The sequence below is a fragment of the Isoptericola aurantiacus genome (genome assembly GCF_044769875.1).
Classification (GTDB): domain Bacteria; phylum Actinomycetota; class Actinomycetes; order Actinomycetales; family Cellulomonadaceae; genus Isoptericola; species Isoptericola aurantiacus.
The window spans coordinates 444411-496624 of the sequence record NZ_JBJBAE010000002.1 but is presented as its reverse complement, the minus strand read 5'-3'; the positions used below and the strand labels follow the sequence as shown (position 1 = coordinate 496624).

At 71.6% G+C, this 52214-nt stretch carries 72 protein-coding genes and 1 tRNA gene (2 of these 73 cut by a window edge); 13 read left to right on the top strand and 60 right to left on the bottom strand.

Annotation, left to right across the window (positions count from 1 at the left end; genetic code table 11):
• From gltB to pyk, 3 genes are all read left to right on the top strand, one after another.
• Window positions 1-2053 carry the 3' end of a glutamate synthase large subunit gene (gene gltB, locus ACIQLL_RS09290; RefSeq protein ID WP_402465873.1) on the top strand. The gene continues 2516 nt to the left of window position 1, outside the view, so only the last 2053 of its 4569 coding nucleotides appear in the window; the start codon falls outside the window, past its left edge; it ends in the stop codon at window positions 2051-2053.
• Window positions 2046-3512, top strand: coding sequence for a glutamate synthase subunit beta (locus ACIQLL_RS09285; RefSeq protein WP_402465870.1), 1467 nt, complete (start codon window positions 2046-2048; stop codon window positions 3510-3512). Before gltB ends, ACIQLL_RS09285 begins: the two co-directional genes overlap by 8 nt.
• Window positions 3513-3589: 77 nt before the next feature.
• A complete protein-coding gene (gene pyk, locus ACIQLL_RS09280; protein WP_402465867.1) occupies window positions 3590-5029 on the top strand; it encodes a pyruvate kinase in 1440 nt (479 codons plus the stop codon).
• Between the two features lie 67 nt (window positions 5030-5096).
• On the opposite strand, the gene ACIQLL_RS09275 is transcribed toward pyk, so the two are convergent.
• Window positions 5097-5170 (bottom strand) — tRNA-Leu (locus ACIQLL_RS09275).
• Window positions 5171-5347: 177 nt separating this feature from the next.
• On the opposite strand from ACIQLL_RS09275, the gene ACIQLL_RS09270 reads away from it, so the two are divergent.
• Together ACIQLL_RS09270 and ACIQLL_RS09265 are read left to right on the top strand one after the other, a co-directional pair.
• Window positions 5348-5965 (top strand): ANTAR domain-containing response regulator, encoded by a 618-nt coding sequence (locus tag ACIQLL_RS09270; protein ID WP_402466287.1) that lies wholly within the window; start codon window positions 5348-5350, stop codon window positions 5963-5965.
• Window positions 5966-6072: 107 nt separating this feature from the next.
• Window positions 6073-6768, top strand: coding sequence for a GNAT family N-acetyltransferase (locus ACIQLL_RS09265; protein WP_402465864.1), 696 nt, complete (start codon window positions 6073-6075; stop codon window positions 6766-6768).
• A 4-nt stretch (window positions 6769-6772) separates the two neighbouring features.
• Here ACIQLL_RS09265 and ACIQLL_RS09260 read toward each other — a convergent pair whose 3' ends face one another.
• The gene (locus ACIQLL_RS09260; protein WP_402465861.1) at window positions 6773-7198 is read right to left on the bottom strand and encodes a PaaI family thioesterase; all 426 of its coding nucleotides are present in this window, start codon (window positions 7196-7198) and stop codon (window positions 6773-6775) included.
• Between ACIQLL_RS09260 and polA the strand changes: the two genes are divergently transcribed.
• A complete protein-coding gene (gene polA, locus ACIQLL_RS09255) occupies window positions 7197-9926 on the top strand; it encodes a DNA polymerase I (protein WP_402465858.1) in 2730 nt (909 codons plus the stop codon). The genes ACIQLL_RS09260 and polA overlap by 2 nt on opposite strands.
• 26 nt (window positions 9927-9952) lie before the next feature.
• Here the strand turns inward: polA and ACIQLL_RS09250 are convergent, their stop codons facing one another.
• Window positions 9953-10744: a class I SAM-dependent methyltransferase gene (locus tag ACIQLL_RS09250; RefSeq protein ID WP_402465855.1), complete on the bottom strand. Its 792-nt coding sequence runs from the start codon at window positions 10742-10744 to the stop codon at window positions 9953-9955.
• An 88-nt stretch (window positions 10745-10832) separates the two neighbouring features.
• Here ACIQLL_RS09250 and ACIQLL_RS09245 point away from each other — a divergent pair, with 88 nt between their 5' ends.
• Together ACIQLL_RS09245 and rpsA are read left to right on the top strand one after the other, a co-directional pair.
• Window positions 10833-11858, top strand: a complete 1026-nt coding sequence (locus ACIQLL_RS09245; protein WP_402466285.1) for a 6-phosphofructokinase — start codon at window positions 10833-10835, stop codon at window positions 11856-11858.
• 218 nt (window positions 11859-12076) lie between these two features.
• The gene (gene rpsA, locus ACIQLL_RS09240; RefSeq protein ID WP_402465853.1) at window positions 12077-13561 is read left to right on the top strand and encodes a 30S ribosomal protein S1; all 1485 of its coding nucleotides are present in this window, start codon (window positions 12077-12079) and stop codon (window positions 13559-13561) included.
• 154 nt (window positions 13562-13715) lie between these two features.
• Here rpsA and ACIQLL_RS09235 read toward each other — a convergent pair whose 3' ends face one another.
• Entirely contained in the window at window positions 13716-15629 is a 1914-nt protein-coding gene (locus ACIQLL_RS09235) for an ABC transporter ATP-binding protein (RefSeq protein WP_402465850.1), read from the bottom strand.
• Between the two features lie 35 nt (window positions 15630-15664).
• On the opposite strand from ACIQLL_RS09235, the gene coaE reads away from it, so the two are divergent.
• From coaE to ACIQLL_RS09215, 4 genes are all read left to right on the top strand, one after another.
• Window positions 15665-16300 carry a dephospho-CoA kinase gene (coaE, locus tag ACIQLL_RS09230; RefSeq protein ID WP_402465847.1) on the top strand — a complete coding sequence of 212 codons (636 nt, stop codon included), beginning with the start codon at window positions 15665-15667 and terminating at the stop codon, window positions 16298-16300.
• Window positions 16301-16420: 120 nt separating this feature from the next.
• Entirely contained in the window at window positions 16421-17044 is a 624-nt protein-coding gene (locus ACIQLL_RS09225) for a pyroglutamyl-peptidase I (RefSeq protein WP_402465844.1), read from the top strand.
• A gap of 64 nt (window positions 17045-17108) precedes the next feature.
• Window positions 17109-19220, top strand: coding sequence for an excinuclease ABC subunit UvrB (gene uvrB / locus ACIQLL_RS09220; RefSeq protein ID WP_402465841.1), 2112 nt, complete (start codon window positions 17109-17111; stop codon window positions 19218-19220).
• A 58-nt stretch (window positions 19221-19278) separates the two neighbouring features.
• The gene (locus ACIQLL_RS09215) at window positions 19279-19707 is read left to right on the top strand and encodes a VOC family protein (RefSeq protein ID WP_402465838.1); all 429 of its coding nucleotides are present in this window, start codon (window positions 19279-19281) and stop codon (window positions 19705-19707) included.
• Between the two features lie 360 nt (window positions 19708-20067).
• On the opposite strand, the gene ACIQLL_RS09210 is transcribed toward ACIQLL_RS09215, so the two are convergent.
• From ACIQLL_RS09210 to ACIQLL_RS09080, 27 genes are all read right to left on the bottom strand, one after another.
• Window positions 20068-20352, bottom strand: a complete 285-nt coding sequence (locus ACIQLL_RS09210; protein WP_402465835.1) for a hypothetical protein — start codon at window positions 20350-20352, stop codon at window positions 20068-20070.
• Window positions 20353-20354: 2 nt separating this feature from the next.
• A complete protein-coding gene (locus ACIQLL_RS09205; RefSeq protein WP_402465832.1) occupies window positions 20355-21734 on the bottom strand; it encodes a hypothetical protein in 1380 nt (459 codons plus the stop codon).
• 5 nt (window positions 21735-21739) lie between these two features.
• Window positions 21740-22108, bottom strand: coding sequence for a phage tail fiber protein (locus ACIQLL_RS09200; RefSeq protein ID WP_402465830.1), 369 nt, complete (start codon window positions 22106-22108; stop codon window positions 21740-21742).
• Window positions 22109-22123: 15 nt separating this feature from the next.
• Window positions 22124-22297, bottom strand: a complete 174-nt coding sequence (locus ACIQLL_RS09195; RefSeq protein WP_402465827.1) for a hypothetical protein — start codon at window positions 22295-22297, stop codon at window positions 22124-22126.
• The gene (locus ACIQLL_RS09190) at window positions 22294-22554 is read right to left on the bottom strand and encodes a hypothetical protein (RefSeq protein ID WP_402465824.1); all 261 of its coding nucleotides are present in this window, start codon (window positions 22552-22554) and stop codon (window positions 22294-22296) included. Before ACIQLL_RS09190 ends, ACIQLL_RS09195 begins: the two co-directional genes overlap by 4 nt.
• A gap of 6 nt (window positions 22555-22560) precedes the next feature.
• Window positions 22561-23511, bottom strand: a complete 951-nt coding sequence (locus tag ACIQLL_RS09185; protein WP_402465821.1) for a peptidoglycan-binding protein — start codon at window positions 23509-23511, stop codon at window positions 22561-22563.
• A 64-nt stretch (window positions 23512-23575) separates the two neighbouring features.
• Entirely contained in the window at window positions 23576-24016 is a 441-nt protein-coding gene (locus ACIQLL_RS09180; protein WP_402465818.1) for a hypothetical protein, read from the bottom strand.
• Window positions 24017-24130: 114 nt separating this feature from the next.
• Window positions 24131-24922, bottom strand: a complete 792-nt coding sequence (locus tag ACIQLL_RS09175; RefSeq protein WP_402465815.1) for a hypothetical protein — start codon at window positions 24920-24922, stop codon at window positions 24131-24133.
• Window positions 24922-25071: a hypothetical protein gene (locus tag ACIQLL_RS09170; RefSeq protein ID WP_402465813.1), complete on the bottom strand. Its 150-nt coding sequence runs from the start codon at window positions 25069-25071 to the stop codon at window positions 24922-24924. Before ACIQLL_RS09170 ends, ACIQLL_RS09175 begins: the two co-directional genes overlap by 1 nt.
• Window positions 25071-26363: a hypothetical protein gene (locus ACIQLL_RS09165; RefSeq protein WP_402465810.1), complete on the bottom strand. Its 1293-nt coding sequence runs from the start codon at window positions 26361-26363 to the stop codon at window positions 25071-25073. Before ACIQLL_RS09165 ends, ACIQLL_RS09170 begins: the two co-directional genes overlap by 1 nt.
• A complete protein-coding gene (locus tag ACIQLL_RS09160) occupies window positions 26360-27499 on the bottom strand; it encodes a hypothetical protein (RefSeq protein WP_402465807.1) in 1140 nt (379 codons plus the stop codon). Before ACIQLL_RS09160 ends, ACIQLL_RS09165 begins: the two co-directional genes overlap by 4 nt.
• Complete coding sequence (locus tag ACIQLL_RS09155; RefSeq protein ID WP_402465804.1) at window positions 27496-28308, bottom strand: hypothetical protein; 813 nt, start codon at window positions 28306-28308, stop codon at window positions 27496-27498. The genes ACIQLL_RS09160 and ACIQLL_RS09155 overlap by 4 nt, the downstream gene beginning before the upstream one ends.
• Window positions 28305-32468 (bottom strand): phage tail tape measure protein, encoded by a 4164-nt coding sequence (locus tag ACIQLL_RS09150; protein ID WP_402465802.1) that lies wholly within the window; start codon window positions 32466-32468, stop codon window positions 28305-28307. The genes ACIQLL_RS09155 and ACIQLL_RS09150 overlap by 4 nt, the downstream gene beginning before the upstream one ends.
• Before the next feature lie 6 nt (window positions 32469-32474).
• Complete coding sequence (locus tag ACIQLL_RS09145) at window positions 32475-32780, bottom strand: hypothetical protein (protein ID WP_402465800.1); 306 nt, start codon at window positions 32778-32780, stop codon at window positions 32475-32477.
• Window positions 32781-32806: 26 nt separating this feature from the next.
• Window positions 32807-33298, bottom strand: a complete 492-nt coding sequence (locus ACIQLL_RS09140) for a hypothetical protein (RefSeq protein ID WP_402465799.1) — start codon at window positions 33296-33298, stop codon at window positions 32807-32809.
• The gene (locus ACIQLL_RS09135) at window positions 33295-33786 is read right to left on the bottom strand and encodes a phage tail tube protein (RefSeq protein ID WP_402465797.1); all 492 of its coding nucleotides are present in this window, start codon (window positions 33784-33786) and stop codon (window positions 33295-33297) included. Before ACIQLL_RS09135 ends, ACIQLL_RS09140 begins: the two co-directional genes overlap by 4 nt.
• A gap of 3 nt (window positions 33787-33789) precedes the next feature.
• Window positions 33790-34002: a hypothetical protein gene (locus ACIQLL_RS09130; protein WP_402465794.1), complete on the bottom strand. Its 213-nt coding sequence runs from the start codon at window positions 34000-34002 to the stop codon at window positions 33790-33792.
• 17 nt (window positions 34003-34019) lie between these two features.
• Window positions 34020-34451 carry a hypothetical protein gene (locus tag ACIQLL_RS09125; protein ID WP_402465792.1) on the bottom strand — a complete coding sequence of 144 codons (432 nt, stop codon included), beginning with the start codon at window positions 34449-34451 and terminating at the stop codon, window positions 34020-34022.
• Window positions 34448-34897, bottom strand: coding sequence for a hypothetical protein (locus ACIQLL_RS09120; RefSeq protein WP_402465790.1), 450 nt, complete (start codon window positions 34895-34897; stop codon window positions 34448-34450). The genes ACIQLL_RS09125 and ACIQLL_RS09120 overlap by 4 nt, the downstream gene beginning before the upstream one ends.
• Window positions 34897-35424, bottom strand: a complete 528-nt coding sequence (locus ACIQLL_RS09115; RefSeq protein ID WP_402465788.1) for a hypothetical protein — start codon at window positions 35422-35424, stop codon at window positions 34897-34899. Before ACIQLL_RS09115 ends, ACIQLL_RS09120 begins: the two co-directional genes overlap by 1 nt.
• Entirely contained in the window at window positions 35421-35651 is a 231-nt protein-coding gene (locus tag ACIQLL_RS09110) for a hypothetical protein (protein ID WP_402465785.1), read from the bottom strand. Before ACIQLL_RS09110 ends, ACIQLL_RS09115 begins: the two co-directional genes overlap by 4 nt.
• Before the next feature lie 65 nt (window positions 35652-35716).
• Entirely contained in the window at window positions 35717-36949 is a 1233-nt protein-coding gene (locus ACIQLL_RS09105) for a phage major capsid protein (protein ID WP_402465783.1), read from the bottom strand.
• Between the two features lie 111 nt (window positions 36950-37060).
• Window positions 37061-37696 carry an HK97 family phage prohead protease gene (locus tag ACIQLL_RS09100; RefSeq protein ID WP_402465780.1) on the bottom strand — a complete coding sequence of 212 codons (636 nt, stop codon included), beginning with the start codon at window positions 37694-37696 and terminating at the stop codon, window positions 37061-37063.
• The gene (locus ACIQLL_RS09095) at window positions 37693-38862 is read right to left on the bottom strand and encodes a phage portal protein (protein ID WP_402465778.1); all 1170 of its coding nucleotides are present in this window, start codon (window positions 38860-38862) and stop codon (window positions 37693-37695) included. The genes ACIQLL_RS09100 and ACIQLL_RS09095 overlap by 4 nt, the downstream gene beginning before the upstream one ends.
• Window positions 38859-39008, bottom strand: coding sequence for a hypothetical protein (locus tag ACIQLL_RS09090; RefSeq protein ID WP_402465775.1), 150 nt, complete (start codon window positions 39006-39008; stop codon window positions 38859-38861). Before ACIQLL_RS09090 ends, ACIQLL_RS09095 begins: the two co-directional genes overlap by 4 nt.
• Window positions 39009-39014: 6 nt before the next feature.
• Window positions 39015-40559: a hypothetical protein gene (locus tag ACIQLL_RS09085; RefSeq protein ID WP_402465772.1), complete on the bottom strand. Its 1545-nt coding sequence runs from the start codon at window positions 40557-40559 to the stop codon at window positions 39015-39017.
• Window positions 40507-40818, bottom strand: a complete 312-nt coding sequence (locus ACIQLL_RS09080) for a hypothetical protein (RefSeq protein ID WP_402465770.1) — start codon at window positions 40816-40818, stop codon at window positions 40507-40509. Before ACIQLL_RS09080 ends, ACIQLL_RS09085 begins: the two co-directional genes overlap by 53 nt.
• A gap of 420 nt (window positions 40819-41238) precedes the next feature.
• Here ACIQLL_RS09080 and ACIQLL_RS09075 point away from each other — a divergent pair, with 420 nt between their 5' ends.
• Window positions 41239-41463 carry a hypothetical protein gene (locus ACIQLL_RS09075; RefSeq protein ID WP_402465767.1) on the top strand — a complete coding sequence of 75 codons (225 nt, stop codon included), beginning with the start codon at window positions 41239-41241 and terminating at the stop codon, window positions 41461-41463.
• 107 nt (window positions 41464-41570) lie between these two features.
• On the opposite strand, the gene ACIQLL_RS09070 is transcribed toward ACIQLL_RS09075, so the two are convergent.
• The 29 genes from ACIQLL_RS09070 to ACIQLL_RS08930 form a co-directional block, all read right to left on the bottom strand.
• Entirely contained in the window at window positions 41571-41957 is a 387-nt protein-coding gene (locus ACIQLL_RS09070) for a DUF6221 family protein (RefSeq protein WP_402465764.1), read from the bottom strand.
• Window positions 41954-42610, bottom strand: coding sequence for a hypothetical protein (locus tag ACIQLL_RS09065; protein WP_402465761.1), 657 nt, complete (start codon window positions 42608-42610; stop codon window positions 41954-41956). The genes ACIQLL_RS09070 and ACIQLL_RS09065 overlap by 4 nt, the downstream gene beginning before the upstream one ends.
• A complete protein-coding gene (locus ACIQLL_RS09060) occupies window positions 42610-42780 on the bottom strand; it encodes a hypothetical protein (protein ID WP_402465758.1) in 171 nt (56 codons plus the stop codon). Before ACIQLL_RS09060 ends, ACIQLL_RS09065 begins: the two co-directional genes overlap by 1 nt.
• Window positions 42777-42959: a hypothetical protein gene (locus ACIQLL_RS09055; protein WP_402465756.1), complete on the bottom strand. Its 183-nt coding sequence runs from the start codon at window positions 42957-42959 to the stop codon at window positions 42777-42779. The genes ACIQLL_RS09060 and ACIQLL_RS09055 overlap by 4 nt, the downstream gene beginning before the upstream one ends.
• Window positions 42956-43189, bottom strand: a complete 234-nt coding sequence (locus ACIQLL_RS09050; RefSeq protein ID WP_402465754.1) for a hypothetical protein — start codon at window positions 43187-43189, stop codon at window positions 42956-42958. Before ACIQLL_RS09050 ends, ACIQLL_RS09055 begins: the two co-directional genes overlap by 4 nt.
• Entirely contained in the window at window positions 43186-43368 is a 183-nt protein-coding gene (locus tag ACIQLL_RS09045) for a hypothetical protein (protein WP_402465752.1), read from the bottom strand. The genes ACIQLL_RS09050 and ACIQLL_RS09045 overlap by 4 nt, the downstream gene beginning before the upstream one ends.
• Window positions 43365-44171 (bottom strand): hypothetical protein, encoded by an 807-nt coding sequence (locus ACIQLL_RS09040; RefSeq protein WP_402465749.1) that lies wholly within the window; start codon window positions 44169-44171, stop codon window positions 43365-43367. The genes ACIQLL_RS09045 and ACIQLL_RS09040 overlap by 4 nt, the downstream gene beginning before the upstream one ends.
• Window positions 44168-44587, bottom strand: coding sequence for a hypothetical protein (locus tag ACIQLL_RS09035; protein WP_402465746.1), 420 nt, complete (start codon window positions 44585-44587; stop codon window positions 44168-44170). The genes ACIQLL_RS09040 and ACIQLL_RS09035 overlap by 4 nt, the downstream gene beginning before the upstream one ends.
• Complete coding sequence (locus ACIQLL_RS09030; protein ID WP_402465744.1) at window positions 44584-44895, bottom strand: hypothetical protein; 312 nt, start codon at window positions 44893-44895, stop codon at window positions 44584-44586. Before ACIQLL_RS09030 ends, ACIQLL_RS09035 begins: the two co-directional genes overlap by 4 nt.
• Entirely contained in the window at window positions 44892-45215 is a 324-nt protein-coding gene (locus ACIQLL_RS09025) for a hypothetical protein (protein ID WP_402465741.1), read from the bottom strand. Before ACIQLL_RS09025 ends, ACIQLL_RS09030 begins: the two co-directional genes overlap by 4 nt.
• Window positions 45212-45451 (bottom strand): hypothetical protein, encoded by a 240-nt coding sequence (locus tag ACIQLL_RS09020; protein ID WP_402465739.1) that lies wholly within the window; start codon window positions 45449-45451, stop codon window positions 45212-45214. Before ACIQLL_RS09020 ends, ACIQLL_RS09025 begins: the two co-directional genes overlap by 4 nt.
• The gene (locus ACIQLL_RS09015; RefSeq protein WP_402465736.1) at window positions 45448-45615 is read right to left on the bottom strand and encodes a hypothetical protein; all 168 of its coding nucleotides are present in this window, start codon (window positions 45613-45615) and stop codon (window positions 45448-45450) included. Before ACIQLL_RS09015 ends, ACIQLL_RS09020 begins: the two co-directional genes overlap by 4 nt.
• Window positions 45612-46112, bottom strand: coding sequence for a hypothetical protein (locus tag ACIQLL_RS09010; RefSeq protein ID WP_402465734.1), 501 nt, complete (start codon window positions 46110-46112; stop codon window positions 45612-45614). Before ACIQLL_RS09010 ends, ACIQLL_RS09015 begins: the two co-directional genes overlap by 4 nt.
• Entirely contained in the window at window positions 46109-46930 is an 822-nt protein-coding gene (locus tag ACIQLL_RS09005; protein ID WP_402465732.1) for a hypothetical protein, read from the bottom strand. Before ACIQLL_RS09005 ends, ACIQLL_RS09010 begins: the two co-directional genes overlap by 4 nt.
• A 94-nt stretch (window positions 46931-47024) precedes the next feature.
• Window positions 47025-47273: a hypothetical protein gene (locus ACIQLL_RS09000; RefSeq protein WP_402465730.1), complete on the bottom strand. Its 249-nt coding sequence runs from the start codon at window positions 47271-47273 to the stop codon at window positions 47025-47027.
• On the bottom strand, window positions 47270-47581 hold the full coding sequence (locus ACIQLL_RS08995) for a hypothetical protein (RefSeq protein ID WP_402465727.1): 312 nt from the start codon (window positions 47579-47581) through the stop codon (window positions 47270-47272). The genes ACIQLL_RS09000 and ACIQLL_RS08995 overlap by 4 nt, the downstream gene beginning before the upstream one ends.
• Window positions 47578-47772, bottom strand: a complete 195-nt coding sequence (locus ACIQLL_RS08990) for a hypothetical protein (RefSeq protein ID WP_402465724.1) — start codon at window positions 47770-47772, stop codon at window positions 47578-47580. The genes ACIQLL_RS08995 and ACIQLL_RS08990 overlap by 4 nt, the downstream gene beginning before the upstream one ends.
• Complete coding sequence (locus tag ACIQLL_RS08985) at window positions 47769-48251, bottom strand: HNH endonuclease signature motif containing protein (protein ID WP_402465721.1); 483 nt, start codon at window positions 48249-48251, stop codon at window positions 47769-47771. Before ACIQLL_RS08985 ends, ACIQLL_RS08990 begins: the two co-directional genes overlap by 4 nt.
• Window positions 48248-48607 (bottom strand): hypothetical protein, encoded by a 360-nt coding sequence (locus ACIQLL_RS08980; RefSeq protein ID WP_402465719.1) that lies wholly within the window; start codon window positions 48605-48607, stop codon window positions 48248-48250. Before ACIQLL_RS08980 ends, ACIQLL_RS08985 begins: the two co-directional genes overlap by 4 nt.
• Window positions 48604-48834, bottom strand: coding sequence for a hypothetical protein (locus tag ACIQLL_RS08975; protein WP_402465717.1), 231 nt, complete (start codon window positions 48832-48834; stop codon window positions 48604-48606). The genes ACIQLL_RS08980 and ACIQLL_RS08975 overlap by 4 nt, the downstream gene beginning before the upstream one ends.
• A gap of 8 nt (window positions 48835-48842) precedes the next feature.
• A complete protein-coding gene (locus ACIQLL_RS08970) occupies window positions 48843-49109 on the bottom strand; it encodes a MerR family transcriptional regulator (RefSeq protein WP_402465714.1) in 267 nt (88 codons plus the stop codon).
• The gene (locus ACIQLL_RS08965; RefSeq protein ID WP_402465712.1) at window positions 49109-49561 is read right to left on the bottom strand and encodes a WhiB family transcriptional regulator; all 453 of its coding nucleotides are present in this window, start codon (window positions 49559-49561) and stop codon (window positions 49109-49111) included. The genes ACIQLL_RS08970 and ACIQLL_RS08965 overlap by 1 nt, the downstream gene beginning before the upstream one ends.
• Window positions 49558-50118 (bottom strand): hypothetical protein, encoded by a 561-nt coding sequence (locus ACIQLL_RS08960; RefSeq protein ID WP_402465709.1) that lies wholly within the window; start codon window positions 50116-50118, stop codon window positions 49558-49560. The genes ACIQLL_RS08965 and ACIQLL_RS08960 overlap by 4 nt, the downstream gene beginning before the upstream one ends.
• 2 nt (window positions 50119-50120) lie before the next feature.
• Window positions 50121-50795 (bottom strand): lambda exonuclease family protein, encoded by a 675-nt coding sequence (locus ACIQLL_RS08955; protein WP_402465706.1) that lies wholly within the window; start codon window positions 50793-50795, stop codon window positions 50121-50123.
• A complete protein-coding gene (locus ACIQLL_RS08950) occupies window positions 50792-50932 on the bottom strand; it encodes a hypothetical protein (protein ID WP_402465703.1) in 141 nt (46 codons plus the stop codon). Before ACIQLL_RS08950 ends, ACIQLL_RS08955 begins: the two co-directional genes overlap by 4 nt.
• Window positions 50932-51285, bottom strand: coding sequence for a hypothetical protein (locus ACIQLL_RS08945; protein WP_402465700.1), 354 nt, complete (start codon window positions 51283-51285; stop codon window positions 50932-50934). The genes ACIQLL_RS08950 and ACIQLL_RS08945 overlap by 1 nt, the downstream gene beginning before the upstream one ends.
• Window positions 51282-51737: a DUF4326 domain-containing protein gene (locus tag ACIQLL_RS08940; protein WP_402465698.1), complete on the bottom strand. Its 456-nt coding sequence runs from the start codon at window positions 51735-51737 to the stop codon at window positions 51282-51284. Before ACIQLL_RS08940 ends, ACIQLL_RS08945 begins: the two co-directional genes overlap by 4 nt.
• On the bottom strand, window positions 51734-52165 hold the full coding sequence (locus ACIQLL_RS08935; RefSeq protein WP_402465696.1) for a hypothetical protein: 432 nt from the start codon (window positions 52163-52165) through the stop codon (window positions 51734-51736). Before ACIQLL_RS08935 ends, ACIQLL_RS08940 begins: the two co-directional genes overlap by 4 nt.
• Window positions 52165-52214 carry the final stretch of a hypothetical protein gene (locus ACIQLL_RS08930; protein WP_402465693.1) on the bottom strand. Its footprint extends 193 nt past the window's final position, so the window shows 50 of its 243 coding nt (coding positions 194-243); its start codon lies beyond the right edge, outside the window; it ends in the stop codon at window positions 52165-52167. The genes ACIQLL_RS08935 and ACIQLL_RS08930 overlap by 1 nt, the downstream gene beginning before the upstream one ends.

Genomic DNA, 52214 nt, shown 5'->3' with positions numbered 1-52214 from the left:
GGTCGACGAACAGTCCGAGCGGCTCATGACGCTGCGCGGCCTGCTGCGGTTCGAGCCGGAGCGCGAACCCGTGCCGATCGACGAGGTCGAGCCGGTCAGCGAGATCGTCAAGCGGTTCAACACGGGCGCGATGTCCTACGGGGCCATCAGCCAGGAGATGCACGAGACGCTCGCCGTGGCGATGAACGAGCTCGGTGGCAGGTCCAACTCCGGTGAGGGCGGCGAGGACCCGGAGCGGCTCTACGACCCCTCGCGGCGTTCGCGCGTCAAGCAGATCGCCTCGGGCCGGTTCGGCGTGACCAGCGAGTACCTGACGCAGGCCGACGACATCCAGCTCAAGCTCGCCCAGGGTGCCAAGCCCGGCGAGGGCGGTCAGCTGCCCGGCCCCAAGGTCTACCCGTGGGTCGCCCGGACGCGTCACTCGACGCCGGGGGTCGGCCTGATCTCGCCGCCGCCGCACCACGACATCTACTCGATCGAGGACCTGGCGCAGCTGATCCACGACGCCAAGAACGCCAACCCGGCCGCCCGCGTCCACGTCAAGCTCGTCTCCGAGTTCGGCGTCGGCACGGTCGCCACGGGCGTGTCCAAGGCGCACGCCGACGTGGTGCTCATCTCGGGGCACGACGGCGGCACGGGCGCGAGCCCGCTGACCTCGCTCAAGCACGCGGGCACGCCGTGGGAGATCGGCCTCGCCGAGACCCAGCAGACGCTGGTGCTGAACAACCTGCGCGACCGCATCACGGTCCAGGTCGACGGGCAGATGAAGACGGGTCGCGACGTCGTCGTGGCTGCCCTGCTGGGCGCCGAGGAGTTCGGCTTCGCGACCGCGCCGATGGTGGTCTCGGGCTGCATCATGATGCGGGTGTGCCACCTGGACACCTGCCCGGTGGGCGTCGCCACCCAGAACCCGGAGCTGCGGCGCCGGTTCACGGGCAAGCCGGAGTTCGTGATCAACTTCTTCGAGTACATCGCCACCGAGGTGCGCGAGCACCTCGCGTCCCTCGGGTTCCGGTCGATCGACGAGGCCGTGGGTCAGGTCCAGGCGCTCGACACCCGCAAGGCGGTCGACCACTGGAAGGCGCAGGGTCTCGACCTCGGGCCGGTGCTGGAGCAGGTGCCCGCCGTGGAGGGCTCCGCCCTGCACCGCACCCAGGACCAGGACCACGGGCTGGACAAGGCGCTCGACCAGCAGCTCATCGCCCAGGCCGGCCCCGCGCTGCAGGACGCTCTCCCGGTGCGCATCGAGGTCCCGGTCCGCAACGTCAACCGCACCGTCGGCACGATGCTCGGCCACGAGGTGACCAAGCGGTACCACGGCGAGGGTCTGCCCGACGACACGATCGACGTGACCCTGACGGGCTCGGCCGGGCAGTCGTTCGGCGCCTTCGTCCCGCGGGGTATCACGCTGCGGCTCTTCGGCGACGCGAACGACTACGTCGGCAAGGGCCTCTCGGGCGGCCGGATCGTCGTGCGTCCCGACAAGGCCGCCGTGCTGGAGGGCGCCGCGAACGTGATCGCAGGCAACGTCATCGGTTATGGCGCGACGACGGGGCAGATCCTGCTGCGCGGTCGCGTGGGCGAACGCTTCGGCGTCCGCAACTCCGGTGCGACGCTCGTCGTGGAGGGCGTGGGCGACCACGGCTGCGAGTACATGACCGGCGGCGAGGTGCTCGTGCTCGGTCCGACGGGCCGGAACTTCGGCGCCGGCATGTCGGGCGGCGTCGCCTACGTCCTGGACCTGCGGCCCGCCGCCATGAACGGCGCGGCCGTGGCCAAGGGGGAGCTCGTCGTCGACGCGCTGCCCGACGAGGACTGGGACCGGGTGCGCTCCCTGCTGGAGCAGCACCTGGCCGAGACCGGGTCGCCGGTGGCCGCCGAGCTGCTGGACGACCCGGGCACCCGGGCGAGGTTCTCCCGCGTCGTCCCGCCCGCCTGGGCGAAGGTGCGCGAGGCGCTCGCCGAGGCCGACTCCGCCGGCACGCCCCTGGGTGAGGGCGACGACTTCGATCCGACGCTGTGGGAGCGCATCATGGAGGTGGCTCGTGGCTGATCCCCGTGGATTCCTCAAGGTGCGGGAGCGAGAGCTGCCGCCGAGCCGACCCGTGGAGGTGCGGCTGCGCGACTGGCGCGACACGCACGCCGTCCGCCAGGACGGCCAGCCGTTCCTCACGGAGCAGGCCGGCCGCTGCATGGACTGCGGCATCCCGTTCTGCCACCAGGGCTGCCCGCTCGGGAACCTCATCCCGGAGTGGAACGACCTGGTGCGCCAGGGGCAGTGGGCGGACGCGATCGAGCGTCTGCACGCGACGAACAACTTCCCGGAGTTCACCGGGCGCGTGTGCCCTGCCCCGTGCGAGACCAGCTGTGTGCTGGGCATCAACCAGCCCGCGGTGACGATCAAGAACATCGAGGTCTCGATCATCGACGAGGCCTTCGAGCGCGGTCTGGTGACCCCGCAGGTGCCGCAGCGGCTGACGGGCTCGACCGTCGCCGTCGTGGGCTCCGGGCCGGCGGGGCTCGCCGTCGCCCAGCAGCTCACGCGCGCCGGGCACACGGTGGTGGTCTACGAGCGGGACGACGCGATCGGCGGCCTGCTGCGGTACGGCATCCCTGACTTCAAGCTGGAGAAGTACCACATCGACCGTCGCATGGCGCAGATGGAGGCCGAGGGCACCCGCTTCCGGGCGGGGGTCGAGATCGGCGTGGACATCACCTGGGACGCGCTGCGCCGTCGGTTCGACGCCGTCGTCGTCTGCACGGGTGCCACGGTGCCCCGCGACCTGCCGCTGCCCGGCCGGGAGCTGGACGGCGTGCACTACGCGATGGACTTCCTGACGCCGTCGAACAAGGCCGTCGGCGGCAACCCGGTCGAGGGTGCGCCGGACGCCGCGGGCAAGCACGTCGTCGTCATCGGTGGCGGCGACACGGGCTCGGACTGCGTGGGCACGTCGTTGCGTCAGGGAGCAGCCAGCGTCACCACGCTCGCGATCGGCAAGAAGCCGCCGGTCGAGCGTCCGGACCACCAGCCGTGGCCGACCGACCCGATCCTGTTCGAGGTGTCGAGCTCGCACGAGGAGGGTGGGGAGCGTAGCTTCCTGGCCTCGACCGTGGAGTTCGTCGGCGACGACGCGGGCCGGGTGCGGACCCTGAAGGTGGCCGAGACGGAGTACCTGCCCGACGGGCGACGTGCCCCGAAGGCCGGTACCGAGCGGGAGATCCCGGCCGACCTGGTGCTCATCGCCATGGGCTTCACCGGCCCCGAGACCGACGGCCTGACCACGCAGACCGGTGCCGAGACGACGAGCCGGGGTCTGGTCCGGCGCGGCGACGACTACGCGACGACGCTGCCCGGCGTCTTCGTGGCGGGCGACGCCGGGCGTGGCCAGTCGCTGATCGTCTGGGCGATCGCCGAGGGCCGCGCCGCGGCCGCGGCCGTGGACGCATTCCTCCAGGGCAGCACCGAGCTCCCCTCTCCGGTGGGCCCGCGCACGTTCGCCCTGCGAGGATGAGAACGATCCCGGGCGCCGTCGGGCGCCCGGGCCCGGCCCCGGTCGCACCGGGGCCGTACGACGACGAGGCTGGAGACATGCGCAGAGCGAAGATCGTGTGCACCATCGGACCCGCGACGGCGTCCCCGGAGAAGCTCCGGGAGCTGGTCGACGCAGGTATGGACGTGGCTCGGATCAACCGGAGCCACGGAGAGCAGTCGGAGCACGAGACCGTCTACCACGGGGTGCGCGCGGCGGCGAAGGACGCGGGACGCAACGTCGCCGTGCTGGTCGACCTGCAGGGCCCGAAGATCCGTCTGGGCCGGTTCGACGGCGACGAGAAGCACTTCCTGAACGAGGGTGACACCTTCACCATCACCACCGAGGACGTCGTCGGGACGCGCGAGCTCGTCTCGACCACGCACCACGGGCTTCCGCAGGACGCCCGGGTGGGCGACCCGATCCTCATCGACGACGGCAAGGTGCGCGTGCGCGTGACCGCCGTCGAGGGTCCCCGCGTGGTGACCACGGTCGAGGTCCCGGGCCCGGTGTCCAACAACAAGGGGCTCAACCTGCCGGGCGTGGCCGTGTCGGTCCCGGCCCTGAGCGACAAGGACACCGACGACCTGCGCTGGGCGCTGCGCCTGGGCGCGGACCTCATCGCGCTGTCGTTCGTGCGCAACGCCGCCGACTACGACGACGTCCGCCAGATCATGGAGGAGGAGGGCCGGGTCGTCCCGGTCATCGCCAAGATCGAGAAGCCGCAGGCGGTCGACAACCTCGAGGAGGTCGTGGACGCGTTCGACGGCTTCATGGTGGCTCGTGGCGACCTGGCCGTGGAGATGCCGCTGGAGCAGGTCCCGCTGGTCCAGAAGCGGATCGTCGAGATGGCCCGCCGGAACGCCAAGCCGGTCATCGTCGCCACCCAGGTCCTGGAGTCGATGACCACGAGCCCGCGTCCGACGCGTGCCGAGGCCTCCGACTGCGCCAACGCGATCCTCGACGGCGCCGACGCGGTGATGCTCTCCGGCGAGACGTCGGTGGGTGACTACCCGATCATCACCGTCCAGACCATGGCCTCGATCATCGAGTCGACCGAGGAGATGGGCCGCGAGCGCATCGCCCCCCTCGGCTCGACCCCGCACACCCGCGGTGGGGTCATCACCCGCGCGGCGGCGGAGATCGGCAACGCCCTCGGGGTCAAGTACCTCGTCACGTTCACGCAGTCGGGCGACTCGGCCAAGCGGATGTCCCGTCTGCGTTCCGGTATCCCGTTGCTGGCCTTCACCCCGGTGGAGTCGGTGCGCAACGTGCTGGCGCTGACCTGGGGCACGACGACCTACCAGGTGCCGCAGGTCGAGTCGGTGGACGCGATGGTCGGCCAGGTCGACCAGACGCTCCAGGCCAACGGCGTCGCCGAGGTGGGGGACCGCGTGGTCATCGTCTCGGGTGCGCCGGTGGGTGTCCCGGGCACGACGAACTCGATCCTCGTGCACAAGGTGGGCAGCCACCACGACGTCCACGCGATCGCCGAGTGACGGCGCACCGCTGAACGTGCGAAGGGCCCGGACCGCCGTCGTGGCGGGCCGGGCCCTTCGTCGTGCGTGCCCCGGGCGGGATTCGAACCCGCACTGGATCGGGTTTGAGCCGATTGCCTCTGCCGGTTGGGCTACCGGGGCGGGCGCGCGGCCTCATCGAACCACACCCGACGGGCCTGCGCCCAACCGGTCCGGACGACGGCGGGGGTGCGGACGGTCACATCCGTGCGGCCGGGGAAATGTGCGCGACCTGGGGCTGTGGGGACTACGATGTGAGGCGTGACCGACGAGAAGCTGCCCCTCGACCTGCCCCCGCTCATCGACGAGGACACCGAGACGAAGCCCGAGGCCCCCGTCTCGAAGCCCGCGCGGCGTGCCGTGGTCGCCGAGGACGAGGCCCTGATCCGGATGGACGTCGTCGAGACGCTCCGCGAGGCGGGATTCGACGTCGTGGGCGAGGCCGGCGACGGTGAGACGGCGGTGAACCTGGCCACGGAGCTCAAGCCCGACGTCGTCGTCATGGACGTCAAGATGCCCGAGCTCGACGGCATCTCGGCGGCGGAGCGCATCGGCAAGGCGCACGCCGCGCCGGTCGTGCTGCTCACGGCGTTCTCGCAGACCGAGCTCGTCGAGCGTGCCCGGGACGCCGGTGCCATGGCCTACGTCGTCAAGCCCTTCACGCCGGCGGACCTGCTGCCGGCGGTCGAGATCGCGATCTCCCGCTACCAGCAGATCGGCGCCCTGGAGTCCGAGGTCGCGGACCTGCAGGACCGGTTCGAGACGCGCAAGCGCGTGGACCGCGCCAAGGGCCTGCTCATGACGAAGATGGGCCTGAGCGAGCCGGAGTCCTTCCGGTGGATCCAGAAGACGTCCATGGACCGCCGGCTGACCATGCGTGAGGTCGCCGACGCGGTCATCGACCAGGTGGGTGCCTGAGACACGTTGTGCGACTCCCTGGTGGCCGCTATGGTCGCCAGGGAGTCGTGATCTTTTCGTGACCTGTCACGCCGGGTCACGTCGAGCGCCGTCGAGGGGAGCTGTCGATGCGTGCAGTGGTCGAGGTGCGGACCGCCACCGCGGACGACCTGCGCGAGGTCGCTGACCTGGCCGTCGGGCTGGGTCCGGACGCGGGAAACGTGGCGACCGCCGACCCGGCACGGCTCTGCGAGCACCTGAGTGTGCTGCTGGCGTCCGGCGGCGAGGTCCTCGTCGCCCGGGAGGACGGCTCCGTGGTGGGCTTCCTGCTCGAACGGGTGATCGGCCCCCACCTCTTCGCCGCGACCCCGAGCCTGTCCGTGGACGCGATCGGTGTGGCCCCCACGTCCCGGCGTCGCGGCGTGGGTCGGGCCCTGCTGGGTGCCGCGCTCGCGACGGCGGTACGCGCCGGGGCCGAGAACATCTACTGCGCACCGGCGCTCGGCGACCGGGAGATGCACCGCTTCCTGGCGCGACTCGGGTTCGCCCCGGCCGCCGGCCATCGTGTCGTCGCGGTCGCCGCGCTGGAACGGCGGTTGGCGCAGGAGCCCGCCGCCACGGGGTCGACGGTGATCCGACGTCGGGACGGCGCCCGACGCCGGCGGGAGGCCACCCGCGCGGCGATCGAGGATCTCGTGGCCCGCCGTCGTCGTGCCCGGGAGGCAGGACTGCCGACCGGCCCGGTGGACCTGCGAGCCTTCCAGGCGCAGCAGGCCGCGACAGGTCTCGACGAGCGTCGTACGCCGACCTCGAGCGCCTCCTGAGGGTTCAGCGCGCCTCGAGCACCATGCAGGTGAGGCGAGCCGTCGCCACACGACGGCCGACGTCGTCGACCACCACGATCTCGTAGGACACGGTCGAACGCCCCTGGTGCACGGCCGTCGCGGTGCCGTGCACGGTGCCTTCGCGCACCCCGCGATGATGGGTGATGCTGAGCTCGATGCCGACCGCGGCCCGGTCGGGGCCCGCGTGCACCTGTGCCGCCACCGAACCGAGCGTCTCGGCCAGCGCCGCCGTGGCGCCGCCGTGCAGCAGGCCGGCGGGCTGGGTGTTGCCGGCCACGGGCATGCTGCCGGTGGCGCGATCGGGGCCCACCTCTCCCAGCGCGATGCCGGTGCGCTCCAGGAGCGTGCCCACGGCGGCCGCCTGCCACTCGTCGGGGGTCCGGGGATGGGGCGGTCTCGTGTCGGTCATGGACTGTAGGTTGGCACTCGTGACGACCTCAGCGCGAACCGGGACCGGACAGCACGAGCGAGCGCGGCTCCTCCTCATCGACGGTCACTCGATGGCCTACCGGGCGTTCTACGCCCTGCCCGACACCCTGGCCACGACCAGCGGCCAGGTCACGAACGCCGTCTACGGGTTCTTCTCGATGCTGACGAACCTGCTGCGCGACGAGCAGCCGACGCATCTCGCCGTGGCGTTCGACGCCGGTCGGGTCACGTTCCGCACCGAGCGGTACGAGCAGTACAAGGCGACCCGCGACGCCACCCCCGACGTGTTCCGCTCGCAGGTGCCGCTGATCCACGAGGTCCTCGAGGCGCTGAGGGTCCCGGCCCTGCAGCGCGAGGGCATCGAGGCCGACGACATCCTCGCGACGCTCGCCCGCGAGGGCCGGGAGGCCGGGATGGAGGTCCTGGTGTGCTCGGGCGACCGGGACGCGCTGCAGCTGGTCGACGACGACGTCACCGTGCTGTACCCGAAGAAGGGCGTCTCGGAGCTCGCCCGGATGACGCCCGCGGCGGTGGAGGAGAAGTACAAGGTCACCCCGCAGCGCTATCCCGACCTCGCGGCGCTGGTGGGCGAGACCAGCGACAACCTGCCGGGCGTGCCGGGCGTGGGGCCCGGGGTCGCCGCCAAGTGGATCGCGCAGTTCGGGGGTCTGGAGGAGATCCTGGAACGCCAGGACGAGGTCACGGGCAAGCGCGGAGAGGCGCTGCGCGAGCACGCGGGGCAGGTCCGCCTCAACCGCGAGCTCAACGCCCTGCTCACCGACGTCGCCCTGCCGCTCGGGGTCGACGAGCTGGCCCTGGCGGGGTTCGACCGCGAAGCGGTCCACCGCGTCTCCGACACGCTGCAGTTCGGCGCGCTCCGTGACCGGCTGCTGGCGGTGGATCCCGCGGGGGAGAGCTCCGAGGAGACCCCGGCGAGGGGTGTCGAGGTCCAGGTGCACGAGGGATCGATCGCGGATTGGCTGGCCGAGCGGTCCGGACGCCGGCTGGGGCTCGAGGTGGTGGGCACCGCCCGTCCGGGATCCGGTGACGCCTGGCAGGTGGCCGTGGCCACCGGCAGCGCGGACGGTCCGGCGAGCGCCGTCGTCGTCGACCTGGCGGACGTGTCGGCGGACGACGAGGCGGCGCTGACGGCCTGGCTGGCCGACTCCGGAGCGGCGAAGGCCGTGCACGGGGCGAAGGCGGCGTGGCACATGCTCAGGGCCCGTGGCCTCGAGCTGGCCGGGGTCGCGTTCGACACCGAGCTCGCCGCGTACCTGTGCTACCCGGACCAGCGCGGCTACGACCTGGCCGACCTGGTGCTGCGCCACCTCGGCCGGGACCTGTCCGCCGCGCCGGACGATGCCCAGGGCGCGCTCGACCTCGAGCTGGGTTCCGCCGCGCCCGGCTCCGAGGCGGCCGCCCGGGCGGTGGCGGTCCGCGACCTCGCCGACACCCTCGACGGCGGTCTCGACGACCGCGGTGCCCGGAGCCTGCTGGACGACGTCGAGATGCCGCTGTCGGCCGTCCTGGGCCGGATGGAGGCCGCCGGGATCGCCGCCGACACGGAGTTCCTCGAGGGGCTGGAGCGGTCGTTCGCCGAGGCGGTGGCCGCCTCGGCCGCGGAGGCCTACGACGTCATCGGACGGGAGGTGAACCTGGGCAGCCCGAAGCAGCTCCAGGAGGTGCTCTTCGACCAGCTGGGGATGCCGAAGACGAAGAAGATCAAGACCGGCTGGACCACCGACGCCGCCTCGTTGCAGGACCTGTTCACCAAGACGGAGCACCCGTTCCTGGCCCACCTGCTGGCCCACCGCGACGCCGCGCGGCTGCGCACCACGGTCGAGGGTCTGCTGAAGTCCGTGCAGCCGGACGGCCGCATCCGCACCACGTTCCAGCAGACGATCGCCGCGACCGGCCGGCTGAGCTCCACCGACCCGAACCTGCAGAACATCCCGATCCGCACCCAGGAGGGCCGGCGCATCCGACGCGCCTTCCGCGTGGGCACGGGGTACGACGAGCTCGTGACGGCCGACTACAGCCAGATCGAGATGCGGATCATGGCCCACCTGTCGGGGGACGAGGGGCTCATCACGGCGTTCCGCTCGGGGGAGGACCTGCACCGGTACGTGGGGTCCCGGGTCTTCGACGTCGACCCCTCCGGCGTCACGCCCCAGATGCGGGCCAAGGTCAAGGCGATGAGCTACGGGCTGGCCTACGGCCTGAGCGCCTTCGGGCTGTCCCAGCAGCTCACGATCTCCACCGGGGAGGCCCAGGGCCTCATGGACGACTACTTCACCCGGTTCGGCGGGGTGCGGGACTACCTCACGGGCGTCGTGGCCGAGGCCCGCACCACCGGGTACACGGCGACGATCCTCGGCCGGCGCCGTTACCTGCCGGACCTGACGAGCGACAACCGGCAGCGTCGCCAGATGGCCGAGCGCATGGCGCTGAACGCGCCGATCCAGGGCAGCGCGGCCGACATCATCAAGCTCGCGATGCTCGGGGTGCAGCGCGAGCTGGACGAGCGCGGTCTGCGGTCGCGGCTCCTGCTGCAGGTGCACGACGAGCTGGTGGTGGAGGTGGTCGCCGCCGAGCGCGCCGAGGTGGAGGAGGTGCTGCGGAGCCAGATGGGCTCCGCGGTCGACCTCGACGTGCCGCTCGACGTCTCCGTCGGCTCGGGCCAGACCTGGCACGACGCGGCGCACTGACGGGCCGGGCCGGCCAGGGACGGACGTCAGTCCTTCGTCGTCACGAATACGGCGGTCCCGGGCAGGAGCGCCCCGCGTTCCGGCCCCCACCCGCCCCACGTCCGGTCGTTCCAGGCGGGCCACTCCGGCTCGACGACGTCGCGCAGCCGCAGACCGGCCGCGGTCAGGTCGCGCACGTGGTCGCCCAGCGTGCGGTGGTGCTCGGCGTAGACCACCCGGCCGCCCTCGTCGGCCTCGACGTAGGGTCTGCGGTCGAAGTAGGAGCGTTCCGCCGTCAGGCCACGCCGTGTCGGGTCGTCGGGGAAGGCCCAGCGCAGCGGGTGCGTGACCGAGAAGACCCACCGGCCGCCGTCGCGCAGCACGCGTGCGGCCTCCGCGTGGACGCGGTGGGGGTCCGGGACGAACGAGATCGCGCCGAAGGAGGTGAAGGCCACGTCGAAGGAGGCGTCGGCGAACGGCAGTCGACGGGCGTCGGCCTCGACCAGCGGGACCGTCGTCCCGGTGCGGGCGTCGATCCGCCGGGCCGCGTCGAGCATCGCGGGGGCGACGTCGCTGGCGACGACCCGGGCGCCCCGCCCGACGAGCCATCGCGAGCAGTGGGCCGCGCCGGCGCCGACCTCCAGGACCCGCGCGCCCTCGACGTCGCCGAGGAGCCCGGCCTCCGCCTCGGTGAGCCCTTCCGGCCCCCAGCGGAATCCGGCGTCGCCGAGGAACGCCCCGTGGTCCTCGAGGTACTCCTCGGCGTTCACGTCCCACCACCGGCGTGCGGGATCGTCGTCGCGGGACAGGTCGCGGTAGCCGAACCAGGTCGCGTTCACGTCCACATCGTGTCACCGGACACCTGGGCGACACATGTCCTCGGTAGCCTCGGCGTGCCCGCCCGTGACCGACCCCTCAGGAGACGCCGTGCGTGTAGGACTGCTGACCGGAGGCGGGGACGTCCCCGGCCTCAACGCTGCGATCCGTGCCGTGGTGAAGCGTGGTGAGGGCGAGCACGGGCACACCGTCGTCGGGTTCCGGCACGGGTGGCGCGGGTTGGCCGACGGCGACGTCATGCCGCTGACCCGTCCGCACATCCGCAACGTGCTCGCGACGGGAGGCACCCTGCTCGGGACGGCGCGCTACCACCCTCATGCCGACGACGGCGGCATCGACGCGGTGCTGGCCACCCTGGAGGAGGAGCGGATCGAGGCACTGATCTGCGTGGGCGGCGACGGTACCCTGCACGCCGCCAGCAAGGTGGCCGAGGCCGGCGTGCGGATCGTCGCCGTGCCCAAGACGATCGACAACGACGTCTGGGGGACCGACCGGTCGATCGGCTTCGACACGGCGGTGACGATCGCGACGGAGGCGGTCGACCGCATCCACACCACGGCGGAGAGCCACAACCGGGTCATGATCGTCGAGGTCATGGGCCGGCACGCCGGATGGATCGCGGCGTGCTCGGGGATCGCGGGGGGCGCGGAGCTGGTCCTCGCGCCGGAGGAGCCGTTCGACATCGACCGGGTGGTGCGCTTCCTGCGGCACCGGCACCGGGCGCACGCCAGCTTCTCGATCATCGTCGTGGCCGAGGGGGCCGTGCCGGCGGAGGGTTCGTCGATGACCTACCAGACACAGCTCGGGCCGTTCGGCGAGATCGTCGCCGGTGCGATCGGCGAGCGCCTCGGCGCCGAGATCGCCGAGCGGACCGGGTTCGACACGCGGGTCACGGTGCTCGGCCACGTCCAGCGAGGCGGCACCCCGACACCGTCCGACCGGATCCTGGGCTCCCGCTTCGGCGTGGCCGCCGTGGACGCCGTCTCGGCAGGGGCCTCGGGGGTGATGACCGCGCTGCGCGGCGACGAGGTCGTCCTGGTGCCGCTCGCCGAGATCGCCGGGAAGGTCAAGCAGGTGCCGTCCGACCTGTTGGAGGTGGCGGGTACGCTCGCGTGACAGGGATCTCGGCGGGGCGCTGTCGGTCGCGTTGACCCTGTGCGTCCTGCGTCGCTAAGATGGCTGCTGGTGCAGTGCGCCTGTGAGCGTGCGACCTCCGCCCCAGATCCAGGCGCCGTCGGCGTTTCCCGGTCTCCGGGACCCGGAGGCCGGCCGCGGGAAGCTGCGCCAAGACCCTGTCCGTCACTACGCCCTGTCCACATCGGAGCATCCACTCAATGACCATCTCCACCACGAAGTCCGCGCCCCAGGTTGCCGTCAACGACATCGGCACCGAGGAGGACTTCCTTGCCGCCGTCGACTCGACCATCAAGTACTTCAACGATGGTGACATCGTCGAAGGCACGATCGTCAAGGTCGACCGCGACGAGGTCCTCCTCGACATCGGTTACAAGACCGAGGGCGTGATCCCGTCGCGCGAGCTCTCCATCAAGCACGACGTGGACCCGGGCGAAGTCGTCACCGTCGGCGACGCCGTCGAGGCTCTCGTCCTCCAGAAGGAGGACAAGGAGGGTCGCCTCATCCTGTCCAAGAAGCGCGCCCAGTACGAGCGCGCCTGGGGCACGATCGAGAAGATCAAGGAGGACGACGGCGTCGTCACCGGCACCGTCATCGAGGTCGTCAAGGGCGGCCTCATCCTCGACATCGGCCTGCGTGGCTTCCTCCCCGCCTCCCTGGTGGAGATGCGCCGCGTCCGCGACCTCGCGCCCTACGTGGGCAAGGAGATCGAGGCCAAGATCATCGAGCTCGACAAGAACCGCAACAACGTGGTCCTGTCGCGCCGCGCCTGGCTCGAGCAGACGCAGTCCGAGGTCCGTTCCACCTTCCTGCAGACGCTGCAGAAGGGCCAGGTGCGCCCCGGTGTCGTGTCCTCGATCGTCAACTTCGGTGCGTTCGTCGACCTGGGCGGCGTGGACGGCCTCGTGCACGTCTCCGAGCTGTCCTGGAAGCACATCGACCACCCGTCCGAGGTCGTCGAGGTCGGCCAGGAGGTCACGGTCGAGGTGCTCGACGTCGACTTCGACCGCGAGCGCGTCTCCCTGTCGCTGAAGGCGACGCAGGAGGACCCGTGGCAGACCTTCGCCCGCACGCACGCCATCGGCCAGGTCGTGCCCGGCAAGGTCACCAAGCTGGTGCCGTTCGGTGCGTTCGTCCGCGTCGAGGACGGCATCGAGGGTCTGGTGCACATCTCCGAGCTGGCGGTCCGCCACGTCGAGCTGCCCGAGCAGGTCGTCCAGGTGGGTGCCGAGGTCTTCGTCAAGGTCATCGACATCGACCTCGAGCGTCGCCGCATCTCGCTGTCGCTCAAGCAGGCCAACGAGGGCATGGACCCGGAGTCCGAGGACTTCGACCCGGCCCTGTACGGCATGGCTGCCGACTACGACGAGAACGGCGAGTACAAGTACCCGGAGGGCTTCGACCCGGAGACCAACGAGTGGCTCGAGGGCTTCGAGACGCAGCGTGAGGCCTGGGAGGCGGAGTACGCCAAGGCGCACGCCCGCTGGGAGTCGCACCGCGAGCAGGTGCGTTCGGCCCTCTCGGCCGACGCCGAGGCCGCGGCCGGGGACGTCGTCTCCAGCTCCAGCTCGACCGCGAGCTCGTCCTACTCCTCGGCCGCTCCGGCCCCGGAGGAGGACAACGGCGGCACCCTCGCCTCGGACGAGGCGCTCGCCGCGCTCCGCGAGAAGCTGACCGGCAACTGATCGCTCCCGGGCGGCCGCTGCTGCGGCCGCCCGGTCCGGTCCACGGCCCGCCGTCCCTCCGGGGGCGGCGGGCCGTCGTCGTTCCCGTCGATCCGCGGGGCCGGTCGCGGACGGCGGGCAGGTTCCCGGCCGTGCCGGGAACCGCGGACGGGACCTAGCCGACGGTGCGGTCGGCGAACTGCGTGCGGTAGAGCTCGGCGTAGAGCCCGCCGGCGGCGAGCAGCTCGGCATGCGTCCCCTGCTGGACGACACGGCCGGCGTCCAGGACGACGATGTGGTCCGCGTGGCGCACGGTCGAGAGCCGATGGGCGATCACCAGGGACGTGCGTCCGCTCAGTGCGGTCTCGAGCGCCGCCTGCACGGCGACCTCGGACTCGGAGTCGAGGTGCGCCGTCGCCTCGTCGAGCACGACGACGTCCGGCGCCTTGAGCAGCAGGCGAGCGATGGCGAGCCGCTGGCGTTCGCCGCCGGAGAGCCGGTACCCGCGGTCACCCACGACGGTGTCCAGCCCGTCGGGCAGCGCGGCGACCAGGTCGGAGACCTGTGCCCGGCGCAGCGCCCGGTGGAGCTCCTCGTCGGTGGCCTCCGGCCGGGCATAACGCAGGTTGGCCGCGATCGTGTCGTGGAACAGGTGCGCCTCCTGCGACACGACACCGACGGTCTGACGGACGGCGGCAGCGGTTGCGTCCCGCAGGTCCGTGCCCGCGATGCGCACGGCACCCGACGTCGGGTCGTAGATGCGCGAGACGAGCTGCGACAACGTGGTCTTGCCGGCTCCGGAGGGCCCCACCAGGGCGACCATCGACCCGGCGGGAACGGTGAAGGTCACGTCGGTCAGCGTGTCCGAGGTCGGGTCCTTGCGTGCGGCGGCGACGGACTCCAACGACGCGAGCGAGACCTCGTCCGCCCGCGGGTACCGGAAGCCGACGTGGTCGAGCTCGACGTCCGCCCCGCGGGTCGCCACCGCGCGGCGCAGATCCTGGGGGTGCTCCGGCTCGGCGATCCCGGGACGCAGGTCGAGGACCTCCAGCACGCGTTCGAAGCTCACCAGCGCCGTCATGACGTCCACCTGCACGTTGGACATCGCCGTGAGCGGTCCGTAGAGGCGGCCTAGATAGGCCGTCAGGGCCACGACGGTACCGACGGTGATCTGGCCCGAGATCGCCTGCAGGCCGCCGAGGCCGTAGACCGTCGCGATGGCGACCGAGGCGAGCGTGGTCAGCCCCACCCGGAACCACGTCGAGTACAGGGCGCGGCGCACCCCGACGTCGCGGAGCGCACCGACCTGCTCGGCGTAGGCCGCGGACTCCCGGTCGGGGTCTCCGAACACCTTCGCGAGGTGGGCACCGGCGACGTTGAAGCGCTCGTTCATCGTCTGCCCGACGTCGGCGTCGAGCTCGAACCCGGTGCGGGCGAGGGCCGCGAGCCGGCGTCCGAACCAGCGGGCAGGGAGCACGAACGCGGGCACGAGCACCAGCGAGAGCAGCGTGAGCTGCCAGGACATGACGAACATCGCCGCCAGGGTGAAGACGATGGTGAGCCCGTTGGAGACGACGGTCTGCAGCGTCGAGGTGAAGGCCTGCTGGGCACCGAGGACGTCGCCGTTGAGGCGCTGCACCAGCGCGCCGGTGCGCGCGCGGGAGAAGAACGCGAGCGGCATGCGCTGCACGTGGTCGAACACGGCGGTGCGCAGGTCGACGATGAGGTTCTCGCCGACGACGGCGGAGACCCACCGCTCGGCCAGCGAGAGCGCGGCGACGGCCAGGGCGAGCAGCACGGCGAGCGCCGCCATGGTCAGCACGAGGGAGCGGTCGCCGGTGGCGATGCCGTCGTCGATGATCCGGCGGAAGACCAGGGGAGTGGCCGCCCCGGCTGCGGCGCTGAGCACCAGGAGCACCACGAAGACCGTCAGGTGCCCACGGTAGGGGCGGGCGAAGGCCAGGATGCGCCGCAGCGTGTCCCGACCGAGGCGTCGGTCACGGACGGAACGGTCCTGCAGGAACGACCGCATCGGTCCGCCCATGCCTCCGCCCAGGGGTCGGCCCCCGGCCGGCCGGTTCATGCTCATGGCGGGAAGCCTACGGTGCGGGCAGGATGGTCCCCATGTTCCGACTGGGTCTCACGGGCGGCATCGCCGCGGGCAAGTCCGTCGTCGCACGTCGTCTCGGCGAGCTGGGTGCCGTGGTCGTCGACCACGACGTCCTGGCACGGGAGGCGGTCGCGCCGGGGTCCGTCGGGCTGGAGGAGGTCGCCGAGGCCTTCGGACGCGGTGTGCTGGACGCCGACGGCGGCCTCGACCGGGCGGCCCTGGGCCGTGTCGTCTTCGACGACGACGCCGCACGCTCCCGGTTGGAGGGCATCATCCATCCTGAGGTGCGCCGGTTGGCGGCCGAGCGGGAAGCGGCCGCGGGGGCCGCGGACCCGGGAGTCGTCGTGGTCCACGACGTCCCCCTGCTCGTGGAGACCGGTCAGGACCGCGGTTTCCACCTGCTCGTGGTGGTGCACGCACCCGCGGAGCAGCGGAGCGCCCGGCTCGTGGCGTCCCGGTCGATGACGCCGCAGGACGCGCAGGCCCGGGTCGCCGCTCAGGCGGACGACGAGGTCCGCCTCGCCGCGGCCGACATCGTCCTGGACGGCACCGGCACCGAGGAGGAGCTGCGGGCGCAGGTCGACGCGTTGTGGGTGCGGGTCCGCCAGGAGGTCGCCGAGGAGTTGTCCGCCGACGAGCTCGCCGACTGACCGTCCTGCGCGCGGTCGGACCGGTCACGACCTCCGGCGTCGGGAGCCCACCACGCCCAGGGCGCCGAGCCGGACCGGAGCCGCGGCCAGGACCGCGCTCGCGCGCCTAGGCTGTCAGCCATGAAGGTGCTGCTCACAGGGTTCGAGCCGTTCGGCGGCGACACGGTCAACGAGTCGTGGGAGGCCGTGCGCGGCGTTCCCTCGCGGATCGGTCCCGAGGTCGAGGTGGTCACGGCGTGCCTGCCCGTGACGTTCGCCGGCGCCGCGGCGGAGTGCCGTCACCTCCTCGACCGCCATGCGCCGGACGCCGTGATCGCCGTCGGGCTCGCCGCCGGCACCGACGTGATCCGACTGGAGAGGGTGGCCGTGAACGTCGTCGACGCACGGATCCCGGACAACGACGGACTCGCGCCGGTGGACGTCCCCGTCGTCCCCGGCGGGCCGGCGGCCTACTTCTCGACGCTGCCGCTCAAGGCCTCGCTCACGGCGTTGCGGGATGTCGGGCTGCCGGTAGCCGTCAGCAACACCGCCGGCACCTACGTCTGCAACGCACTCTTCTACGAGCTCCAGCACGCGCTCGCCGAGCGGTCCGGCGTCCCGTCCGGGTTCGTGCACGTTCCGCGCGCCGAGGTCGTCGACGGCACCGCCGCTGCCGAGGGGCTCCGTGTCGTCGTGGAGGCGACAGCACGCGTCGCGCGCGGAGATGCAGCCGAGCCCCGCACTCCCGCGGGCCTCGAGCACTGACGCGGTGCGCCGCCGTCGCGGGCCCCGCCGACGCGGTGTCACCGGTGCGTCGTACCGTTGACCCATGCGTCCTGTGACCGACCTGCAGCGGACCGTGGCCCCCTTCGAGGTGGTCTCGGAGTACGTGCCGAGCGGTGACCAGCCCACCGCGATCGCGCAGCTCGCCGAGCGCGTGCGTGCGGGGGAGAAGGACTCCGTCCTGCTGGGTGCCACCGGCACCGGCAAGAGCGCCACCACGGCCTGGCTCATCGAGGAGCTCCAGCGCCCGACGCTCATCATGGCGCCGAACAAGACCCTCGCCGCCCAGCTCGCCACCGAGTTCCGCGAGCTGCTGCCGAACAACGCCGTCGAGTACTTCGTCTCCTACTACGACTACTACCAGCCCGAGGCGTACATCGCGCAGACCGATACGTACATCGAGAAGGACTCCTCGATCAACGACGAGGTGGAACGGCTGCGCCACTCCGCGACGTCCTCGCTGCTGACGCGGCGGGACACCGTCGTCGTGGCGTCGGTGTCGTGCATCTACGGCCTGGGCACGCCGCAGGAGTACGTCGACCGGATGGTCCGGCTCGACGTCGGCGACGTGGTCGATCGCGACGACATGCTGCGGCGCTTCGTGCAGATGCAGTACACCCGCAACGACACGGCGTTCACCCGGGGAACCTTCCGGGTCCGTGGCGACACGGTCGAGATCATCCCGGTCTACGAGGAGCTCGCCGTCCGCATCGAGATGTTCGGCGACGAGATCGAGTCGATCCAGACCCTGCACCCGCTGACCGGCGACGTGGTCCGCGACGAGCGCAGCATCTACCTCTTCCCGGCCACGCACTACGTGGCGGGGCCGGAACGCATGGAGCGCGCCGTCGCCGGCATCGAGGCGGAGCTCGAGGAGCGGCTGGCCGAGCTGGAACGGCAGAACAAGCTGCTCGAGGCCCAGCGGCTGCGCATGCGGACCACCTACGACATCGAGATGATGCGCTCGATCGGCACCTGCAACGGCATCGAGAACTACTCGCGGCACATCGACGGCCGCGAGGCGGGGACGCCGCCGCACACCCTCCTGGACTACTTCCCCGAGGACTTCCTCCTCGTCATCGACGAGTCGCACGTGACGGTGCCGCAGATCGGCGCGATGTTCGAGGGTGACCTGTCGCGCAAGCGTTCCCTGGTCGACCACGGCTTCCGGCTGCCGAGCGCGACGGACAACCGACCGCTGCGGTGGGAGGAGTTCGTCGAGCGCATCGGGCAGACGGTCTACCTCTCGGCCACCCCCGGCGACTACGAGCTCTCCATGTCCGACGGCGTCGTCGAGCAGATCATCCGTCCCACCGGTCTGGTGGACCCGGAGGTCGTCGTCAAGCCGACCACCGGGCAGATCGACGACCTGCTCGGGGAGATCCGCGACCGGGTCGACCGGAACGAACGCGTGCTCGTCACCACGCTGACCAAGAAGATGGCCGAGGACCTCACCGACTACCTCCTGGGCAAGGACGTCCGCGTCCAGTACCTGCACTCCGAGGTGGACACGCTGCGCCGCGTCGAGCTGCTGCGCGAGCTGCGGATGGGCGAGTACGACGTCCTGGTGGGCATCAACCTGCTGCGCGAGGGTCTCGACCTGCCGGAGGTGTCGCTCGTGGCGATCCTCGACGCCGACAAGGAAGGCTTCCTCCGTTCGGAGCGCTCCCTCATCCAGACGATCGGCCGCGCGGCGCGCAACGTCACGGGACAGGTGCACATGTACGCCGACAAGGTCACCCCGGCGATGCGGTTCGCGCTGGACGAGACGGACCGGCGACGTGCCAAGCAGCAGGCCTACAACGCCGAGCGCGGGATCGACCCGCAGCCGCTGCGCAAGAAGATCGCCGACGTCACCGACATGCTGGCCCGGGAGGACATCGACACCGCGGAGCTCCTGGCCGGTGGCTACCGCAAGTCGCCGACGCGCGACGGGCGCGGGGGAGCGCCCCTGCCGGGTTCGCCGAAGGAGGCGTCGACGTCCGGCAACCGGTTGGCCGGGCTCGCGGCCGAGGAGCTCGCCGAGCTCATCCAGGAGCTCAGCGACCAGATGCACGCGGCGGCCGCGGAGCTCCAGTTCGAGGTGGCGGCCCGCTTGCGCGACGAGATCGGCGGGCTGAAGAAGGAGCTGCGCCAGATGCAGGCCGCGACGGCCTGACGACCGCCGGTTCGGAGTGGGGACGGCCGGTGGACCGACGAGGTGAAGGAGCGCGAGCATGGCCACCACGTTCCAGGTGACGTTCGACGCCGCCGACCCGCAAGCGCTCGGGGAGTTCTGGTGCGCCGCGCTGGGCTACGTGCGCGACGCACCCCCGGCCGGATTCCCTTCCTGGGAGGACGCCCTGACGGCGTGGGGCGTCCCGCGGGCGCTGTGGAACAGCAAGAACGCCGTCAGCGACCCGGACTGCGTCGGCCCGCGGATCTTCATCCAGCAGGTCCCCGAACCCAAGGCGGGCAAGAACCGCGTCCACCTCGACCTGAACGTCTCGGCCGGCCGGACCGGTGACAACCGCCTCGCCACCCTGCGCGCCGAGGCCGACCGGTTGACCGGCCTCGGCGCCCGCAGGGTCGACGAGCGCAGCGAGCTGGGCGACGTGTGGATCGTCATGCAGGACCCGGAGGGCAACGAGTTCTGCCTGCAGTAGACCGGTCGGCGGCCCCGGATCACCCGGTGCCGTATGCTGGCCCGACGTTGGAGGGGAGTACTCCAATAGTACTCCTGGTCAGACGGTGATTTTCAGCGTTGGTCAACTGACCTGGTCAACATCAGGACCGACGAGACCCCGCAGATTTCACCCTCAGGGCCGACGTATACCGACCTTCACCCTGTGGATATCGCTCCGACACGACACCCCTGATCCGTCAGAATCCTGGGGTACGCTGCACGGGTCAGATCTCGTTCACGCTTCGGTTGGCGCCAGCATGGACGCATGACGAAGCGGCCCCCTCCCGCCGAAGCGAGAGGGGGCCGTGGTCACTGCACCTCAGTGCAGGTCACTGAGCGGTCAGACGGGCGCGGGCTGCAGAGTCACGATGTCGATGACGCCGGCGGACCGCACCAGCACCTCGGGGGCGGCGGTGGCGCGCAGGAGGGCGAAGTGGCGGCCCTCGTCGAGCACGACGGCGGCCGGGTCGGTCGCGTCGGGCCCGGCCACGAGCACGGACACCGTGTCGCCCGTGCGGTCCATCGCGGTCCACGTCTGGCCGTCGAAGGTCACCTCCACGGCGCCGGCGGGTGCGTCGGTCAGGTCCCAGAAGACTTCCTCGCGGCCTCTGCGGTCGATCCTCACGGCTACCTCCTGGGGGTGCTGACGGCGAGCTGGTGCCCGCGCGGGGTGCTGGCGTCCATCGGGTGGCCGTAGGGCTCCCCGACGTCGATGCTGGAGCCGTAGGGCCCGCGGCCGATGGTCAGGGTGTCGTCGCCGTCGCTCGGGTCGTAGGCATCGATCGCCGCGGCGACGGTGGTGATGGCGGAGACCGTGGCCGCGATGGGCACCGGGACGGACAGGGTGGCGGACGTGCTCGTCTCGGCCGCGACGGTCGCGGTCAGGGTGTGCGTGGCGCCCAGGGTGGCCGTCGTCTGAGCGGTTGCCGTGACGGTCGCCTCGATGCCGACGTGCGCGCCGATGTCGGCCGCGGTGGTGCTGGTGACCGGCACGGTCGCGCCCAGGTCGAGCGACCCGGCCTCAGACACGCCGATGTCGGCGCTCGTGCTCGACGTGGCGGCGACGGTGGCCTCGAGGTAGGCGACGGTGGTGATGGCCGCCGCGATGTCGGTGGCCGCCTCCGCCGTGGCGGCGACGCCGAGGCGTGCGCCGATCGCCGCGGACTGGTCGCTGGTGGCCGTGACCGTGGCGGACAGGTCCTTGGGTGCGACGCCGAGGTCGGCCGCGGTCTGGGTCGTCGCCTCGACGGTGGCGGCCAGCCCGAGCCGCGCGCCGAGGTCGGCGGCCTGCCCGGCAGTGGCGGGCGTCGTCGCGCCGAGCGCCAGGCGGGCGTGGACGTCGGCCGCCACGGTGCTCGCCGCGGCGATGGTGGCCGCGATCGCGTGCAGGACCGGGCCGCCGCCCTCGGTGGTGAGCGCGATGGTGAACGCCTGCGGCGACCACAGGCTGACGCCGGGGATCGCCCAGGTGGCCGTACCGGTGGCGCCGGGCGTGGTGTCGTCGGCGTGCGCCACGGCGGCCGTCCACCGCTCGCCGTCGACCTCGGTGTGGACCGCCTGTCCGTCCGGAGACCCCGCGGGGTAGGTGACGCCCGAGTAGGTGCCGTCGAAGTTCTGCGCCGCCACGGCCCGTAGGACCAGGGCCTCCTCGGTGGTGGTGACCGTGGGCGACACCATGCTGTTCGCGTCGCCCCAGACGTCGACGTCGACCGGGCCGTCGTAGCCGACCGTCACCACCGCGGTGGCGTGGGTGCCGCCGCCGGTGGCCTGGGTCCAGGACGTGCCCGCCGAGGCCGTGCCGATCCACACGCCCCAGGTCGCGTACTCGTCCGTGCCCTGCCCGGTGTCCAGCGCGGTCCACCCGGCAGGTGGGGTCAGCGATCCGGTCGACCCGCGCCAGTTGGCGATGGCGACGTAGCCGGACGCGCCGCCGGGCAGGGTGACGGTGAACGCGCCGCTGCCGACACGCCCACCGCCGCCCGTGCCGACGATCCCAGGGATGGCCATCGGGACTACGAGAGCGTGATCTGGAACGCCCCGACAGCGACGGTGACCTGGTCACCCACGCCGACCGCCTTGGACGTGTCGACGGCCTGCCAGTCGGTGCGCTGGGTGCCCGCGGTGCTCGCCGAGAACACGGCCACGTGCGTGATCGTGCCGCCCGAGGTCGCGGCGGCCGAGGTGAGCGCGTTGGCGTTGGCCTTGACCGACGGGTCGGCCGTGGTGGCAGCCTCCCACCCGGTCGCGCCGATGGCGGTCCGAGCGAGCCCGGCGAACTCCGAGCTGCCGTCATCGCTGTAGGCGAGGTAGTCCGTCCCGCCGCTGGTGGGGAAGCGCGCGTCGAGGGTCGCCTTCGACTCCGCGTTGGTCAGTCCGGCCATGATGAGCTCCTGGGGTCAGTCGGTGTAGAGCGAGCGGGGGTCGTCGTCGAGCTCGGCGCACTGGCGGGCGGCCTCGGGCGACGGGAACGGCGCCGTGCACGAGGCGCACCGGTACACGCCCGGGGCCCGCGCGCTGCAGTCGTCGGCAGCGCACGGGCCGTCCAGGTCGCAGCCCGGGCAGAGGGTCATGGCTGGCCGTAGGTCGGCGCGCTGTTGGAGCCGAGCACGAGCCGCGTGGCCCATGCGGGCAGGTGCGGCTCCAGCCAGCGCCACAGGGCGTACCAGGCGCCGATCGCGAGGGCGACGACCGCCGAGGTCGCCACCGGCGACTGGAGCAGGTCGGCGACCTCGACGGGCAGGGCGTACCGGGCGAGCAGCCACGCGACGGCCGAGCCCCACAGGGCGGGGACGGCGGTGCGGAGCCAGGAGGTGACCTTGTCGTTCATCAGGGATCAGCCCTTCTTCTTGAGTGCGTTGACGGTCTTCTTGCCGAGGACCCCGTCGTCCTTCACGCCGAGCCACCGCTGGACCTCGCGGATGCGCTCGACGGACTGGGGGCCGATCTTGCCGTCGGCCTGCTTGCCCTTGAGGCCGACGACGCGCTGGGCGACTCGGTTGCGCCACTTCCCGCCGCGGCGGTACTTCGCGCCCTGGGCCATCTCGTACCAGGTGTGCGGGCCGATGACGCCGTCGACCGTGAGGCCGCGCTTGCGCTGGAATGCCCGCACGCCCTCCTCGGTGTTCGGACCGAAGATGCCGTCCGTCTTGCCGGTGAAGACCTTGGCGCCACGGAGGCGATGCTGCGCCAGTCCGACGGGGAATCCGCGGGACCCGCGGCGCAGCGTCTTGATCCGGTTCGGCTTGCGCTTCTTCGTCGAGGTCGACGCCGGAGCCGTGCCGCGGTGCCTGTCCAGGGCGGGGTAGTACGTCAGGTGCCACAGCTCGCCCACCCGGCGTCCCTCGTCGTCACGCCAGCCGTACTCGGCGGCGACCTCGAGGAAGCGGACGCGGTCGCGGTCGGACCAGGAGGTGAAGACGACGGCCTTGTCGTGGCCGGGGTCGTCGCCGTCGCGCCGGGTCTTGACGTCGACGGCGTCGCCCGAGCCGTGGTTCGAGGTGCCGGGCACCGCGGCGGCCGCCCCGCGCATCCGCACGTAGCGGCGCCCGTTCCAGTAGCGGACGTCGCCGAAGGGCCCGGCGGAGGTGTAGTTCTCGTCGTACCGCTCGGTGAAGAGCCGCGTCTGGGTCTCCAGGGAGCGCAGGGCGCCGGTGATGATGACCTGCTTGCCGAACGCCTTCGTGGCACGGTCCCACGCGACGGCGGAGTCGGGGCGCAGGTAGAAGCCTGGGTTGGACTCCATCTCCCGGGCCAGCGCCGCGCTGATCTGTGAACGGGCAGACATCAGGTGCCTCCTGGGCATGCGTGCGGGCCCGGCGCCGGTCGGCGACGGGCTGGGTGGGGTGTGGTCAGAAGCCGAAGGCGTCGCGGATGAAGGCGGCGAGCGGTACGGCGATGCCGGCCGCCGCCAGGACGGCGCCGACGGTCCACCGCCGGTCGGCCTTGCGGTCCGCGGCGGCCTTCGCGATCTCGGCGGCCCGCTGCTTGCGGTCCGCCTCCAGCTGCTTGAGGACCTTGTCGTCGGCGTCGCGGACCTCGCCCGCGAGCCGCTCGTGCCGCGCCTCGGCCTCCTTCTCGTGCTGCTCCTGGGCGCGGCGCAGCTGGGAGTCCGCGTCGTCCAGGCGGCGCACCGTGGCCTCGTGGGCCTCGCGGGTGACCATCTGGTCGAGCCGCTTGTCCAGGCCGTCGAAGCGGTCCCGCAGGTCGCGGCGGATCATGTCGAGGGCGAAGGTGGTCGGGTCCGCCAGGCCCGGGCGCATCACCTCGCCGTGGACGTCGTCGCTGGCCATCGGTGTGCCTCCTGGGCATGCGTGCGGGCCCGGCGCCGGGCGGCGACGGGCTGGGTGGGGTGTGGCGATGCCAGCCGCGGCGAGGACGGCGCCCCGGCCGGCATCGGTCCGGCGCTAGTAGACCTCGCCGCCGAGTGTGGCGAACCCGTCGGCCTCATCCACCTCGATCCAGAACACCTCGGCAGCGTTCCCGACCAGGTCTGCGACGATAGGAATGGTGCCGGACCCAGCGGTGCGGTAGACCGCCGCGATGGCAGTGTTCCCGACCTCGCTGTCGGCGGGGACGAATTCGGTGTGGGTCATGAATCCAGACCGGGTGTCCACTACGGCCGGGTTGCGGAAGACGTAGTAGGCCGCCTGGCGGGTGGACCATGCCCCAAGGGTGGTGTCGATCAAGGCCATCGCTCCCGGGTCGGCAGGCAGGTCAGTCGAGGAGCCGACGACAAGTCGGGCTTGAGCGAGAGTGTTGTCGGTCGACTGCATGGTGACGCCGACGTTGAAGGTGTACGTCACCAGGCGGGGGAACGGCGCCGTTCCGACGGTGATCACGCCCGCCACGCGGGCCGTGTCAGCCGAGCTCCCGATGCCCGTCCCGGAGTTCATGATGGCGGAGGCCTGGGCCACGCCGCGCTGCGGGCGGGTCCCCATCGCCTCGTCACGGATCTTGGAGAAGGCGTCGGCGGTGGCGCGGTAGACGTAGAGCGCCTCTTCGGCGACGACCCACCAGGCTGTGCCGTCGGTGTCCACGCCGGCGGTCTCCAGGGCGCCACGCAGCGTCTCGGCCGTGGTGAGGTCGGCGGCGGTGCGCACGTCGCGGATCGACTTGGACAGCTCCTCGAAGGCGTCGACCGGGAGGAAGCTCTCCCCGTCCGCGGGAATGACGTGTCGGGCGACGTCGGTGGCCATCAGGTCTCCTCAGGGTCGGTGCCGGGGTCCGGCTCGGGGTGGACTGCGGCGGCGTGCTGGGCGAGGCCGGCCACGACGCAGAAGCACAAGGGGCAGACGTCCCACAGGGCGTCCGGCTCGGGCGGCGGGTCGGGCGTCGGTTCGGTCATCAGACCCTCCGTCGATACTTGACGCGGATCGTGAATCCGGAGGTGCCCTTGCCGCGCAGGCCGCGGTAGGGCGGGCCGTCCAGGATCAGGCCGCGCAGGTCGCCGGTGCGGTACTGCTCCAGGACCCCGGCGGACCAGCCGAGGGTGAGCCACTTCGACCCCCCCTTGGCGAGGCTGGTGGTCTCGGTGGCGCCGGCCGAGGCATCCGGGGCACCAGACGGGCGCGATCCATGCGTCGTGGCGCGCACGCGCACCGGCTGGCCGGGGGAGTACACGCCCGGGTTCGCGTCGACCAGGCGGACCTCGATCTTGACGATCTCCACGGCGCGCAGGTCCTTGATCTTCGAGCCGTACGTCGCCAGCCCGATGAGGGTCCCGGAGCCGTAGTCGGCGCCCTGATAGAGCGTGGAGAAGCCGCCGTACCGGTTGCCGTTCCAGCGGTTCCACGTGCTGGCCGTCCGGTAGGTGCCGGTCGATGTCGGCGTGATCGTGGTGGTGACGGTCTCGTACTTCGGTTGCGACGGCTTCGGCGGCGCCCCGCCCGAGGGGTAGGTCAGGTCGGCGATCGAGGACCACGGACTGGTGCCGCCGGCGTTGGACTGGGCGATCTGCACCTCGCGGGTGCGGCCCTCGCTGATGGGGATGGTCGTGCTCGTGCCGGTCAAGCCCTTGCGGACGGTCCAGGAGCTGGAGCCGTACCGGAAGCGGACCCGCGTGGTGTTGACGCTGCCCGGCTTGGACCACGACACGGTGAGGGTGCTGCCCGACCGTGACAGGCTCGGCGCCGAGGGGGTCGACGGTGCGGAGATCGTCGTCGAGGCCAGGCGTCCCGTGGCCACGACCTCCGAGCCGTCCGACTCCCAGGACAGTCCGACGACGTCGCCGCTGGACGGGGAGGTGTAGGACTGCACGACGCGGGCCACGTAGGACTGCCCGCCGGCCGAGACGGTGACGCGGCCGGTGGCGGTCGCGGTGACGGTGCCGCGCACCGGCAGCACGTCGGGCTCGTCCTCGGGGAAGGGGAAGTGGCCGACCGGTCCGCCGATCGCCGCGGCCTTCCCGGTCCAGGCGTTGCGCAGCACGATGACCCGGTTGCCGACCACGTCGGGCCAGTAGGCGTCCGCGAGGCCGAGCAGCCACACGCCGTCGCCGCCGTCGATCTCGACCAGGCCGCGCGTGGAGTCCTCGTCCCAGTCCAGCAGGTCGGTCACGACCACGGCGCGCAGGTCGGTGCCCGCGGGCACGCCGTAGGGCAGCGCGGCCAGCAGCGGGGCCAGCAGGTCGTCGGTCACGCCGCCACACTCCCGATCTCCGAGGTGATGCCGACCGTCAGGGTCGTCGCGGTCTGCCCGGTCAGGTCCAGGGACGCCGCCAGCACGTAGCCGCGGCGTTCGATGCCGTCGCGCACCACGGCCAGCGGGTCGTCGACCTCGATACGCGGATCCGGGGCGACCTGGACGGCCACGGTGCGCGCAGGTCGCAGCCCGGCGGCCAGGCGAGCCTTCCCGGCCGCCATCGCCTCGACCTCCGACCCGATCTGCTCCGAGGTCCACGCCTCCGAGACGCGGCCGTAGGAGTCCACGGCGAAGGGGCCGGTGGTCTGCTCGACCACCACGTTGGCCACCGTGCCGTCCGCGCTGGTGTAGTTCGACAGCACCGTGACCGAGTTGACGATGCCGTCGCGGGTGTCGGCCCGAGGCGCAGAGATCAGCGTCGCCATGCCCGTGCCCGCGTCGATCTCGCCGTCACGGTACGTCTGCACCGGCACCGGCACGTCCTCGAGCTGGGGCAGCAGCATCACCACGTTGCCGTCCTCGTCGGTGCGCAGTCGCGCGGGCAGGGCGTCCGCGATGTCGTACAGCGCGTCCAGGCGCGGGCCCGCCCACTGCGTGCCCGGCAGGCAGGCGCGGTCGGTCACGTCGTCGCTCACCGCGACCGCCAGAGACCCCGGCAGCAGCCGCGCGAACTCCGAGACCATCGTGGAGTCCTCGTCCGGGCTCTGCGGCACCTGCAGCACGTCGTCCGCGGCCGTCTGTAGCATCCCGACGCCCGTGACGGTCACCTGCCCAGCCTCGTCCTCGTCCCACGACTGCACCCGCACGCGAGCCAGCGGCGTCACGTACTCCTCGCCGGTCACGGTCGAGGCGATCGTGACCGAGATCGTCAACGTCTGACCGAACGTCGCCAGCGGGTGCGTCACGTCCTCCTGCGGCAGCCAGTCGAACCGATCGCCGTCGACCGTCGAGTAGCGCGGCACCGTCAGGGTCAGCTGCTCAGGCACGCCGCGGCTGGCGACGTCCCACGACAGGTCGCCGGCGACCAGCGGCACGTCCTCGGCCAGGAGGTCTCCCGTCGGGCCCCACGACTGGATCGTCGAGCGCCACCGGTAGGCCGTGCCCATCACCTCGTCGGGCGCGCCGTCCCTCACAGCTGCCCCCAGTCCGTGGCGGCGAACTCGGCCCAGGTCTGCCCGGCGAACAGCGCCGCGACGTCGGCCCAGGTCTGGCCCGCGAGGATCGCCGTGACGTCGCCCCAGGTCCACACCACGGGTACGGTCCCGGGCTCCGGGTCGTCGATCCACGTCAGGGTCAGCGTCCACAGGCGCGAGGACGAGGTGCCGTTGTCGCCGCCCCACAGCACGTCGTCCGCCGCGGTGATGATCGCGATGTCCGACGGCGGCAGGTCCCGCACGTCACCGCTGGTGCGCACGCACACGGCCCCGCCCTGGGCCAGGATCGCGTCGAGCTGGTCGCCCGCGTCCCGGTCCAGCAGCACCGTCGCCGTCGTCGACCCGTCGCCGGCCGCCGAGAGCACCACGACCGGACGCCGGCGGCCGTGGACCTCGAAGATGCCCGTGTGCAGCGGTCGGGTGCGCGGCAGGCCGTTGTCCTGCCAGGAGCGCACCGGCACGACGACCTGACCGTCCAGGGACTGGATCAGGTACCGGCGCGAGACCTCACCGGCAGGAGAGTAGGGGACCGTCACCGGGTCGGAGGTGATCTGCGCCTGCTCGACCGTCACGACGTACTGCACGACGGCGTTGACCGGCGCGCGGTAGTCGATCAGCCGCACCTGGCCGCCGTCCGAGGTGCCCACGCCACCCGGCAGGGGCCACGTGCGCCCGTCCAGGGTGGACCCGACGACCTCGTAGTCCGTGTCGGCCGGCACGTCCGAGACCAGCACCTGCACCGGCGCCGGCTCGTCCGTGGTCAGGACCGTCGCCGTGATCGTGGTCACCGTCGCCCCCCTCGCATGGTCGCCGCGGCCGAGGAGGCGGCGGCGCCGATCTCCGTGCGCACGATCGCCGAGACCGGCTTGCCGTCCACCAGCAGCGTCATCGCGACACCGTCCATCGCCTTGGCCATCGACCCCTCGTCCAGCGACACCGACACGTTCTGCTTGCCGGCTGCTGGGTTCGCGTACACCGAGGCCGGGACCGCCGAGGGCACTGCCAGCAGGTTCGCGGCGGCCGAGGTCACCGCGGCCTGCTTGTCCGTCAGGCCCAGGCGCATCCCCTCGCCGGTGTGCTGGCCGAGCTCACGGAACACCCTCGACGGCGAGTTGATCCCGAGCGCCTTCTTGAGCGCCGACTGCATGCCCTTGGCGACCTTCGTGATCTGCGACTCGATCGCGGACTGCTTCGAGGCCAGGCCCTGGGTCAGGCCCTTCGCCGCCGCGACGCCGCCCTCGTAGAAGGCCCCCGCGACCGCGCCCCCGGCCTGGCCGCTGAAGCGCGAGATGTCGGCGTAGGCGTCGTTCAGGCGCCCGCGCTGCCCCTTGCCCATCGACAGCAGGGCGTCCGCCGCCGGGATGCCCGCCTCGACGCCCAGGCTCGCGACCTCCTGCACGATCACCCCGGAGAACCCGGCGTCCCGCAGCGACCTGAGCCGCGCCGCGAACGTGCGCACCTTCGAGGCGTACCCCTCGGCCGAGGACAGGTAGTCCCGCTTGGAGGCCGCCGCCGTCTCGCCCGTCCACGGGTTCGTCACGCCCGTCACCGAGCCCAGGGAGAAGCCGCCCGCCAGCGCCGACTGCACGCCCGCCTTGATCTGCGACAGCTCCTGGACCCGGTCGCGCGCCTTGGCTAGCCGGTTCTCGAGCTTCTCCGCCTGGTTGTACAGGCGGCGCATCGCCTTCTCGGCGCCGCGCGCACGCTTCTCCAGGCGGCTCTCCTGGCGCCCGGACAGGTCGCCTGAGTCCGCCAGGCCCAGCATGTCGTCCACCACGCTGTACGCCCCGGACAGGCCGCTGCGAGCCTGCGAGACGACCTCGCGGCGGCGGCTCGCCTGTCGCAGGTCCGCACGCTGCTCCCGCAGCCGCTCCAGGCGTGCCAGCTGGTCGTCGACCTCACTCTGACGCCTGTCCAGCTCGCGCTCGAGCCGGTCTGCGCGAGCCTCCTGCCCGGCACGGCGAGCGCCGCGCAGCTGACCGCGAGTCGCATCGCGCCGGGACCGGGCCCGCTTGAGAGCCCGGGATGCCGACCCCACCGCGCCGCCCTGCGCGAGCCGCTGCCCGAGCACCGCGGCACGCATCGCCTCGACAGCACCGTGACCGCCGGCGGCGTCGACCTCCTTGGCCGTCCACACGTGCTCGCCGTTCGAGAGCATCGCCGGGACCGAGTCCGAGGTGCCGGTGCCTGGCCCGACGACCGAGCCGCCGGTGGCCTTGCCGAGGTGCTTGGCCGTCACGCTGCGCTCGGTGATCGTGCGCGTGATGTTCGAGTGCAGGTTGAGCACCGCGGACTGCAGGTTTGTCCACGTCTTGAACTCCGCCACCGCGGCCCGCGCGTCGGACGTGTCCGCGTCGACGCCCATGACGCCGTCCTGCTCGTCCATGTACGCCTTGGTGCGCGCCACCTCGTCGCGAGCCTTCGAGGTGTCGGAGTCCACCGGGATCGGGTCCGGGCGCGTCGAGTTGACGTTGTCCGCGAACCCCTTGCTGGCGGCGGCCCCCTTGCGGCCGTACAGGCCGACGACCTTCTCCAGCTGCTTGTTCGACATCCCCTCGAGGACCTCGACCTGCGCCGCGCCCTCCGGGCCGAGCTCCATGAGCTCGTCGATCATCGCGTTGGCCGTGTCGCGCATGTCGGCGGGCAGCTTGTTGTTCACCCGCTTGGACAGGCGCTCCATGTTCGACGCCCAGTTCTCCTGGGCCTCGACCTGCTCACGCAGCTGGGCGATGTAGTCCTTCGCACTGACGGACGTGCCGTCGTAGAAGTCCTCCCACGAGTCCTCGGCGTCGTCGCTGGCGTCGGCGGCAGCCTCGGCCATCTCGACGTTCTTGTCGATCGCAGCCTGGAAGGCGCCGCCGGGGTCGATGAAGGACTCGAAGGCGCCGGTGGCGCGCTCGTAGAAATCCTCGAGCGCCTCGGCCGCCTCCTCGGCGGCCGGGTCGACCTCGCCGAGGCCGTCGGCGACCTGCGAGGCAGAGTCTCCGGTCAGCTGCTGCTGAGTGTCGGCTGCCGCGAGGGCCTCGGTGTAGCCGGGCAGGAGGTCGCGCAGATCCTCAACGTTGCCCCCGGCCTTCGTCCAGGCTTCCGCGAGGGAGTCGAACTCCTCGGCGGCGCGCTCGGCGTTCCCGGTGCTGACCAGGGTGGCCATGGCGTTGCCGATGTTGTCGAGCTGGGCGATCGCGGCCTCGCGGTCTGACGCGCCCTCGGCGCCGCCGAAGGACAGGCCTTCGGCGCCGAAGTCGTTGAGCCGGTCCATGAGGCGAGGGTTGACCAGCCGGTTGATCGCGCCCGTCAGGCTGTCGATGTCGGTGGTGCCGAACTTGTTCGTGCCGTTGTTCAGCTCGGCGAACACATCCGCCATCGACTGCCCGGCCACGCCGCCGTCGAGCAGCGCTTGTGTCGTCTCCTCGACGCCCTCAGGCATCTCCTGGAAGCTCTTCGCGAGGGAGTCGGCGACCTGGAGCGCGACGAACGCACCCGCAGCGACGCCGGCCGCCCTGGAGACCTTGCTCAGCCCCGATGCCAGCCGTGGCGAGGAGGTCTGCAGGTCGCGGAACACCCCGAGGGCGTCGCGCGCCTTGGGGGCGATCAGCAGGAAGCCGCCGCCCACCAGGCCCGCCGCCGAAGCGACCGCGCCCAGGACGCCGACGGTGCGTTGCACCGGCTCCGGCAGGCTGGCGAACGCCTCGGCGACACCGGCGACACCCTCCGCTGCGCCGGCGAGCGCGGGCAGGAAGGTCTCGCCGATCCCGATGCCGGCGTCCACGATCGCGTTCTTCGCGAGCGCCACCTTGGCCTCGGCGGTGTCGTACCGCTTCGCTGCTTCCTCGACCAGGGCCGTGTTCTCGGCGAACGCGGTGTTGCCGGTGGCGAGGGCGTCGTTGAGCACGTCCTGGGCGGACGAGAGTCGGCGCAGGGTGTCCGCCTCGCGGATCCCCGTGATGCCGAGGTCGGACAGCACCTGGTTCGTGGTCTGCCCCATGGCCGAGGTGTCCGCCAGGCCGGTGATGAATGCGGCCAGCGTGGACCCCGCGTCGTCGCGCCAGGCGGTGGAGAACTCCTCGGCCGACATCCCGGCGACACGGGCGAACGTGGCCAGCCTGTCGCCGCCGTTGTCGATCTCCATGCCGATGGTGGTCATGGTCTTGGACAGGGCGGTGCCGCCGGCCTCAGCCTCGATGCCGACCGACGACGCGGCGGCGGCCAGGCCGAGGATGTCGCCCTCGGTCATGCCCGCCTGCTGACCGGCGCCGGCCAGGCGCAGCGCCATGGCCGAGATCTCTGCCTCGGTGGTCGCGAAGTTGTTGCCGAGGCCGACGATCGCGGCGCCGAGGTTGTCGATCTCGCCCTCGGAGGTGCCGGTGATGTTCGCCAGGCGCGCGAGCGTGGTCGCCGCCTCCTCGGCCGAGAGGTTCGTCGTCTCGCCGAGGTTGATCATCGTGCGCGTGAACTCGACGATGCCGCCCGTCGAGATGCCGAGCTGGCCCGCCGCGGCCGCCACTCCTGCGATCTCCTCATGGGTGGCCGGCAGTTCTCGCGCGAGGCCGCGCAGGCCGGTCTCGATGGCGTCGAGCTGCTCGGGCGTCCCGTCGACCGTCTTGGCCACGCCGGTCCAGGCGGACTCCCAGTCCATGGCGGCCTTCGTTGCCAGGCCGAGCCCGGCGGCGATGGCCGCGCCCCCCGTGACCAGGACGCGACCGGTCGCCTTCATGGCGGCCTGCTTCTTGGCCTCCCCCTCGGCGACAGCCCTCGCGACGGCAGCCTGGCGGCGCGCCTCCTCGTCCAGGGCGGACTGGTGCGCGCCCTGCATGGCCCGCCACTTGCGGTCCGCGGTCTCCTGCTGGCGAAGCATCTGCTTCGTGGCCCAGTTGACCTTCTCGGCGCCGGCTACGTACTTGCTCGGGTCGAGTCCGACCCGAGCGTTGACGTCACGGGGGTTGCTCACCGGCGCTCACCTCCCGTGGCTGTTCGCCTCGATCTCGCCCCGGCAGCGGCTGCAGGTGGCATGGGTTCCGGAACGGGGGACGACGTGCGCACCAGCGGCCTTGGCGTCCTCGGAGCGACTGACCTTCTCGAGCTGGACGCAGGTCGCGCAGACGTCCACGTGGAAGTGCTTCGGGCCCTCGTCGGGGTGGGTGCCGCAGCCGGAGCAGCGGCGGGCCTCGTAGGCCTGCCAGGACAGCGCGGCGTCCTGGTCTGCCTGGTCCCACGAGAGGAACTCCGACAGCGGCAGCCCCTTCGGCCCGCAGTACGCCATGCGGGCCGCGAACAGCGCGTCGCCGGTCAGTCTTTTGGGAGCTGCTCCGGCGGCAGGTTGGTGTTCAGGTTGAGCAGCCGGATCCACAGGTCCTGACGCTCACCGAGCGACCAGGTCGTACCGGGGCCGACCTGGTCGGACCACCACGGGGCGTCCTGGAGCTCGGGGTCGGTCGCGCACAGCGCCGCGAGCTCGGGCAGGGCGTCGATCGACCACTCGCCCTCGTCGTCGGTGTGCGCCGCCAGGATCCGTTCGACGTCGGCAGGGTCGCCCGCTGCGAACTCGACCTCGGCGAAGTGGTCCCGCAGCTCGGCTGAGGCCGCGTCGCGGGTGCGCTTGGCCGTGGCGACCTGCTTCGCGGTGCCCTTCTGGCCGGACTTGGCCAGTTCGGCGAACAGGAGGTCCTTCTCGGCCTTCTCGTAGGCGGCCCGCGCCGGCCCAGGGTCGGACACCTGGACCGGCACGGTCACCGTGCGGCGAGCCTTCGCCGCGAGGCGTTCCTTGAGGCTCACGGTCACGCCGCCGCCGGGATCTCGACGTCCTCGGCCGGCTCGTCGCTGATCGCGAAGCCGATGGTGACCTGCATCGCCTGGTCGCCGACGGAGCGGACCTTGCCGACCGAGGTGACCTCGACCGGGTAGACGTCCGACATCTGCGTGGGCACGTAGCCGCCGTCGCAGAAGATCAGGTAGCCCTTCGTGCCGCGCGGCAGCACGGTGCGCACGTCGTCGCCGGCCAGGTCGGCGTAGAACGTGATGGACGAGGCGTCCACGCTCGTCCGGCCGCCGATCTGCTTGGTGAACCGCGAGTCGAGGTCCGGGGTGTCGATCATCCCGGACGAGACCATGAAGCCCGACAGGTCGGCGATCTCACCGGTCAGGTCCTGCGCGGCGGTCACCTCGGTGTCGGTGTAGGCGGTGTAGTCCGCGAGGGTGGTCGCGAAGAACACCTTGGAGATCTCGGGCGCGAAGAACCGCTCCGAGGTGGGGATGGGGGTGGCAGCCATGAGCTACTCCTCTTCGGTCGTGGACGCGCCCGCGTCCGGGGTCTCCGGCTGGTCCGCCGGGGTCTGGGTGTCGCTGCGCCGGCGGCGCCGCGTCGAGCTGGCCGGCTTCTCGCCGACGCTCCAGCCGGCGCGCTGCCAGCCAGGGACCGAGCGGCCGTCGACGGTCGACGTCGCGTCGGTGGTGGGGTGGTGGATCGTGACGGTCTCGTGGCGCATGGCTGCGCCTCCTCTCCTCAGGTGAGGCCTGCTCGTGCGTGGACGTCGTCGACGACCCGGGTGACGGCATCGACGACCTGCTCGGTCCCTTCCTGGACTGCGGGGAGCAGGTACGGGCGCGCGGCCTGGGAGTACCAGAACTCGAAGTCGCCGAACAGCGGGTGCTTGAACGGGTTGTCGAGGATTCCCTCGTAGGCGCGCGCGTGCGGTGCGGCCTTGAGCGAGGCACGAACGGAGATGCCGGGCCGGCGGCCCGACAGCGTGACGCGCAGTGAGAGCGAGGCGGGGATGCGTGACGACCAGGCTGCGTTCGCCCGGGCCTCGTTGAGCATTCCCTGGCCCGCAGCGCGCAGCGGCTTGCGAACCTCCCGATGGAACTCCTTGGGGATCGCAGCGAGCCGGGAGGCCAGACCGCGGATCTCCTGGAGGTCGATTCCGTCGTCGCTCACAGCAGAGACTCCGCGGACACGGAGAAGAAGACGGTGCAGGTGACGCCGTCCTCGTGCTGGATGACGACCCAGTCCATGTCGCCGTCGAGCTCGACGCGCTGCCAGACATCCTCGACGACCTGGTCGGAGCGCAACGCGGCGTCGATCGTGCGCAGGTATCCGGCGCAAGCGTTGCGAACCTCTGCAGCCACGGTGTTTCCGCTGGTCACGGTGAGCATTGATCGAACGGTTGAGTCCTCGCGATAGCGCGCCGGACCCAGGCCGGGCAGCCGTGTCGCCTTCGTGGTGTAGCCGGGGTCCGACGACCCAGACGGCATGCCGACGACGATCGCCTCGAACATGACCTCGCCGATCGATGGCCCGTCTTCGACCTGCAGCCCGGTGGCGGTGCCGAAGATCTTGATGAGTCGTGCCACGACGGCGTCGACCCGAGTGACGGCACCCATCACGCCATCCCGGGCAGCAGATGGTCAGCCATGAGCTCGAGCGCCCGCCGGGGAATCGCGAAGCCGGTCTGAGGCGCAGGCTCGTCGTCCCGCGCGTAGGCGCCGCGGCGACCCTGTCTCCCGCGACGCATCTCCCACAGGTGCGAGCCGAGGAAGAACACAGCCAGCACGAGGTCGTCTGGCACGGGCTCCTGGCCGATCCGCAGCGTGATTGCCGCCGCGCTGGTCGGCAGTCCTGTGATGACACCGATGCTGGACACTCGGACGGCCGTCGGGGTCTCGCCGTCGACCGCGGTCACTTCGAGCACGGGGTCGGTGCGATGCCAGTACCGACCGCCGTGACCCTCGTCCAGCTGGACGGTGATGCTGCGGGGGTTGAGCGCCCCGACCCGGCCCTCGACGGTCCGGACGGCGGCACGGAGCCACTGCTCCGCCTCGTCGGTCTGGTTCTCGTCCGTGAGGTTGATGGCGTTCTTGAACTCGTCGACGCTCAGGGGCGGGACGAGGGCCAGGCCGTCGGCGGTCACTCGGAAGCGCCGCCCTCGTCGGCGTCAGTACTGGGCGCCTTCGGAGTGGTGTCCGTGACGGCCTTCTCGATGAAGCCGGCGGCGAGGTAGTCGGACGCCTCGACCTCGGGCAGGTCGATCCGTTCGCCGGGCTTGGGCCAGTCCTTGCCGTCACGGGTGCCCGAGATCGACGCCCGGACGACGTATCCGCCTGTTGCGGCGGCCTGGGTGCGCTTGCGTGCAGCCATGCTCATCCCCTCTCAGATGGAGGCCCGGCGGGCGGCGAGGATTGCTCCCGCCCGCCGGGGCCGGGTCAGGACGCGGCGCCGCCGACGAACGCCTTGATGGCGCCCGTCTGGTCGGCCGTGAGGCCGTCGACGCGCACCAGGGCGCGGTAGGCGACCTCGTCCGTGTCGAACTTGAAGTCGGTGGAGCGGTCGAACCGCACACCACCGGCCATGCGGACGAAGTACCGCGACCAGTCGCCGAAGAGCACCGACTTCGCGGCGACGCCGACGGCGGCGACGTTCGGGTCGGACTCGATCGGCTTGCCGAGCAGCATGTCCGGCTCGCCGTAGGTGCGGGCGGGCTCGAACAGGTACCGGCCGGCACCGTCCTTGAGCTTGCGGATCTCGCCGAGGGACGAGTCCTTGACGAGCCACCCGGCCGAGCGCGAGGCGCGGTAGGGGGCGATCACGGAGAACATGAGGTCGATCAGGTCGTCCGCGGTGAACGCGCCCGCGACCGCGGCCGCGCCCGTCTTGCCGGCGGTGGCCGTGGTGGCGGCACCCGTCGGCTCGCCGGACCCGTCGCCGGTGATCAGGTGCGCACCGTAGGCGAGGCCCAGGTTGCGCCCCGCGGCCTCGGCGATGTAGCCCGTCAGGTCCACACCGGTGTCGGCCAGGAGCTCGCTGGGCACGATGACCAGCTGGCCGTACTTGTAGGCGCCGAGCGTCCGCTTGGCGAACGTCGGGTCGGTGCCGCCGATCGTCCCGCTCTCGTCGACCTGGGCCGCCGCGCCGTGCGACGTGGTGGTCGGAACCTCGAAGGGCTCGCCGCTGGCCGTCGACAGCACGGTCGGGCCGAGGCGCAGGACGCCGGAGGTCTCGACCAGGTGCTGCAGGAGCACGTTGCGGAACGACGTCGGGACGGTGTTGCCGCCCGCCGTCGCCGGCGACGTACCGAGCGCGCGGATCTCGGCGAGCCCGTCGGTCACCTCGCGGGCCGACAGGGCGACGGCGTCGCCCTGTCCCTTGGCCAGCGCCCGGAACTGGTCGGCGAGGTCGACCTTGCGCTTCTCCTCGCCGCCCATGCTCTCCAGGCCGAGCCTGCGCAGGCTCTCCTCGGCCTCGTCCTGCTGGCGCACCTGCTCCTCGAGCGCGGTGATGAGCTTCCGCTTCTCGTCGAGGTCGGTGGTCATGCGCTCGTAGGACTGGGTCTCCTCGGCGGTGAGCTCGCGCTTCTCGCCGGCAGCCGTGTCCAGGAGGGCCTTGGCCTCGTTCCAGGTCTTCTGCCGCGCCTCGATGAGGTTCTTGAGGTACTCCATGATGTGCTCGCTTCCTGCCCGCTCTGGGCATGACGAAGGGGCGGCACGCATCACGTGTCGCCTGTGGTTTCAGGTGTGCCGGGTGGGTGGCGCCCTGCCCGAGCGGGGGTGCTACTGCTGCGCGTCGAGCTCGAGGAGCATCGCGCGGACGTCGAGGGCCGGGTGCGTTGCGCGCTGCCCGTCCTTGGCGTCTTGCCCGAGGGGCTCGCCCTCGGGAGTCTTGTCGGCCTCCTGGTGCGCCTCGAACGAGCGCACAGCGACGGTGGTGTCCAGGTAGGCCGGGGAGTTGACGGGGGCGACGTCGACCAGCTGCACTGCGCGCAGGGTGCGCAGCGGGAAGCCCTGCTCGGTGGCACTCCACTCGTCGTCGATTGTGCGGAAGGCGAACGAGGACCACTTCACGTCACCGCGAGCCGCGAGCGCCTTCCAGTCCCGCCCGGACGAGGTGTCCGGCAAGTCGACCGTGTAGCGCAGGCCCGTGCCGTCGACCTCGAGCTTGAGCGTGCCGGCCCAGGTAGTGCCGAGCAGGTGGGCATCGTCGTGGTTTCCGCGGACCATCACCGGCACCTGGTCGGCCAACGACTTCGTGAAGGCGCCAGGGTCAACCATCTCGACGAAGCCGCCGAGGTTCTGCGAGTGCCGGTTGAACACGGCTGCGTAGCCCGTCAGCTGCCCGATCCCCGAGCCGCCCTCGCGCAGCTCCACGGGGCCGAGCGCCGCGGTGCGGATCTCTGGTTCCGTCGTCATGATGACGCCTCTCGGTCGGGGTCGGTGCCGCCGGCATCCAGGCCGGAGGTGTTCGTTGCGGGGGAGTACCACTGCTGCCACTGTTCGACCTGCTCGTCGGTCAGCGCCGGCCGGTCCTCGAGCTCGCGGGCCTCGTCGAGGCGCTCGACGCCCGACTTGAGCGCTACCGCGTGGCTGAGCATCCGCGTGCGCAGGTCGGCGCGGACGAGGGCGTCCATGTTCGCCTTGACGTACACGCCGGTGACGCCGAACGGGTCCAGCGCGGCCGTGAGAGCGGCCTCGAACCGGCGCACCCACGGCATGAGCGCGCGCCGGTTCCGCTTGAGCTCGTTGAGCTCGACGGTGTTGTAGGTGTTGCTCGAGCCGGTCTCGCCGCCGATGTCCTCGGGGGCGACCCGGTAGATCGCCGCGATCTCGGTGGCGGAGGCCTTGATCGTGGCCAGGAACGCGGCGTCATCCTTCGGCACCTCGAGCGGGGACCACTCCCAGTCGTTGCCGGTGACGAGGATGTCGCGCCCAGAGACGGACTCCTTGAACCACTTCTTGGCCTTGTCGGACGATCCGGGCGGCAGCACGCGCGCCTTGTTGCGCAGCACGCCAGGTGGCATGATGCCGCGGTCGTAGAACTCGGCGGCGTACCGCTGGGCGTTGATGCCCTTGGTGATCTGCAGTCGGAAGAGCGCGACTGGGGACAGTCCGACGATGCTCCCGGGAAGCGTCGGGCCGGGCACGTAGATGACGTCATGCTCGTCGAGCGCCCTGCCGTCGACACGGAACAGCGGTCGGGCGAGGTTCGTGTCGTCGATCTCGACGCGGTCCGGATCCACCCAGATGACCTTGGCCGGCAGGCCGGCGCGGTCGCGGGCGACGACCATGCCGAACGCGTATCCGCGCAGCAGTGCAGACATGACGGCCTGCTGCATCCACGTGATGAAGTCGATCCCGTAGGCGGGTGAGCGCAGCAGCTCCGGCGCGACGGCCATCTGCTCGCCACGCTGGTAGGCGTGCCACGGCGTCACGGCGACGTCGTCGGCGATGCCGGTGGTGGCGGAGTAGAGCGGGATCAGTCCGAGGCTGTAAGCCCCTGTCGAGGCAGCGGAGCCGCCAGCGGACCAGGGCAGGTCGTCGACTGAGCGCGCCTCGGCACGCTTGAAGAAGATGCTCACCGGGACTGCCTCCACGAGGCCAACAGCGTCATCGCGCCACCGGCGATCAGGGCGACCGGGATGCCAACAAGCAGCGCCAGGCCAACGATGATGGCGCCGGCGCCAATCAGGTCCATGAGGGTCGTCACCGCAGGTCGCATGCTCATCACCGCCTATCCCAGGGAGTCCATGACGTCGTAGTCGGTCTCGGCGTTGTCGTCGAAGCCTGCGAGTGCGAGCGTGACTGCGTTGAGCTCGGCGATGTGTCGGTCACCCGAGGGGCGCCAGATCCAGCCGCCACGAGCGAGGACGTGCGCCTTCGACTCGCGTACCGCCGCGTCGAGCGGCCCCTGGCCGAGGTGTCGCAGCCGGTCGCCCTCCAGCAGGTCGTACAGGCGCCCGCATGCGTGGCTGAGCTCGCCGACCGTGACCACGTGCACGTCGACCATCGCGGCCTCGATGTCCGGCAGGAGCGATCCCGCAGCGGACGCCGGGTCTACGACCGTAGCGAGGGGGAGGTGCCGGTCAGCGAGGGCGGCGAGCCAGGGCGAGCCGGCATCGTCCGGCAGGAACAGCCAGGTGGACTTCCGCTCGGCGCGGACAACCTCCACGTGATACCGCCCGTCAGGGCGCTGTCCGACGGCGGCAACAGCCACGGTCGACTTGTCCGGCGACATCGCGAGCCCGAAAGCCAGCGGGCCGACAATCTCCGACTCCCGGTCGCGAGCGTCGTCCCACTTGCCCGGGTCGAGGCGCGTCGTGGTGTCGGTCTCGTCGTCCCACACGCCGAGGCCCTCCCGTCGCCACGCCTCGTCCGACGGCAGGTTCTCGCGGAGGCGATCTACCGACGCGGGCGGCGTTCGGTGCGGGTAGGACGCGTTCGCCTTCTCGATCTGCGCCACGTCGTACAGGTCGGGCCCGCCCGGCATGCCGACGTCAGGATCGGCCGAGCACTCGACATACAGTGCCTCACCCTGCTCGGCGACGACCACGCCCTCAGGCTTGACCGCGAGAGCCTTCTTGCGCCTCGCCTTGAAGACGTCGCCCTTGCTGCCGTCGACGGGACGTGGTGGCGTGCCCATGTAGAACAGGAGCGCGCCGTGAGGGAACCGCGACTGGTTGGTCGCCGCGACCATGTCCTCGAGCGCCTTCTCTGTGAGGATCTGCGCTTCGTCGAAGACCTCGACGTCGACCTCGTCGAAGCCGCGGCCGAAGCCGTCCTCGCGAGCGCCGAACATGATGACCGACCCGTTCCGGAACCGGATCTCCTGCTCGCCGTTCGTCGTGCGGATTCCGTCGTTCCGGCCGGGGGCGAGGTGTGGGGCGACCCTCTTCCGCTTCGCGAAACCCTGGAGCTTCTGGAAGGTCTGCGTGGCCGTCCGGGTGCGGTGAGCCGTCCACAGAACGGTCAGGTTCGGGAACAGGACGCACAGGGCGAAGATCGCGCGGCTGACGAAGAACGTCTTGGCGACCTGGCGCGGGATCGAGAGCGTGATGCCGCCGACCGTGGCCGCGTACAGGCCGTCATCGCGCAGCCCGAAGGTGACCTGCCCGAGCCCGTCCTGCCAGACATCGAAGACGACTCCGAACTCCCGGCACTGCTGCTCGATCTCGAACCACAGGGTGTCGACGATCCCCGAAGGGATCACGACGTGCCGGGCGACCTCAGATAGCCGAAGCTCGGAACGTTCGACGGTCGCCACGGTGGTTGTCGCCACGCTGCCGCTCCTCGTGCTCCTCGGCTGCCCGGCGCTTCTCCTCGGTGGCGATCAGGCCGTGCAGCTTGTTGAGCTCGTTGTTGAGCTGCGGCGCCGTGTTGTCCCCGGCGTTCGCGAGCTTGTCGACGATGAGCCGGCGCTGGGCCAGCAGCATCTGCAGAACGTCGCCGGACTCGACTGCCTCGATGAGCGTCGGCGGCTCGGCCCGCTCGGTCGGCTGCTCGCCCTCGGAGACGGCGCGTAGGTGCTCACGCGTCATGGCGCACCACCTCTCGACGTCAGGGGGAGGGGGGGGAGGGGGCCCCGGGGAGGGAGGATGCTGACTGGGCGCGGGTCACTGGCTCAGGGCCTCAGAAAACCCGCGAATCGGACATCACCACTCGCGGGACGTGATGAGGTGCGGACGCGGGCGCCGTCCTGACGTCGCCCGGTTGCACGCCTGGTGCTCTGGCCCGGTGTAGACGGACCGGTCGTAGTCGTCGTGACCGAGGTCCCAGGGAGTGCCCGGCTCGATCCAGCCGCCACACCGAGCGCAGTCGACCTCGCCAGCATCGACCTGCGGCGCCCACCCCTCTCGGAGGCGCTGGTGCTCGGCGCCGTAGCCGCGCTGGCTGGTGCTCCCAGGCTTCGGCATGAGGTTCACCCGCCATCGTGCGTCAATCGATGGTGCAATGGATGGATGGCTGAGAAGAGCGAGGCACCTCTACCGCTGCTCGGTGGCATCGGCGTCGGCGTGATGCTGCTCGGCATCGTCGCGATCGTCGCTGGCAACCCAGCCGCGCTGATCGTGGTCGTCATCGGCGCCGTGATGCTGGGCGTCGGGCTGTTCCAGAAGTACGGGCGTCAGCGGCAGCGTCAGCACGACGAGCTGATGACCGAGCTGCGCGAGTCCCGCGAGCGGTAGTCCCGCACGACGAAGGCCCGAGCGCTGTTGCACCCGGGCCTTTCGACACGACTTCGATTCAGCCACAGGCTATGTCAAGTCGCGCGATTTCGCCACCGACACGCTGGTCACGGTCGCCACGCCTCGTCGTAGTCGGGATGGTCGGCGTGAGGGAGGGCGAGCATCCGCAGCACGGGGGTGTCTGCCTCGTGCACCAGCGGGCCCGGCGTGTAGTTCGTCGGGTCGGTCCGGTCGTCACCCATGCCGCCGGTGAAGATCATCTGCCGATCGCTGAACCATTCCACGATCCGCCGCTTCGCCTCGACCTCGGCCAGCACGCGGGCGGGCGAGAGCGCGACGTGCGGGCCCATCACACCATGCTCGGTCCAGGCGCGAGTGGCGCGCGGATCGCGCCGCCCGGTCCGCTCGTGTATGCGCTCCGCCGTGGTGGCAGCGGCCCGCGCCGCAGCCTCGTCCTCGTCGAGCCGTGCGGTCAGGAACTCGGTGATGGTCATGCGCTCATCCTCCCAAGTCGCAGCGTGCGGACCAGCCGGGCCGCCGCCTCCTCGTCCACCGGCCGCCGTCGCATGGCCCGCTGCCACTCGGCCGGCGTGATGCGGTGGGTGCCGTCCCGGTCGCACACCATGTCGCCGAGGACGTCCTGCTCGGGCTGCATCCACATCCGGTACTCGCCGCCGCAGTCCACGCGCCGGCCCAGGTCGTCGGTGCCAGCCTCCGGGCACGGGACGTGCAGCCGGATCCAGCGGGCACCGGTAGGCCACGCCGCGCTCTTGGCCCGGCCCGCGAAGTCCTTGGCCTCGTCGATGAACTCACCGGCCTCGACCGGGTCGGCGAAGAACACCCCGAGGTGGTCCTCGGCGATCTCCCGCAGCAGCGCGGCCGGGTCGGACGTGCTCGGCGTCCACGGCTGCTTGGCCTCGTCGCGGTAGTCCATGACGGCCCTGGCGCACCAGGTCGCCCACGCGCTGATCTCGGTGCGCACCACGACGGCATTGGCGTCGAGCGGCAGGCGTGACGACGGCGCCGAGTGCCCACCGCGCTGTCCGTCGCCGAGCAGCCGGTCCTCGAGCTCGTCATAGGCGTCGGCGACGTCGTGCACGCGCTGCCGGGTGACGAGCACGGCATGGGTCTCGTGGGTGCTGCTCATCACGTCTCCGTCCGTGGGGTGATCTCGGGTGGCGCCTGGTCGCGCCAGGTGGCGATGCGGTCGGTGCCGATGAGCGCCTCGTGCCACTCGTGCCCGTCGGCGTCGAGCTGGCAGGCGATGGCGTCGAGGCCGGGCACCGGATATCGCGGCCGGGCGAGGCAGAGGCTCATGGCTGCTCCGTCTCGTCGGCCGCGAGGTCGCACCGGAAGCACCCCGGCACACGCTCGGTGTGGTCGTGCGGCTTGCCCTGGGCCTCGCGTCGGGCGTCGTCGAGGTAGGCCTCGGGGTCGGCCTTCATGGCGGCGAGCATCTGGTCCATCCGGATCGCCCACGGTCGTCGGCTGGTCATGGCTGCTCCCTGCGCTCGGGGTCGATCTCGCCGTCTCGGGCGACTTCGATGAGGGCTCGGCGGTCGAACCAGGACAGGCCGTCGGACCAGATGGCGCGCACGTTCACGTCGCCGTCCTCGTCCACGGTCTTGAGCAGGACGAACGCCCCGGAGATCAGCTCGCCGTCGCGCAGGTTGGTGCGGACGCCGAGGCTGTCGAGGGTGTCGCCGATCGGCTTGCGGTCGCTCACGCTTCCTCCCCTTCGTCGCACCCGCGGTCGAACGCGGACCACGGGTCGATGCCCTGGTCTCGCAGGCCGCGCGCCATCGAGATGATCCCGGCGGCGATCTCCATGCCGACGACGAACGCGACGGCTCCGGCTGCCCAGGCCCAGGTGCTGGTCTCGGCGGCGATCTCGCGGGGGGTCATGGCTGCTCACCGCTCACGGTCCAGCCGCGCTGCTCCCAGACCTCCTGGTAGGCCCGCTTGAGTCCGCGAGTCGGGCCGTCGATCGCAGCCTCGCCGTCGACCTCGATAAGTGGGGGGAAGTCGATGGGCGCCTCGAGCCATCGAGATCCGCGCACGGTCACTCCAGCGCTGGAGGTGAGCGTGACGCGCTCCCTGCCCCTCTCCCGGCCTCCCGCACCCTCAGTCGCCCCGTCACCCTCCGGAGCGCTGTGCGCGTCTCCACGGGCCGTGTGCGCGTCCAGGGCGGCATGGATGGCTCCGGGCCACACGACCCACTTCTGCGTGACGAGGTTGCCGCCCCCGGTGTGGACCTTGATCTCCACCGGGCTGTCCGCCAGCGCCCGCACCTGCTCGATGGCGGCCTCGGCGTCCTCCGCGCGGTCGCGGGTGAGGTTGTGGCTGTAGCGAGCGCGGCGCAGGTCGTGCTTCGCCTCCGCGAGCAGCCGAGCGAGGTCGCCCCGCTGCCTCCGGTACTCGACGGCACGGGCGGCGAGTCGCGTCGCGTCGTCGTTGGGGTCGATCCCGAGCAGCTCGTCGAGGTGGTCCGGCTCCCGGTACGCCTCCTCGGACGCCTCGCGCCGGATCTGCTCGATGTCGGCGCGGATCGCGCCCTCGATGCCCCGCAGCCGCTCCACCTCCTCGATCAGCGCCTCGCGGTCCTCGTAGGCGGCGCGGGGGAGTCCGGGGCGCACGGGTCGCACGCCGTCGGGTCCGGGCCGGGTCTGGGTGGCGCGACGACGGATCGCGTCCAGGTCGATGGTCACGGGGTCTCTCCGTTCTCAATCCGGTTGGCGTGCCTGTAGAGCCAGTCCGCAATCGGGACGCTCCGAAATGTGGGGTAGGGCTTCGAGTCGGGGTTTGCCACCTCCTGAACGTGCGCGCCGAACCGCCGAGCACCTTCGACCCAGTAGTCACCCCACCGGATGTTGTGCTCGACCTCTTCGAGCGCCTGCGCCGCCGCGCGAACCCCCGCTGCCGTGGTGACGGTCTCGGGCTCGAACAGGGCGAGGACGCGACGGACAGAGTCGTAGTCAGCGGTCCCGGCGGCGTTGTGCCAGCCGCAGTGCGGGTCAGCCATGCCGCGTCCGGCGTACGCCTCGTCGCAGATGCAGTCACCGGTGGTGTCGCGGAGGTTCTGCTCCAGGGCCTTGGCGACGTCATCGAAGGTCGGCTTGTTCATGGCTTGCTCCTCTCGTCGGTGAAGGTCCAGCCGTTGCCGTGGCAGGTGGGGCAGCCGAGGATCTCCGGCCCCCACATCGGCCCGGCCGGGTAGTGCGCCCAGGTGCCGGACCCCTCGCACTCCTCGCACCGCTGTAACAGGTCCGGGTGCTCGGTGCGCAGGTGCTCGCGCAGGGCGTCGGCGGCGTCTCCGACCTCCAGGAACGCGCGGTGGCAGGGCAGCGACTTCCGGTCCTCACCACAGGCGTGGCACTGCCAGGAGTGCCAGGCGTTCCGCGCGGTGGTGACCACCCGCCCCGGCGCGCTCACGACGCGCCTCCGGGTGCGTCGAGGTCGCCCGCGTGCACCACGAGGTCGGGGACGAGCGTTCCGTCGTAGCGGATGTGCAGGACGACCGGGCGGTCGAGGAGACGCCGCCACGAGTTCCACGTGCCGTTCGCCGTGATGCCGCGGTCGAGCGCGATCGAGTACGGGCAGTCACGCAGGTCCGGCGTCGAGACCTTGCACGCCGCCGAGTGCAGGACGTACACCTGCTCCTCGGCGGAGACGGCGCGCCCGTAGTGGTCGGTCGGGTGTCGCTTGACCCCGACGATCGCCTCGATGTCCTGAGGGTCCACCAGGTCGCTCACGACGCACCTCCCACGACGTCGATGCGGACGATGTGCCGGGCAGCGATGTAGGTGCGGAGACCCTCGCCGGGGATGTAGACCAGCGAGTCAGGGTTGCCCTGCACCTGCGCGATGATCTCGTTCGCCGCCGACAGATCCCAGTCGTTGAGGGTGATGACCGGCATGGTCGGGCTAGCAGTGCCGATGACGACCTTCACCGCCTCGGCAGCCCGGTCGATCGGGTCGGTGGTGGTCATGCGTCCTCCAGGTCTCGTGCCGCGGCTCTCGCGGCGTCGGGGGTGGTGTCGGGCATCGGGGGGCACCAGCCGCAGCCGGGGTGGGGGTCGCGGTGCTCGGCGAGGTGCTCGGAGCGGCACATGGGGCAGGGCTCGCGGTGGTGGTGGTCCGGGCAGCGGCTCATCGCGGCGCCCCCTCGCTCGCGCGCACCGGCTTCTCGAGGCAGCCGCACGTGCACTGGCGGCCGTGGGCGATCGTCAGCTCGGGCGGCTTGCGGGCGGCCTCGACGACGGGTGCGGGCACCTCGATGCCGGCGAGCTCGCACGCGGCCTGCTCAGCCGCCTTGGCGTCCCCGGTGTCGGCGAACGTCTCGATGAAGGCGCGCCGCCACGGGATCTCGCGGGCAGGGTCGCCGTCGAGCGCCTGGGGCACCTGGACGCCGGGCATGTCGGCCAGGCGTGCCCGGCGCTTGGCCGCGACAGCCGCCCGGACGTCGCCCGGCGTGACCCACCGCTGGTCGCTGGTCCGCGTCGCGATCATCGACGTGGCGACCTCCTTCGCGGTGACGTAGGGGACGTCGGTCAGGGCCATGTGCCACACGGCCCCCTGCCCCTCCATGGCGTTGACGAGCGCGGCCCGGTTCAGGACGGTGACGAGCTGGGTGGCTTCGGTCTGGTTCACCGGGCTCCTCCTTCGATCTGCTGCAGGTGGATGACGTTTGCCTGGTCGGCGGCCTGGGCTCGCTGCATCTCGGCGGCGAGGATCTGGCCCTGGCGGTCGCGGGGCGGGTCGCGGTGGGCGGGCTCGATGTCGCGCAGCTCGCGCCACTCGTCGATGCGAGCGCGGAGTGTGCCCTTGCGGTGCAGGCCGGTGAGGAGTCCGCCGATGGAACGCACGCCGGGGTCGGCCTTGAGGTCGGCGAGGAAGGCGCGGCGTTCGTCGGCGCTCAGCCCGTGGCTGGCGAGGACGGAGTTCGCGTTGAGCTCGGGCTCGCTCGGCGCCGGCTCGTCGGCTCGCGCGTCACCTTCTGTAGCCGGTGTACCTACGTAAGTAGTAGTAGGGGGACGGGTCGGGCCGGGCCGGGAGGATTCGGGGGCGACTCGGCCACCTGATCGGGTACCCGATGCCTCGCAGAACTCGCAGCCCTCGACGTACAGGCCCTGCTTCTCGTGCCACCGCCGATGGTTCCCACGCTTCCCACCTGCGGATTCAGCCTTCCGCTTCGCCTTCTGGGACCCGGCGTCGGGGTTGTAGTCGGTCCAGTCGTGGAAGTGCCAGCCGTCGTTTTCGTCGACATCCCAGAGGCCGACGGAGACGAGACAAGCGGCTTCGCGACGCGTGCCGGAGAAGAGACGGAGGGCAGACGAAGGCACGTAGCCGTCGTTCTCCTGGGCCGCGCACCAGCTCGCGGCGGACACCCAGAGCGCCCGCGCGCCCTTCGTGGCGCCCAGCCACTTCGGCGACGAGTGCAGCTTGTCGTCGATCTTGGCCCACCCCATCAGGGGGTCTCCTCTCGGTCGTCGTGATGGATCTGCTGGTGCCACAACCGCCCCCAGGGCGTGTCGATGACGTGGCGACCACAGGAGACGCAGGTCATGGCGCCTCCCAGGGGGTCGTGTAGGTGACCACGACGCGGCGGACGACCTCGGTTCCTCGGTGGCCGGAGTAGACGTCCCCGACGAGAGCGCGGGCGTTCTCCTCGCTGGGCCTCATGTCGACCTCGCCGCGATCCATGAGCACGGTCCCGACCGTCTGGCGCAGCCCCCACTCGACGCGCTCGACACGCTTGCCGACCTGCTCGGGCGGTAGGTCGAGATCCAGGTGTCCCTGATCGCGCGTCATGAGCACACCTCGAACAGGTCGGGCTCGGTCCAGGGCACCGCGCTCCTGACGGTCAGCTGCTCGGCGGGCGCCGGTGCGCCGTGGTAGCCGTGGGCGCAGTCGAGGCAGGCGAGCCAGCCCTGGCCGACGTCCCACCACGCCTTGTCGACGACGTGCTCGCTGCCGAATCGCACGACGGTGTCGCCGCTGCGGAACGGGCGCGGGGGCCGCGGCTCGCACCCCCACCAGACGGCGTTGGCCTGGCTCGGGTGGGCGCCGTCGCGCGGGCATCCGGTGGGCCGTGGGCAGGGGTAGGTGCTGTCGCTCATGACGCCCTCCTCGCCCGACGTCGCGCGGCCCGCAGGGAGGCGACCGCGGAGTACAGGTCGCCGTCCGACGCCTGCCCGTTGGCCCACGCCTCGGCGGTGCGCACGACGTCGTCGCGCTTGGCGGCGACCCTCTCGACGCGGCGGGTGGAGTCGCGCATGGCGGCGTCGAACGCGTCCAGGTCGAGCTTCACGAGCCCTCACCTCCCGGCCGCTGCCCGGTCATCAGCGCCACGAGGTCGCGCAGCGTCATGAGCACGTGCTGGTCGCCGGGGTCGGTGGTGCCGCGGCCGTGCCACCGAAGAGCGTTCGCGCGGCGGTTGTTCTCGGACTGCGTCACCGGTTCCAGATGGTCCGGGTTCACACACCGGCGGTTGCGGCACAGGTGGTCGATGTGGAGGCCGGCAGGAATGGGGCCTCGCGCGGCCTCGTAGGCGACGCGGTGAACCTGGGCCGTTCGGGATCCCCCGATGCCGATCCGCCCATAGCCGTTCGCGCTTGTCGCCCCTGTCCACTCGATGCAGTCGCCGGACTGGACCAGCATTTCGGCCATGCGGGCGCCTACGGGCCTCCGCCTTCCGTGACCCTTCTTGAACTTCTTGGCGACCTTGACGCCACACCCGCAGGCGCACGGGTTGATGAGTTTGCGTTGCCAGTTGTTGAGGTTGCTCACGGACGGCCTCCCGTCAGGAGGGCGACCAGGTCGCGAAGGGTGAGGGTCACATACTGATCGCCAGGGTCACCGCGCCCGTGGCGCTTGTGGACGACGAGTCCGACCTGGGCGTCGTCGTTGCGGCGCTCGACGTCGGCCTCTTCCACCCAGGCGGACAGGCTCAGACGAGACACGTTCTTGGCCTCCACGACGACGCGGGCGCCCATGTGGCGCAGGCCGGAGACGTCCCCGCGGTCGTTCGCGCCGCTCTGGCGGCGACGCTCGATGCGGTCGTCGACGTGCTCGGCGAGGTAGCCGACGACGGAGGACTCGAAGCGCGTGCCGGCAGCCTTCGCGGAGGCTCGGTTGCGGGTCATGCCGGCACCCCCAGCTCCGTGGTGCGGGCCCGGACGAACGCGGAAACGGTCACGACGAACTCGGCGCCACCGGAACCGGCGACGGTGCGACCCTCGCGCAGGACGGGGCTCCCGGCCGCGACGAGCTCGAAGCCGTGGCGCCAGGCGACGTCCCGGACGTCGGAGCGAGCCTCGGCCAGGAGGTCGTCCAGGGCGACGGTGTCGTCGACGACGGGCCAGACGGCCATGAAGCGCATCACGAGGTCACCAGCAGCGCGAGTGCGCGGCTGCCCGAGACGGGCACCTCTCCGTCGTCGACCATGCGTGCGGCCAGGGTCGGGGAGCACCCTGCGGCGACCAGTCGGGCGATGTCGCGGGCCCGGTGGACCTCGGCGCCGAAGAAGATGCGGTCGGTGCCGGATCCCTGGAGCCGCACGGGGTGGAGGATGCCCTGACGGCACCAGTGGTCGAGCTGGCGGTAGGTCAGCGGTGCGGTCGCGGTGATCGCTCTGTACCTGAACATCACGCCGCCACCTCCACGCGGTCGTACCCGTCGCGCTCCTCGGGGGTGAAGCCGCCGAAGACGCCGTAGGGCTCCCGGTTGGCTAGGGCGACCTCCAGGCAGCGCCAACGGATCGGGCAGGCGGCGCACACGGCCTTGGCCCGCTGCTCGCGCTCGAATCGCGCCAGCCCGCGCTCCTGCTCCGGGTGAAAGAACGCGTCGTCGGCCTCGGTGAGGTCGGCGGCGACGTCGACCCGGCAGGCTGCCTGGGCGGACTCGTCATGGGTGAGCGCCGAGGTCGCGACCCCGCGCCTCTTGGCTGGCTTCGCTGCCGCGATGCCGTAGCGGCGTCGGATCAGCTGGACGTTGTTGCTGGTGCGGTCGAGCTCCTTGCCGATCTGGACGTCGGAGACGCCCTGCGCGGCCAGCATGGCGATCTGCTGGCGCACCTGCTGCGAGACCCGGGCGCTCACGACTCCTCACCGCCCGTCGCGCCGTCGGCGGCCTTGAGCTCGGCGTTGCGGGCCTCGACCAGCGCGCGGATCTCGGGGCTGGCGGCCTGCCAGATGCGCCGCAGCTCGTCGCGGTCGGTGATCTCGGCGACCTCATCGGCGGTCGGTTCGGGTGCGGTCGGCTCGACGTCGTCGGGCAGCGGCTCGACGGTGAACATGGCCGACTTGCCGCGCGAGACCAGCAGCGGCACGGAGCGCTTCTTGCCGCCGATGTGGCTCATGGCGGCGACACGGGTCCCGCCGACGGCCATGCCGCCGAACTGGACGCGCTCGTCGCAGTAGAGGCGGACCCGGCGGCCGACGTACTGGCTGCCGTCGGCTCCCCAGAGCGCCACGAGCACGCGGCGCATGGACTTGCCGGGGCGCCAGGGTCGGGGGAACTCGGCGAGGTCGACCTGCACGGGCTGCTCGGCGTTGCCCTGACGGACGGCGGCGATGGTGAAGGTTCGGGGCCCGGCGGCGAGGTCGACGGCGTCGAGCTGGTCGGAGTCGGGATGGATGGTGTTGGAGAGGTCCACGGTCAGATCACCACTTCGAAGTCGATGCGCTCGGTCGCGGGCATGCCCTCGACGGCGCGGGTGTAGTTGCTGGTCATGTCGGCGGCGGCCTGCTCGAAGGCTTCGACCGCGGACTGGATCGCCTGGTGCCACTGCTCGTCGGGGTGCACCCGCTTGATGAACAGCGGCATCCCGGCGCAGAAGGACACGTAGTCGCACCAGGCGCGGCCGGAGACGAACAGCCCGGCCTGGACCTGTGCCATGTACTGCGGCGGCACGGCGTCCTCGAGGATCGTGTGCAGGTGGCCCTTCTGGCGGGGGCACTTGATCTCGATCAGGCCGTCGTCGCCGGGGAGTCCGTCGGGGGAGTAGCCGAGCCGCCAGCCGTCCTCCTCGCGGGCCATGAAGCCCATCTCGGCGACGTCGGCACCGGTGTGCTTGGCGTAGGCGACTCGGGCGTGCGGCTCGTGCTCGACGCCGCGCCACATGTCGTCGGTCATGGGCGACGGCTCGGTGTGGCCGGTGATGCGCTCGGCGACCAGGGACGTCACGAGGCCGCGCGAGGTCTCGTTGCGGGCCACCTTGAGCGTGCTCGTGGTGACGAGCTTGCCGACGGTCGACGCCGTGACGATGCCGCGGCGCAGGTCGTGCCACTCGTCCGTGCCCTGGATGACATCGGGGAAGGTGTACAGGCTCATCGCCCGCTCCTCTCGTGGCAGTCGCACCGGCACTCGGTCGGCGCGTCGGTCAGGTCGTCCCAGGCGTCGCCGGCGCAGGCGGCGTGCTTGCCCTGGGCGCAGTCCGGGTTGATGCGGTTCGCGTCGGACAGGCTCATCACGCGGCCCTCCATCCGGTGTCGGCGACGATGCGGGACAGGACGCGGCCGCAGGCGAGGTGGACGTCTCGCACGCGCTCGGCCGCCGCGAGGGCTCCGGCTCGGGTCGCCGCGACGGCGCCCGGCTGGTGACCGTCGGCGTGCTGCGGCTCGCGGATGCAGGGCGCCCACTCGACGCGGTACGTGAAGTCGTAGACCTCGCCGTCGATGACCAGGCCGCTGATCCGCTCTGGCTTCACGAGGGCGTCGTGGGTGAGCCACCACACGGCGTCCTCGAGCGTGGCCTCGGTGGCCACGGGCTGGGAGCGGCGCTCGGCCTCGGCGTGGAGGCGGGAGTCGGTGGGGGACTTCATGACGCACCGCCGTTCGCGATCTCGAGGAGCACGTCGGCGTGGCACGGCTGGTCCAGCGGGCACCAGCAGGCCAGGTCGCGGCCGGCGAGCCGAGCACGGATCTCGGCGACGGTGGGCGCGGTCTGCGGTCGCCAGTCGATCGGCCAGCCGCCTCCGGTGACCCAGGCGCGGTAGCACTCGACGACCTCGGCGCGCGTCATGGCCCGCACGTGAACCTCGGTCACCCGGCCGTTGCCGTGGTGGTAGTCGTGGCGCATCCCCTCGGCGCTGATCCGACCCTCGTACTCCCACGGCTTGCCGCGGTGGTGGATCGCGGGCGTGCGGGCGAGGCCGGACGATCCGCCGATGGTGAACGGGTTGCCCCACTTCGTCGGCCGGGCCACGTTGACCGTGCCCTCGGGCTTGCGCCAGCCCTTCGTGCGGCGGAGCTGGATCCGCTTGGGGGCGGTCATGACGCTTCCTCGACAAGGCGGGTGCGGCGGACGTTGCGGACGCCGTCGCCCTGTTCGGCGAGGCGCCGCAGGCCGGACTCTTGCTGGGCGGTCTCGTGTCCGCTGGCAACCTTGGAGACCGTGTGCCAGTCGGGCCGGTCGGGGGTCTGCATCTCCCAGGTGAGGCGCCATGTCTCGCGGTCCTCCTCGATGAATTCGGCCCCGCAGTCGCACAGGTGCTGGGTGGGGGTGCGGTTCGCGGGGAGGTGTGCGCCGGTCCAGATCGCGGAGTGGCCGCGGCCGGTGTCGTTCGGGCACACGTAGGACGTGTACGGCTTGAGCGTGGTGATCTCGATGTGCTCGCCGTGGTCGTAGTCGCGGTCGCAGGCAGCGCAGATGCGGTGCCCGTTGCGGAACCGCGGGGAGAACTCGAAGTGGTGGGCGCCCATCAGCTCATCACCCCCCGCAGCCCCGAGTCCGCGCCGGGCCCGCCGACGC

Coding starts and splice junctions, on each gene's coding strand:
- pyk (WP_402465867.1), top strand. CDS start 3,590: ATGCGCAGAGCGAAGATCGTGTGCACCATCGGACCCGCGACGGCGTCC.
- ACIQLL_RS09265 (WP_402465864.1), top strand. CDS start 6,073: ATGCGTGCAGTGGTCGAGGTGCGGACCGCCACCGCGGACGACCTGCGC.
- polA (WP_402465858.1), top strand. CDS start 7,197: ATGGACTGTAGGTTGGCACTCGTGACGACCTCAGCGCGAACCGGGACC.
- ACIQLL_RS09260 (WP_402465861.1), bottom strand. CDS start 7,198: ATGACCGACACGAGACCGCCCCATCCCCGGACCCCCGACGAGTGGCAG.
- rpsA (WP_402465853.1), top strand. CDS start 12,077: ATGACCATCTCCACCACGAAGTCCGCGCCCCAGGTTGCCGTCAACGAC.
- ACIQLL_RS09235 (WP_402465850.1), bottom strand. CDS start 15,629: ATGAGCATGAACCGGCCGGCCGGGGGCCGACCCCTGGGCGGAGGCATG.
- coaE (WP_402465847.1), top strand. CDS start 15,665: ATGTTCCGACTGGGTCTCACGGGCGGCATCGCCGCGGGCAAGTCCGTC.
- ACIQLL_RS09225 (WP_402465844.1), top strand. CDS start 16,421: ATGAAGGTGCTGCTCACAGGGTTCGAGCCGTTCGGCGGCGACACGGTC.
- uvrB (WP_402465841.1), top strand. CDS start 17,109: ATGCGTCCTGTGACCGACCTGCAGCGGACCGTGGCCCCCTTCGAGGTG.
- ACIQLL_RS09215 (WP_402465838.1), top strand. CDS start 19,279: ATGGCCACCACGTTCCAGGTGACGTTCGACGCCGCCGACCCGCAAGCG.
- ACIQLL_RS09205 (WP_402465832.1), bottom strand. CDS start 21,734: ATGGCCATCCCTGGGATCGTCGGCACGGGCGGCGGTGGGCGTGTCGGC.
- ACIQLL_RS09200 (WP_402465830.1), bottom strand. CDS start 22,108: ATGGCCGGACTGACCAACGCGGAGTCGAAGGCGACCCTCGACGCGCGC.
- ACIQLL_RS09195 (WP_402465827.1), bottom strand. CDS start 22,297: ATGACCCTCTGCCCGGGCTGCGACCTGGACGGCCCGTGCGCTGCCGAC.
- ACIQLL_RS09190 (WP_402465824.1), bottom strand. CDS start 22,554: ATGAACGACAAGGTCACCTCCTGGCTCCGCACCGCCGTCCCCGCCCTG.
- ACIQLL_RS09185 (WP_402465821.1), bottom strand. CDS start 23,511: ATGTCTGCCCGTTCACAGATCAGCGCGGCGCTGGCCCGGGAGATGGAG.
- ACIQLL_RS09180 (WP_402465818.1), bottom strand. CDS start 24,016: ATGGCCAGCGACGACGTCCACGGCGAGGTGATGCGCCCGGGCCTGGCG.
- ACIQLL_RS09175 (WP_402465815.1), bottom strand. CDS start 24,922: ATGGCCACCGACGTCGCCCGACACGTCATTCCCGCGGACGGGGAGAGC.
- ACIQLL_RS09170 (WP_402465813.1), bottom strand. CDS start 25,071: ATGACCGAACCGACGCCCGACCCGCCGCCCGAGCCGGACGCCCTGTGG.
- ACIQLL_RS09145 (WP_402465800.1), bottom strand. CDS start 32,780: ATGGCGTACTGCGGGCCGAAGGGGCTGCCGCTGTCGGAGTTCCTCTCG.
- ACIQLL_RS09135 (WP_402465797.1), bottom strand. CDS start 33,786: ATGGCTGCCACCCCCATCCCCACCTCGGAGCGGTTCTTCGCGCCCGAG.
- ACIQLL_RS09130 (WP_402465794.1), bottom strand. CDS start 34,002: ATGCGCCACGAGACCGTCACGATCCACCACCCCACCACCGACGCGACG.
- ACIQLL_RS09120 (WP_402465790.1), bottom strand. CDS start 34,897: ATGGGTGCCGTCACTCGGGTCGACGCCGTCGTGGCACGACTCATCAAG.
- ACIQLL_RS09110 (WP_402465785.1), bottom strand. CDS start 35,651: ATGGCTGCACGCAAGCGCACCCAGGCCGCCGCAACAGGCGGATACGTC.
- ACIQLL_RS09105 (WP_402465783.1), bottom strand. CDS start 36,949: ATGGAGTACCTCAAGAACCTCATCGAGGCGCGGCAGAAGACCTGGAAC.
- ACIQLL_RS09100 (WP_402465780.1), bottom strand. CDS start 37,696: ATGACGACGGAACCAGAGATCCGCACCGCGGCGCTCGGCCCCGTGGAG.
- ACIQLL_RS09090 (WP_402465775.1), bottom strand. CDS start 39,008: ATGAGCATGCGACCTGCGGTGACGACCCTCATGGACCTGATTGGCGCC.
- ACIQLL_RS09080 (WP_402465770.1), bottom strand. CDS start 40,818: ATGACGCGTGAGCACCTACGCGCCGTCTCCGAGGGCGAGCAGCCGACC.
- ACIQLL_RS09075 (WP_402465767.1), top strand. CDS start 41,239: ATGGCTGAGAAGAGCGAGGCACCTCTACCGCTGCTCGGTGGCATCGGC.
- ACIQLL_RS09070 (WP_402465764.1), bottom strand. CDS start 41,957: ATGACCATCACCGAGTTCCTGACCGCACGGCTCGACGAGGACGAGGCT.
- ACIQLL_RS09065 (WP_402465761.1), bottom strand. CDS start 42,610: ATGAGCAGCACCCACGAGACCCATGCCGTGCTCGTCACCCGGCAGCGC.
- ACIQLL_RS09060 (WP_402465758.1), bottom strand. CDS start 42,780: ATGAGCCTCTGCCTCGCCCGGCCGCGATATCCGGTGCCCGGCCTCGAC.
- ACIQLL_RS09055 (WP_402465756.1), bottom strand. CDS start 42,959: ATGACCAGCCGACGACCGTGGGCGATCCGGATGGACCAGATGCTCGCC.
- ACIQLL_RS09045 (WP_402465752.1), bottom strand. CDS start 43,368: ATGACCCCCCGCGAGATCGCCGCCGAGACCAGCACCTGGGCCTGGGCA.
- ACIQLL_RS09035 (WP_402465746.1), bottom strand. CDS start 44,587: ATGAACAAGCCGACCTTCGATGACGTCGCCAAGGCCCTGGAGCAGAAC.
- ACIQLL_RS09020 (WP_402465739.1), bottom strand. CDS start 45,451: ATGACCACCACCGACCCGATCGACCGGGCTGCCGAGGCGGTGAAGGTC.
- ACIQLL_RS09015 (WP_402465736.1), bottom strand. CDS start 45,615: ATGAGCCGCTGCCCGGACCACCACCACCGCGAGCCCTGCCCCATGTGC.
- ACIQLL_RS09005 (WP_402465732.1), bottom strand. CDS start 46,930: ATGGGGTGGGCCAAGATCGACGACAAGCTGCACTCGTCGCCGAAGTGG.
- ACIQLL_RS09000 (WP_402465730.1), bottom strand. CDS start 47,273: ATGACGCGCGATCAGGGACACCTGGATCTCGACCTACCGCCCGAGCAG.
- ACIQLL_RS08995 (WP_402465727.1), bottom strand. CDS start 47,581: ATGAGCGACAGCACCTACCCCTGCCCACGGCCCACCGGATGCCCGCGC.
- ACIQLL_RS08980 (WP_402465719.1), bottom strand. CDS start 48,607: ATGACCCGCAACCGAGCCTCCGCGAAGGCTGCCGGCACGCGCTTCGAG.
- ACIQLL_RS08975 (WP_402465717.1), bottom strand. CDS start 48,834: ATGGCCGTCTGGCCCGTCGTCGACGACACCGTCGCCCTGGACGACCTC.
- ACIQLL_RS08970 (WP_402465714.1), bottom strand. CDS start 49,109: ATGTTCAGGTACAGAGCGATCACCGCGACCGCACCGCTGACCTACCGC.
- ACIQLL_RS08955 (WP_402465706.1), bottom strand. CDS start 50,795: ATGAGCCTGTACACCTTCCCCGATGTCATCCAGGGCACGGACGAGTGG.
- ACIQLL_RS08950 (WP_402465703.1), bottom strand. CDS start 50,932: ATGAGCCTGTCCGACGCGAACCGCATCAACCCGGACTGCGCCCAGGGC.
- ACIQLL_RS08945 (WP_402465700.1), bottom strand. CDS start 51,285: ATGAAGTCCCCCACCGACTCCCGCCTCCACGCCGAGGCCGAGCGCCGC.
- ACIQLL_RS08940 (WP_402465698.1), bottom strand. CDS start 51,737: ATGACCGCCCCCAAGCGGATCCAGCTCCGCCGCACGAAGGGCTGGCGC.
- ACIQLL_RS08935 (WP_402465696.1), bottom strand. CDS start 52,165: ATGGGCGCCCACCACTTCGAGTTCTCCCCGCGGTTCCGCAACGGGCAC.